Raw genomic sequence first — 57,671 nt, forward strand, 5'->3', positions numbered from 1 at the left:
AGGCGAAGCGGTGGACTGGGAAAAAGAATACATGCAACCCACCATGCAGGGCGTGAACGTGTTCCGCTCCTACGTGATGGCCTGGTATGAAGGCACGCTGGACACTATTTTCTTCAGCAGGAACCCGGACCCGCTGATCAAACAGCAGATCTGCTCCGTACTGGCCGGTTACGTGTGGGACGAAAGCAATCCTTACGTAAAAAGTCATGAAGATGCGCTCAAAAGGCTGGCGCGCCTCATTGAACTGACAGATAAATTAAACCCGACGGCGTGAGTAACAACAGCGCATATATCACCTCGGCCTGTGTGATCCGCGATCATGCAGTGACACGGAACGGCAGCAGGGTATTTGAATCGAAAGATACCGACCTGCCGGAATTCCTGCGCAGCCTGTACGACCGCTACAGCGGCCAGTACCCGAAGTTCCATAAAATGGACCTGCTCAGCAAGCTGGGCTGGGCCGCTACGGAAATACTGCTGCAGGATACGCCGATGGATATGTACGCTCCCGGAGAGACAGGCATAGTGCTGGCCAACACCAGCAGCAGCCTGGATACGGACGAACGTTATTACGAAACCGTCAGCGAAATAGCCAGTCCCGCCCTGTTCGTATACACCCTCCCCAATATCGTGATCGGGGAGATCAGCATACGCCACAAGTTCAAGGGCGAGAACGCGTTCTTTATCGACGATCATTTCGATATTGAATTTATAACAGGATACGTGCGGCAACTGCTGGATACAGGCGCCATAAACGCCTGCATCTGCGGCTGGGTGGAGCAATACCACGCAGGTTACGAAGCCGCGTTGTTCCTTGTCGAAAAAAACAGCCGCGGCATGGCTTGGCCGTTTACCGCGGAAGAAGTTGAAAAATTGTACAGATAACATATATGGAAAAGTTGATGGCAGATCTGAAAGCCCAGATCATTCAGCAATTGAATTTGCAGGAAGTAAAACCGGAAGACATCGGGAATGACCAGCCTTTGTTCAAAGAAGGGCTGGGACTGGATTCTATCGATGCATTGGAGCTGATCGTTTTGCTGCAGCAGCATCACAACATCCGTATCGCCAAACCAGAGGACGGGCCGAATATTTTTTATTCCGTTCGCACCATGGCTGAATATATCACTGCGGAGAAAAACAAGACCGCATGAACGGAAAAGTATGGATAGCAGGCGGAGGCGTTATTTCCGGCATTGGCCATGACCTTGGCCAGTGCATTGCTGCATTTGAAAAAATGCAGCCGGGGATGCGCAAAATGGAACACCTGCAATCCGTGCACGCCAACACGTTCCCGGTAGTGGAAGTGAAGGCCGGCAACGTGGAGCTGGCCGGAAAGGCCGGCATGCCTGCGCATTGGAGCAGAACCGCTTTGCTGAGTATGATAGCTGCCAAAGAAGCCTGGCAGAGCGCAGGCTTGGGAAATATTTCCCAATACCGCGCCGGCTTTGTATCCGCCAACACCGTTGGCGGCATGGATAAAACGGAGGATTTCATGAAAGCCTTCCTGGAAGACGCTTCCAAAGGGCATCTGCGAGAAGTGGTGCATCATGAATGCGGCTCGGTAACGGAACTGGTGGCGGACGCTTTGGGCATCCGGCATCATGTATCCACCATCAGCACCGCCTGCTCTTCAGGCGCCAACGCGCTGATGTACGGCGCGCGCATGATCCGCGCCGGTATGCTGGACGTGGTGATAGCCGGGGGCACCGATTCGCTCACGCGTTTCACCCTCAATGGTTTCAACACTCTCATGATCCTGGACCAGCAGGCCTGCCGCCCGTTCGACGATACCCGCACCGGGCTGAACCTCGGCGAAGGCGCGGGATACGTTGTGCTCGTGAGCGACGGGATCGCGAAAAAGATCAAACCCTGGTGCAGGCTCAGCGGCTTTGCCAATGCGAACGACGCCTACCATCAAACCGCTTCCTCGCCGGAAGGCATCGGCAATTTCAAAGCCATGCAGGGAGCGCTGGAAATGAGCGGGGTAGCGCCTTCGGAGATCGGTTACATCAACCTCCACGGCACCGGCACGCAGAACAACGACAGTTCTGAAGGGCTGGCGGTGGAGCGGCTTTTCGCGCCTGCTTATCCGCCCGCAAGCTCCACAAAAAGCTTTACAGGGCATACGCTCGGCGCCAGCGGCGGCATTGAAGCGGTATTTTCCGCCTGGGCCCTCCGCGAAGGCATCATTTACCCGAACGCAAATTTTACCACGCAGATGAAGGAGATCCCGTTCAGCCCGGTAACAGTCTTTTCGAAAGGCAACGCGCTGCGGCACGTGATGTCCAACTCATTCGGCTTCGGCGGCAATTGCTCGAGCCTCGTATTTTCAAAGGAATGAAGCATATGCAAGCATACATACAAGGCGCCGGTTGTGTATCCGCCCAGGATAACGCCCTGTTCTCCGGAACTGTCCGGGAGCACCAGGGAGACCGTTTGCCTGTGGCGGACCCGGATTACAAACAGTGGATCGATATTAAGCAGATCCGCCGGATGGGTCGTGTGATCAAGATGGGAGTGGCCGCTTCGCACATCAGCTTACAGGATGCAAACCTTGCCATGCCCGATGCGATCGTGATGGGCACGGCCTACGGCTGCCTGGCGGACACGGGCGTGTTCCTCAACAAACTCGTGATGCAGCAGGAAGACATGCTCACACCAACAGCTTTCATTCAAAGCACGCACAATACCGTAAGCGGGCAGATCGCGCTGATGCTGGGCTGCCATGCTTATAACAATACTTTCGTTCACGGCGCCTTTTCGCTGGAAAACGCCTTGCAGGACAGCCTGCTGCTGCTCGCGGAAGACCCTTCAAGGCAGATACTGGCCGGCGCGGTAGACGAGATCACGGATTATTCCCACAGTATTCTTTCCCGTTTCAGGCTGTATAAAAACGTGGCTACGGGAGAACTGCTGCACTCCAATACCCGGGGCACCATTGCGGGAGAAGGCGCTGCGTTTTTTGTGCTGGGCGCGGAAAAGAAAGAAAATTCCATCGCTGGGCTGACGGCAGTTGAAATGTTGTACAATCCGTCTTCGGAAGAAGAAACAACGGCGCATATCGCGGCATTCCTGGAACGTTATGGCAAGCCGGACCTGCTGTTGACGGGCAGGAACGGAGATGTGAAGAATGACAGCTACTATACGCCCGTGGAAGAAAAGCTTTTCAACGACGTGCCGGTGGCGGCTTTCAAACATTTGTGCGGCGAGTACCCGACTGCTGCCGCATTTGCCATGTGGATGGGAGCAGGAATATTAAAGAACGGCACAGTGCCTGCCGCCGCCATGTTCAAAGGCGATACGCCGGCTGCGCCGGAAAAGATACTGATCTGGAATCACGCGAACGGCAAACATCATTCACTCATTTTATTAAGCGCATGCTGAGAGACTGGGTTACATATCTGGGCCTGCTGGTCTTTTTTGTGCTGCTGTACCAGTACAGGATGGGGTATATCCCGTTCTGGATATTGCTCGTTCCCCTGGCAGTAGTGACGGGCTTTTCCGCCTGGGGCGCAAGCCGTGTGAATTCAAACTATTTCATCAAAACATTGTGCAGGGCCGATACAAAGGAGAAAGCGGTAGCATTGTCTTTCGACGACGGCCCTGTTCAGCAATATACCCCGAAGATATTGGACATTCTCCGGCAGCACCAGGTGCCTGCCGCTTTTTTTTGTATCGGCCAGCGCGTTGCCGCCGAGCCTGAGCTGCTTCGCAGGATACATGCCGAAGGCCACCTGGTGGGCAATCACAGCTATTCCCATCATACGCTTTTCGACCTGTATCCCACCTTCAAAATGAAGGCGGACCTGCAAAAAGCGAATGAAGAGATCGCGCGGGCGATAGGGGAAACACCCAAACTTTTCCGCCCGCCATACGGCGTTACCAATCCCATGCTGGCGAAGGCGGTCGCAAAATTTGATCTTATTTCAGTGGGCTGGAGCATCCGCTCGCTGGATACCATGATCAAAGATGAAGACGAGCTGTTTGAACGCGTGACGAAAAATATAAAAGCGGGAGACATCTTCCTGTTTCACGATACCTGCGAAGCCACGGCGAACATACTGCCCGCGCTGATCAAGAAATTGCAGCGGGAAGGTTTCGCCATTAAACGGATTGATGAACTTTTAAACATACCGGCTTATGCGTAAATGGATCTTATTGTGTTGTTGTTTTGCAGCCCTGAACGCCGCTGCCCAAACGGGTTTCAAGCCCGTGGGCAACATGGAGCAGTTCAGGCAGCAGTTCGCCAAAGCCGCGCAGCAAACCAACACCATCAAGAGCGATTTTGTGCAGGAGAAGCACCTCAGCCTGCTGTCTGACAAAATAGTGAGCAAAGGAAAGTTCTGGTTCAAGAAAGAGAACAAGGTGCGGATGGAATACAGCAGCCCCTCGTATTACCTGATGGTGATCAACGGGAAGAATTTCCGCATCAAAGACGCCAGGACAGACAAAAACATTTCTACCAGCGGCAACAAATTATTCGAACAGATCAGCAAGATAACGGCAGACTGCGTGCAGGGCAATGTGCTGGGGAATAAGGATTTTGCCACGAAAGTGCAGGAGAACGCGCAGTATTACCTGCTGCAGATGACGCCTGTGAGCAAAGGCATGAAGGACTTCTTCGCGTCCATCGACCTGCTGGTGGACAAAAAAGACCTGTCCGTCATAAAGATCACCATGCACGAGCGTTCGGGAGACGATACCATCATCAGTTTTAATCAGAAAGAAACAAACGTTCCCATTGCTGATGAGATATTTGCTCTTAAATAGCCTGATGCTGGTAATGCTGGCCTCCTGCAGCTCCGCTTACCGCGGGTTGCAGCGCCTTGACAATGATATGAGCGTATGCCTGGAACGCTTCCGCCCGAAAATAGAACAGCCGGTGCTGTACGCCACGCAGGTGGACATTTTGCAGCATCATCTTTCGGGCCTGCTGTATTTCAAGCCCATGGAAGACAGCAGCATGCGGGTAGTGTTCATGAGCGAGATGGGCATGAAATTTTTCGATTTCGAATTCAGCAAAGACGGGCGTTTCACCAAACACTACATGCTGCCCAAAATGGATAAAAAAGCGGTAGTGAAAACGCTGAAAAAAGATTTCGAAATGATCCTCATGCGCCAGGACCCGGCAACGGCGACATTATACACGATGAACGGGCAACGTTACATCGCGTTCGATCTTCCGAAAGGGAAGATCTACTACATCACCGACGGAGATTGCCAGGCGCTGCTGCGCGTGGAGAACGGTTCGAGGCGCAAGCCTGTGGTAGAGGCGTTCATGACGCATTACCGCAACGGGGTGCCGGACAGCCTGCTGGTGCAGCATAAAAAAGTTAAATTCACTATTTCATCACAACGAGTGGAAAAATAATGTTGACAGGAAAATTCTTTACAATCGTTTCCCAACAGCAGCCGGACGCACAGTCTGTTCACGCTGTTATTGCCTGGAACGCCGCCCACCCGATCTTTGAAGGCCACTTCCCTGATCAGCCGGTGGTGCCGGGGGTTTGTATGATGCAAACCGTCCAGGAGCTGCTGTCTGCCGCTGTGGGTAAGGAACTGCTGGTGGAGAAAGCCGCCAATATGAAGTTCCTCAACATGATAGACCCGAGGCAGGCGCCGCAGGTGACTGTAGAGATCGCCTGGACGGCGGACGATACTGCTTACAAAACCACCGCTGTCATAAAACACGATGCAACCGTTTTCCTGAAATTCCAGGGGCGATTTAAATAATGGGACCTTTGCCAACATACGAACCGCAATTCAGCGCCGGGAAGATCTGCGTGCTGGTGCCTACCTACAACAACGCCGGAACTCTCGGCGATGTATTGCGGGACGTGTTATCCTATACCAGCCACGTGATCGTGGTGAACGACGGCGCTACAGACCATACCGCCGAGGTGCTGGCCGATTTCCCGCAGGTATCCGTTGTGTCTTATTCGCCCAACCAGGGTAAAGGCATAGCGCTGCGCCGCGGCTTCAAATACGCGATAGAACAGGGTTACGACTATGCCATTACGATCGATGCCGATGGGCAGCACTTTGCCAGCGACATCCCTGTGTTCCTTGAAAAATTAGAGACAGAGCCCCGGGCTATCCTCATTGGCGCAAGAAATTTGCAGCAGGAGAACATGCCGGGTAAGAATACGTTTGCCAACAAATTCTCCAACTTCTGGTTCTACGTGGAAACAGGGCTGAAGGGCCCGGACACACAGTCCGGTTACCGCCTGTACCCCCTGCATGCCATGAAGAAGATGCGGTTTGCCTGCCGGAAGTACGAATTCGAGATAGAAGTGCTGGTGAAAAGTTCATGGAAAGGCATTAAGGTGGATTGGGTGCCGGTGCAGGTGTATTACCCGCCGGCGGAGGAACGGGTATCCCACTTCAGGCCCTTCCGCGATTTTTCACGCATCAGCGTGCTGAACACGGTGCTGGTAACGATTGCGTTCCTTTACATCCACCCCCGCAACTTTATCCGGCTATTGTTTTCCAAGGGCGGCCTGAAACAGGTGCTGAGGAACGTGCTGCTGAGCCCTGAGGAAACGAACGGCCGTAAAGCCCTGTCCGTCGGCTTCGGCGTGTTTATGGGCATTGTGCCGATCTGGGGTTTCCAGATGCTGGTGGCGCTTGCGCTGGCGGCATGGTGGAGGCTGAACAAGGCGTTGGTGATCATTGCAGCGAACATCAGCATTCCGCCGGTGATCCCGCTCATCATTTACCTGAGCTTCGTCACGGGGCGCCTGTATGTGGCGGAAGACGCCACCTGGGTGATCTTCAGCAAAGAACTTACGATCGATTCCATGAAGCAGAACCTGTTCCAGTATATTACGGGCGCCATTACGCTGGCCGTGATCGCGGGGCTGCTGGCCGGAACGGTAACGTACCTGCTGCTGTCTGTTTTCAGGAAAAAACGGGTGGCGGTTAACCAGTAATATTGACCATGGGAACATTCTTTATATCCATCTATAATTTCTTCAACGCCCGTAAATGGCTGCTGTGGCTGTTTACGCTGGGCTTATTTGCCGTTGCCGGCGTGCTGGCCTCGCAGATAAAGCTGGAAGAAGATATTACCCGCATCCTTCCCAGGGATAAAAAAATTGACCAGCTGAGCCAGTTCCTGCAGAACTCGAAATTCGCGGACAAGCTGGTGATCATGGTTTCGCAAAAAGATACCCCCGCGCCGGCGGAGCCTGACAGTCTTACCGCAACGGCGCAGCAATTCCTCGCCGGGCTGCAGAACGGACAGCTGGCGGCGGATATCAAAGCCGTGCAGGGCCAGTCGGACGACGGGATGATCATGGGCCTGGTGAACACCGTGCAGGAGCATCTGCCCGTTTTCCTGGACGAAAAAGATTATGCACAGATCGATTCGCTGATCGCTCCTGAAAAAATAAAGCAAACGGTTGAATCGAATTACAATACACTGATCTCCCCGGCGGGCATCGTGCTGAAACAGGTGATACAGGCCGATCCTGTGGGTATTTCATGGCTGGGCGTTAAGAAGCTGCAGGCGTTGCAGGTAGACGACCGGTTTGAACTGTACGAGGGATTTGTGATGAGCAAAGACCATCGCAACATCCTGCTGTTCATCACGCCCACGCATCCGCCGAATGAAACGGGTAAGAACAAAAACTTCCTGGCCAATCTTGACAACTGGATAGACACAGTGCAAACGGTTCACAAAACCGCGGGCATCAGTTACTTCGGCGCAACGGCCGTGTCCGTCGGCAACGCTATGCAGCTGCGGCAGGACACTTACCTCACACAGGGCATTACGGTGCTGCTGCTGATCGTGCTCATCGCATTGTTTTTCAGGCGGAAACGGGCGCCGTTGCTGGTAATGCTGCCGGTCGTATTTGGCGCGGTGTTCTCCGTGGCCATGGTGTACCTCGTACAGGGCGGTATTTCCGTGATTGCGCTGGGCGCAGGCTGCGTGGTGCTGGGCATTGCGGTGAACTATTCGCTGCATGTGTTCAATCACTACCGCCATTTGCCGGATATCCGGCAGGTGATCCGCGACCTGGCCATGCCCATGACCGTGGGCAGCTTCACGACAGTAGGCGGCTTCCTCTGCCTGCAATTCGTGAAATCGCCCATGCTGCAGGATGTCGGGCTGTTTGCCGCATTCAGCCTCATCGGCGCTTCATTGTTTTCCCTTATCATTCTCCCGCACCTGGTGGTGTTGGGCAAGCCCGCGCAGGAAAAGGTTTCCCGCCATAATATCATCGACAGGCTTAGCCAGTGGCGGCCTGAACGCAATAAATATCTCGTTGGCGGCATCCTCCTGCTCACGGTCGTGTTCTTCTTCACCGCGCGCAACGTTACGTTCGAAAGCGATATGATGCGGATGAACTTTATGCCGGAACATTTGCAGAAGGCGGAGGCACAATTGAACAGGCTGAATGCATATACCGCGCAAAGCGTATACATGCTGTCTGAAGGCAGGAACCTGAACGAAGCCCTGCAGCACCGCGAGCGGGCGGACACTGTATTGCAGCGCCTTACCCGTTCCGGCGCCATTAAAAAAGTTGCCGGCACCGGCGGACTCCTGTTATCCGAACAGGAGCAGGCTGAGAGGATCGCCCGATGGAAAGCTTACTGGACGCCGGAAAAGCAGCAAAGCCTGATGCGGCTGCTGAGAACAGAAGGGGAGGTCTACAAATTCAGGCCTGCCGCGTTCGACCCGTTCGAACAACTGATAAAAAAGGATTACAACGTTATTTCCCCTGAGAAGTCTGCTTTGCTGCAAGTGAACGGGATCAACGACCTGGTGACGCTGAAGCCGCAATCCGCCTCCGTTTCCAGCCTGCTAAAGGTGGACCCGGCCCGTAAAGCGGAGGTGTACGCGGCCCTGGAAAACCAGGCCGGCACCGTGGTGATAGACAAACAATACACCGCCAACCGCCTGGCTGAGCTGATCAAAGAAGAATTCAACACGATCGCGTGGATGACCTCCCTGCTCGTATTCTTCGCGCTGCTGCTGTCTTACGGCAGGATAGAACTGGCGCTCATCACCTTCATCCCCATGCTCATCAGTTGGGTCTGGATCCTTGGCATCATGGGCCTCTTCGGCATCCCGTTCAACATCGTCAATATCATCCTTTCCACCTTTATTTTCGGCCTGGGCGACGATTACAGCATTTTCACGATGGACGGGCTGCAACAGGAATACAAGACCGGCAGCAAACATTTGCCTTCTTTCAAGTCTTCCATCTTTTTCTCCGCCATCACTACCATACTCGGGCTGGGTGTGCTCATTTTCGCGCAGCATCCATCCCTGCGTTCCATCGCGCTGATAGCGGTGATCGGCATCAGTTGCGTGGTGGTTACCTCGCAGGTGCTGATCCCGTTCTTCTTCAACTTCCTGATCACCAGCCGCGTGAACAAAGGGAAACGGCCGCCATGGACGCTCTGGAGCTGGTCGAAGTCCATGTTCGCGTTTACGTATTATACCCTGGGCGCCGTTTTGCTGACGGTGATAGGCGTGATACTGACCCGCATCAACTTCATCCACCTCGAAAAAGGGAAAAAGATATACCACTGGATACTGTCCAAATTCACGTGGAGCCTGCTGCACATCATGGGCAATATCAAAAAGGTGACGATCAACACAACCGGGGAAGATTTTAAGAAACCTGCGGTGATTATCAGCAACCACCAGTCGTTCCTGGACATCCTGATGTCTACCGCCATGACGCCGAACGTGGTGCTGCTGACCAACCAATGGGTATACAACTCGCCGCTGTTCGGATACGTGGTGAAGATGGCGGACTACTACCCCGTGGCCGAAGGCGCAGAAGCCAGTATAGACAAGCTGCGCGACAGGGTGGAGAATGGTTATTCCATCGTTATCTACCCCGAAGGCACCCGTTCCCCCGATGCGCAGATCAAACGTTTTCATAAAGGCGCTTTTTACCTGGCAGAGGAATTAAACCTGGATATCATTCCCGTGGTGCTTCACGGCACCGCCTACACGATGTCTAAAGGCGACTTCCTGCTGAAGAACGGCACCGTTACACAAAAGATATTACCGCGCATAAAGCGCGGCGATGCCCGCTGGGGCGACAATTACAGCACACGCACCAAGCTCGTGAGCCGTTATTTCAGACAGGAATACGAGCAGATGCGCAGATCCATCGAAACGCCTGCCTGGTGGCGCGAGCAGCTGGTTTACCAGTATATTTACAAAGGGCCGGTGCTGGAATGGTACATGCGCATCAAAACGAAGCTGGAAAACAATTACGCCCTTTTCCATGAGCTGCTGCCCGAAAAAGGGAAAATCATGGACATTGGCTGCGGGTACGGTTTTATGAGCTACATGCTGCACTTTTTGAGCCCGGAAAGAACCGTGCTGGGCGTGGATTATGACGAAGACAAGATCGCCACCGCGCAGCACTGCTACATCCGCAATGAACATGTGCGCTTTGAAGCAGCGGACATCACGCAGTACAACCTCCCGAACCAGGACGCCTTCGTGATACTGGACGTATTGCATTACCTGCAGCCCGAAGCGCAGGAAAAGCTGTTGCGCCAGTGCCTGCAGAAACTGAATCCCGGCGGCGTGATCGTTGTGCGCGACGGCGATGCGGACCTTACCGAAAGGCATAAAGGCACACGGTTGACAGAACTTTTCAGCACACGTTTGCTGGGTTTCAATAAAACAGGTAACAAGCTGTCGTTCTTCTCTTCCTCCACCCTGCGCAGCATCGTGGAAAAAAGCGGGGGCACAGTGGAGCAGATCGATAACACGAAGTTCACTTCCAACGTTATTTTCATTATCAAACATTCATTCAGCGAGCAATATGCATAATTACGATGTAGTGATCATTGGCAGTGGCCTGGGCGGCTTAACCTGTGGGGCGATCCTCAGCAAGAACGGCTACAAAGTGTGTGTGCTGGAGAAAAACAAACAGATAGGCGGATGCCTGCAAACGTTTACCCGCGACCGGACCATTTTCGATTCCGGCGTGCATTACGTGGGCGGGCTTGAGCCGGGGCAGAACATGTACCAGATCTTCAAATACCTGGGCATCATGGAAAAGCTCAACCTGAAACGGCTGGACATGGATTGTTTTGACCGCATCGCGTTTGCGGGAGACAACAAGGAATATAAAATGGCGCAGGGTTACGAGCTTTTCATTGAAGGACTGCTGAAAGATTTTCCCGGCGAAGAAAAAGCCCTGCGCGAGTATTGCGAGATGCTGCGGTATATCTGCACCAAGTTCCCGCTGTATAACCTGCGCATGGGCGGTTTTGACGAAAAAGAATCCGTGCTCAGCATCAATGCCGCCGAATATATCAACAGTCTCAGCCCCAACCGCCGACTCACACAGGTGCTGGCCGCCAATAACCCGCTGTACGCGGGCGTGGAAGGCAAAACGCCGATGTATGTGCATGCCCTGGTGCTGAACAGTTACATCGAAAGTTCCTGGAAATGCGTGAACGGCGGATCACAGATAGGCAAGTGGCTGGGCCGCGTGATCATCGAGAACGGCGGTACGCTCATCAAACACCAGGAAGTGAAACGCATCGTAGCGGAAGGCCACGAGGTGAAGTTCGTGGAAGCCGCAACAGGACAGCAATACACAGGCAAACACTTCATCTCCAATGTTCACCCGGCCAATACGCTGGACATGCTGGAGTCCGACGTGATCCGCCAGGCATACCGCTCCCGCATCAAATCGCTGGAGAACGGCAACTCCACCCTTATGGTGAACGCCGTGCTGAAGCCGGGCATGTTCCCGCACATGAACTACAATTATTACTACCATGGTGTGGACAGCGTTTGGGGCGGCCACGACTATACCGAAGAAACCTGGCCCACCGGCTATGCCATGTTTATTTCCCCCGATGCGAAAGACCACCGTTTTGCCAACGGCCTTTCCATCATGGCGTACATGAACATCAAAGACGTAGCGCCCTGGGTGGATACATTCAATACCGTTTCCCGCGAGGGCGACCGTGGCGAGGATTATGAGGCATTTAAAAAAGAAAAGGCGGAAAAGCTGCTGGATATGGTAGAACGGCGTTTCCCCGTGATCAGGCAGTGCATCCAGAGCTATTACGTGGCCACGCCACTGTCTTTCCGCGATTACATCGGCACCTCAGACGGCTCCATGTACGGCGTTCTGAAGGACAGTAACGATCCTTTGCGTACCTTCATCTCTTCCCGGACGAAGCTGAACAACCTGTTCCTCACCGGGCAGAACCTGAACATGCACGGCATTTTGGGCGTGAGCATGAGTTCAGTAGTAACCTGCTCGGAACTGCTGGACATGGAAAAATTATTACACGATATCAAGATGGCATAAAATGGCAGTAAAGAAGAGATCGATATGGAAGAAATTGCTGAGGTTCTTTTTATTCACCCTCGGCTTTTTTGCGTTGCTGCTCATTGGCCTGATCGTTTACCTCTACATCGTTGCCAGGATGCATCCGCCGGAGATCGCGGACAAAAGCAGCCTGCAATGGAAACGCAGCCAGGTGGATTCCACCGCCTTCACGCTGAACAACAGCTGGTTCCGGAAGAGCCGCAGCGGCCTGTATGAAATGTATATCGAAGGCAAGCCGTTCGAAAGGGGCGTGGTATACGGGAAGCTCGCGGAAGAGCTGGTGCAGCGGCAGGAAGACCATTTCACCGAACAGATCGGCAAGATGGTTCCATCCAAAACCTACCAGCATTTCCTGAAATACCTCATCGGCTGGTTCAACCGGCATATGGACGAAAACGTTCCGGAAGAATACAAAGAAGAGATTTACGGCGTGTCTTTCGCCGCCAGTTCCAAATACGAATTCATCGGTTCCAACTACCAGCGCATCATGAACTATCATGCCGCGCACGATATCGGGCATGCCCTGCAAACCATGGCCCTGGTGGGTTGTACGTCTTTCGGCACCTGGAACGACCGCTCGGAAGACAGCTCGCTGATCATCGGCCGCAACTTTGATTTTTATGTAGGCGATAAATTCGCCGAAGACAAGATCGTCGCGTTTTACAAGCCGGACAAAGGGTACCGCTTCATGTTCATTACCTGGGCGGGCTTTACCGGCGTGGTTTCCGGCATGAACGAACAAGGGCTGACCGTTACCATCAACGCCGCCAAATCCAGCATGCCTTCCGGCTCGGCCACGCCGGTGTCGCTGGTGGCGAGGGAAATATTGCAGTACGCAAAGAATATCAGCGAAGCATATGCCATTGCGCAGAAAAGAAAAATGTTCGTGTCGGAATCTTTCCTGATCGGCTCCGCGAACGACAACCGGGCCGCCATCATCGAAAAAACGCCGGAAGAGCTGGCGCTGTACGATCCCCAAGGCAATGAAATATCCTGCGCCAACCACTTCCAGAGCAAAACGCTTGGCGCTTCGGCTCCCAACAAAGAGCAGCTGGACGAAAGCGCATCGCCTTACCGCTATAAACGTTTGCAGGAGCTGCTGCAGCGCAACGGCAAAAACTCCGTTACAAAAACCATTTCCATCCTCCGCGACCAGAAAGGCCTGAACGATGCGGACATCGGCATGGGCAACGAAAAGGCGCTGAACCAGCTGATCGCCCACCACTCCGTGGTGTTTGAGCCGAAGCGGCTGAAGGTATGGGTGAGCACCGCGCCCTGGCAGCTCGGCGAATTCGTGGCGTACGACCTGAAAAAAGTATTCGCCATGAACGGCCTGCAAACCGACCATGAGATCTGCGACAGCGCGCTGACAGTACCGGCAGACAGCTTCCTGCAAACAGCCGGTTACCGAAAATTCATGGACTTCCGGGCGCTGAAAGCCGCCGTGATGGATAAGCAGGCTGTGGACGTGGAGCGGCTCGTGGCCGATAACCCCGCCTATTACCATGCCTATGTGCTGGCAGGTGATTATCTTTACCGTCAGAAAGATTACGTTAAAGCCAAACAATATTACCAGCAGGCGCTGACGAAGGAAATAGCCACCAGGGCCGAGAAAGATCATGTACTGCAGCGCATTGCCGATTGTGATAAAAGAATATAATGCAGGGCATTGGAACAGATATCGTTGAAGTGGACCGGATAGCCGCCAAGATCGGGAAAGAGCAAGGCTTCCGCGAGCTGGTGTTTACACCGCTTGAGATCGCCTATTGCGAAAAACAGGTCAATAAGTTTGAAAGCTACGCCGCCAGGTTCGCCGCCAAAGAAGCATTCCTGAAAGCGCTAGGGACAGGCTACGGTGGAAGCGGCATTCATTTCAACGAGATCGAGGTCAGGAACGACGCAGCCGGTAAGCCGGAGCTGTTCCTCATCGGCAGTGCGGCGCCGAAAATGGAGGGTTTGAACGTATTGCTGTCCATGTCGCACATAAAAGCCGTGGCCATGGCCACCGTCGTGATTTTCTAACCGGAAGAACTATGTACATACCTGATATAGAATTGCAATCCCCCGCCGCTATCCGGCAGTTCCAGGAAAAAGCCCTGCAGCACCTGCTGGGTTACCTGCGGCAGTTCTCGCCCTTCTACAAGGAATGGTTTGCCCGCCATGGGCTGGATACAGACAGCATCCGCGGCATTGGCGACCTGCACCGTATTCCGGTGGTAGGCAAAGAAGACCTGCAGCAGCGGAACTGGGATTTTTTGTGCGTGGATAAAGGCAGGATCGCGGAGTACACTTCCACTTCAGGCACCCTGGGCAAACCGGTGATCATTCCTTTAACGGAAAAAGACCTGGAGCGCCTTACCTACAATGAATTTATTTCCTTCAGCTGCGCCGGCGGCACAGACGAAGATATTTACCAGCTGATGCTTACGCTGGACAGGCAGTTCATGGCCGGGATGGCTTATTACTCCGGCATCCGGAAAATAGGCGCCGGCGTGCTGAGAGTGGGGCCTGGCGTACCTTCCATGCAATGGGAGAACATCAGCCGCATACAGCCCACCACCATCGTGGCCGTTCCCTCCTTCATCCTCAAGCTGATCGCGTTTGCGGAAGAGCACGGCATCGACATCAATGCATCGTCCGTCAAAAAAGCGGTTTGTATCGGCGAGAACATCCGCAATACCGATTATACTTATAACGTGCTGGGCAAAAAGATCACGGATAAATGGAACATCCGGCTCTTTTCCACCTATGCCTCTACTGAAATGCAGACCGCCTTTACAGAATGCAAGGCCGGCAGGGGAGGGCACCATCACCCCGAGCTGCTGATCGTGGAGCTGCTGGATGAAAACGACCAGCCTGTGCCGCCCGGCGCACCCGGCGAGGTAACCATCACCACGTTAGGCGTGGAAGCCATGCCCCTGCTGCGTTACAAAACCGGCGACATCTGCCAGTACGATACAGCTCCCTGCAGCTGCGGCCGACAGACGCTCCGTCTTTCCCCGGTGATAGGCCGCCGCAAGCAAATGATCAAATACAAAGGCACCACGCTGTACCCGCCCGCGCTGTACGACCTGCTGAGCGATATGGAGGAAGTGAAGGAATTTATCGTTGAAGTGTTCTCCAACGAAATAGGCACCGACGAAATATTGCTGCACCTCAGCCCCACAGAGGTGAACGAGGACGTGGACCGCAGGATCAAATCGTACCTGCAGGCCAAACTGAGGGTAATACCCCAGGTGAAATACTGCTCCATGCAGGAGATCCTTAAAATGCAGTTCCCCGAAGGCAGCCGCAAACCCGTAAAATTCCTGGATAACCGTTAAAGATCGAAGCTGGCAGCAGCTTTTGGATTATCGATCTTGGTGCTTTTCCGCTGGTCGTTCACGATCAGGTGGATCATGTGACCCTGCGTGTCATGCTCGGCGTAGAGCACGTCGTTTTGGATGTCGAGGTGCCTGAAAGGGGCCATGGGCATTACTTCCAGGAAACACCAGGCAGCGTCTTCGGATATCTGGTAGCCGAGGTACCGGAGATGGAGTTTTTTACCGTCCGCGCTCAGCGCGAAATGCTGGCGGAGATAACGCGCAATCATCGAGTCCACCGCGGGGCGGTCTTTGGGTTTGATGATGTCCAGGCTGGTTTTATTGTACTTTTTGAGGGCATTCTCCAGGTCGTCCGTAAAGATGCGGCAGCTCACTTCCAGCGACTTACGCGGCTGGTTGTACCTGATCTCCGTTACGCTCATATAAAAAGGATGCACTGCGCTCATCCACACCGGCAACAACCATTTGCATAATAATACTCCCATTTGCCACCAAAAATTTTATTTTTAAACTTGTCTTGCTTATACTTACGAAGTTACACAAAAATCTACGCCATGGAGGAGTTCAGCTTGTATTTTGCAGAGGGCTGGAAACATATTGCGGATCTGAACGGTTACGATCATATTCTTTTTGTAATGGCGCTGTGCGCCGTTTACCTGGTGAAAGACTGGAAAAAGATATTGATACTCGTTACCGCGTTCACGGTAGGGCATTCCATTACCCTGGCGCTCAGCGTGTTGAACATCATCCGCGTGCCTACCGCGCTCATCGAGTTCCTGATACCGGTTACCATCGTGATCACCGCGCTGGTGAACATTATCCGGCGGGATAAGCCCGGCGCCACCCTGCGGCTGAATTATTTCCTGGCCCTGTTCTTCGGCCTCATACACGGGATGGGCTTTTCCAATTACCTGAAAAGTATGCTGGGCACGCAGACCAACGTCGTGAAACCTTTGCTGGCCTTCAACCTGGGGCTGGAATTCGGGCAGGTGCTGATCGTAGCCGTGATCCTGCTGCTGGCCCAGATCGTAGTGAACCTTACTAATATGGCGCGGCGGGACTGGATCATGTTCCTTTCCTCCGCCATTTTCGGCTCCGCTTTTATTATGAGCATAGAAAGACTCAGAGAATTAATGCACTAGAATATATGAATATGAGGAAGCAACTAATCACCTGCCTGCTGATGGCCGCCCCGGCGATGCTCCGGGCACAGAACCCGGGCTCCAACCATGGCAACCGCTTTGAGCAGCTGAGTTACCTGCTGGCAGACCCCAATATGTACCGTTCCGCTTCCGGCGTGCCCGGTCCGAAGTACTGGCAGCAAAAAGCCGATTACGATATCACCGCGGAGCTGGATGAAGCCAAACGCAGGCTCAACGGCGCAGAGACCATCACCTATTACAACAACTCGCCCGACCCGCTTACTTACATCTGGCTGCAGCTGGACGAAAACGAGCACGACCCGAAAAGCGACAACAACAGCTTCGACGGCAGCACTATGCGCGACAGGATGACCTCCCGCTCCATTACCCGCATCCTGGGCATGGAGCCTGGCCACGGCGTGAACATCGAAAAATGTACCGATGCGGCAGGCAATGCCCTGAAATATACCATCAACCAGACCATGATGCGCATTGAGCTGCCCAAAACGCTCATGCCCGGCGAAAAGATCCGTTTCAACGTGAGCTGGTGGTACAACATCGCCAACCGCCTGACCCTCGGGGGCCGCGGCGGGTATGAAAATTTTCCCGAAGACAACAACGACCTTTATACCATGGCCCAGTGGTACCCGCGCCTGGCCGTGTATTCCGATTTCCAGGGCTGGCAGAACAAGCAGTTCACCGGTAGGGGAGAGTTCGCCCTTACGTTCGGCGATTTCAAAGTGAAAATGACCGTTCCGGCGGACCATATCGTGGGCGCCACCGGCGAATGCCGCAACTACAAAGAAACGCTGACGCCCGCGCAATACCAGCGCTGGCAGCAGGCCCAGGGCGCAAAAGAGCCGCTGGAGATCGTAACGCTCGATGAAGCGCAGAACGCGATGAAAAATAAAGCCGCCGGCAAAAAGACCTGGATCTTCGAAGCGCAGAACGTGCGTGACTTTGCCTGGGTCAGCTCCCGCCGCCTCGTATGGGATGCCATGGGCACCAATGTAGAAGGCAAAAAGGTAATGGCCATGAGCTACTACGGCCCAGAAGCCTACCCGCTCTACCGCCGCTATTCCACCAAAGTGGTGGCGCATACCCTGCGGGTGTATTCCAAACATACCATCGCATACCCTTATCCCGTGGCCATTTCAGTAGAAGCGGCCAACGGCATGGAATACCCGATGATCTGCTTCAACTACGGCCGCGCTGAAAAAGACGGCACCTATTCCGAAGCCACCAAAAACGGCATGATCGGCGTGATCATCCACGAAGTAGGCCACAACTTCTTTCCCATGATCGTGAACTCCGACGAACGCCAGTGGAGCTGGATGGATGAAGGGCTGAACACTTTCTGCCAGTTCCTCGCAGAGCAGGAGTGGGACAACAATTTCCCTTCACGCCGCGGCCCCGCGCAAAGGATCACGGAGTATATGTCGCTGCCGAAAGACCAGCTGGAGCCCGTTATGAGCAATTCCGAGAACATTATACAATTTGGTCCGAACGCTTACGCGAAACCGGCCACCGCGCTGAATATTCTCCGCGAGACCATCATGGGCCGCGAGCTGTTCGATTATGCCTTCAAAGAATATTCCCGCCGCTGGGCCTTCAAACACCCGACGCCGAGCGATTTCTTCAGGACCATGGAAGACGCGTCCGCAGTAGACCTGGACTGGTTCTGGCGCGGATGGTTCTTCGGCATAGAGCCTGTTGATATCTCCCTCGACTCCGTGAAATGGTACCGGATGGACACGAAGAACCCTGCAGTGGAGAACAAGCTGAAACAACAGGCCGCCAATGCGGACGACGCGCACATCGCGCAGGCGCGCAACAAAGCCGCAGGCGTGAAGTTCGCCGTGGAACAGGATACCAGCCTGCAGGACTTCTACAACAAATGGGACCGCTACGCCATAACGCCCGACCAGACGGAGGCTTATAACAAGATGCAGGCAAGCCTTACGCCCGAAGAAAAACGTTTGTACGAAAGCAAAAAGAATTTCTACGAGCTGACCTTCTCCAATGTAGGCGGCAACGTAATGCCTTTGATCATCGAGTGGACGTTTGCAGACGGCACAAAAGAAGTGGAACGTATTTCCGCGTATATCTGGCGGCACGATGAAATAAAAGTAACGAAGGTGTTCGCGAAAGACAAGCAGGTTACCTCCATCCGCCTGGACCCATACAGGGAAACGGCGGACATCAGTGAGCTGAATAACTCCTGGCCGCGGCAGGCTGTGCCTTCAAGGTTCGAGCTGTTCAAAATGGAAGGTGGCCCGAGAGGCACCAACAACAGCGGCAACCCGATGCAGCAGCGGGCAAGACAGTAGGCAAGGCCCGGTCAAAGCCTGTGTATCATTTCGAGCGCATGAACAAAAGCTGGCCGCATGGCCAGCTTTTGTTTTATGATCTTTTATTGTTAGGCTCTTTCTTTTTTTCTCCCCTGCCTGCGTCCTTCAGCGCTTTCGCGATGAGCCACTCCATCTGCCCGTTCACGCTGCGGAATTCATCCGCCGCCCAACGTTCCAGGGCTTCGTAAGTGGCATTGTCTATACGCAGCACAAAAGATTTTTTTTCCTTCCCGGCCATGGATCAATGATATAAGGAACCAGCGTTTAGTATTGGCGTGGCGGCCTTTTCGCCACAAAGCACCACCATCAGGTTGCTCACCATGGCTGCTTTTTTCTCTTCATCCAGCTCCACGATCTGTTTTTTCGATAATTGCTCCAGCGCCATTTCCACCATACCCACGGCGCCTTCCACGATCTTGGAGCGGGCGGCTACGATGGCCGTGGCCTGCTGGCGCTGCAGCATGGCGCCCGCTATCTCCGGCGCATAGGCCAGGTGGCTGATGCGCGCTTCTTGCACCAGGATGCCCGCGGCAAACAGTCTTTCGTTCAGCTCCTGCTCCAGCAGCTCGTTCACTTTTTCGCCGCCGTCGCGCAGGGTGATCTCCGCGTTTTCAGCCTCCATGCGGTCGTAAGGGCAGCTGGTGGCCAGGTGGCGCACTGCGGCCTCGCTTTGTATCTGCACGTATTGATTATAACCTTCCACGTCAAACGCGGCTTTATAGGTGTCTTTCACCTGCCACACGATCACCGCGGCAATTTCGATAGGATTGCCCATTTTGTCGTTCACCTTCAGGGTCTGCCCGTTGAGGTTGTAGGAGCGGAGGGAAATGTTCTGTGAGCGGTACAGCGGGTTCACCCACTGAAGACCGTTCTGTTTCACGCTGCCTACGTATTTGCCAAAGAAGGTAAGCACGCGGGAATGGTTCGGGTTGATGATCATGATGCCTTTGGCTATAAAAACAAAGGCGATGAAAAGCACGATGCCGAGGGTGGTCCAGTAGCCGGGAGACTCATTGCCCGCGGTTTGTACAAAGGCGAAAATGCTGCCGAGAAAACAGAGGATGGTGAGCACAAATGCAAGGTAGCCGCTCATGGGCCTGACGATCTTTTCCATATGGGGATAATTTAAAGTGATATCGATTTGATATCAAACTTAATAAACTTTTTCCATACCAAAAAATTGATAGTGTACAACGGACACCAAGAAGGATTTAAAAAATAGCTTCGCAAAAAAGTTTTAATTTTAAAGAGAATTACTATTTTCAGACCCGGTTAACCGGATCATGACACGTTAGCTTCAGCCAAAGAATTGTAGAAGAATTTAAGCACAACCACGATCGACGCCGTTTTATCAACCTTAATCTTTTTATGTACAATAGCTATTCAGACGAGCAATTGTTATCGTTATTGCGGGATGGCGACGGTGCGGCTTTCAATACCATCTATGACCGGTACAGCAGGCCTTTGTACCTTTACATCCTGAGCAAGACGGACCGCGGGGAAACCAGCAAGGACGTGTTGCAGGACCTTTTTGCCACCCTATGGGAAAAACGCTGCGCGCTGGATATCCATCAATCCCTCCGTTCTTACCTGTACCAGTCCGTGCGCCACAAGATCATAGACCTTTACCGCAAAGACATTACCTACCGCAAATACCTCCAGCAGCTGATCGAGCATTTCGATGCGCAGCCGCATAACATTTCCGAGACCTACGATTACAAAGCCAAAGCCACCGAAGTGTTCGAAGCCATCAACCGGCTGCCTGAAAAAATGAAAGAGATATTTATGCTCAGCCGCTTCGAAAACCTTAGTATTGAACAGATTGCATGCCGTCTGGACCTTTCACAGCAAACGGTGAAGAACCAGATATCCAAAGCGCTTAAGATCCTCCGCACCCACTACACCCAAACGGACCTGCTGATGCTGGCCCTGGCCCTTTCCGTTCTCCGCTGAAAATTTCTTTTGATCCCGATGGTACTTTTCTGAAGCTGGCCCGACTTCCTTATATCACCAACTTCTAAAAACTTACCGCTGTGGATATTGAACAGATCAGGAAAGTCCTGGAGCGTTATACGCAGGGAAAATGTACCCGGGAAGAAATCCGCATTATAGAACAATGGTTTGCAAGCATTAACCAGCACCGCTCTGCCATGATAGAGGATGATTTCCTCCAGGAGCAGCTGGAGGAAGTACGTATGCGCATCCAGGAGCAGATCGCGTTGCCCGCAGCCCGGCCCCCGGCCCGCAGGCGCCGCCTCCGCGCATGGATCTACACCGGGGCCGCGGCCATGATCACAGGCGCCATCGCATTTACCCTGCTATATAAACCTATGCCTGCCACTCACCCGGTAAACCCGGGCCATCAGGCTGTACAATCCACCGTGGCTAAAACGAACAGGGTGATCAGGAACGGCTACGTAGAAATTTCCACCGCCAGAGGCTCCACGGAAAAGGTCGTACTGGCCGATGGTTCCACCATCATGGTAAACGCTTCTTCAAAGCTCCGTTACCCCGAACATTTCAATGGCGATACCCGCAGCATTTACCTGGAAGAAGGCGAGGCTTTCTTTAAAGTGGCCAGCGACCCGAAACGCCCGTTCATAGTACATTCCGGCAATATCGCCACCACTGCGCTGGGCACTTCCTTCAACATCCGCGCATACAGCCGCGAGCACCGCATTACCGTGGCGCTGCTGACCGGTAAAGTGAAAGTGGATCATGCGGAAACCCAGCAGCCCGTGATACTGCTGCCCAGCGAGCAGCTGAGCATAGACAAGCAGTCGATGGCCATGGCGAAATCTGTATTCGATAAGGAAGATGATATTATCGGCTGGAAGAACGGGTACATCGCCTTTAAAGATGCGAGCTACGACGAGGTGGCGACGGAACTGGAGAACCGCTATAATGTAACAGTGATCAACGAATCAGGCATTACAGAGTGGACTTATACGGGCTTTTTCAAAGATGAGAGCCTGCAGGAGATCATGGAAACCATTTGTTTGACCAAGAACATCAGCTACACGCTCAAGAACGACACAATATTCCTTACCCGCAAAAACTAGATGTATGAAAAAATGCCTACGCCTTGTTTCTCTGGTTTTGCTTGCGATGGCCATCACACTGGCGGCTCCTTACACCGCCAGTGCTCGTGCCGAGTCGCAGGACACCAAGAACGTCAGTATCACCATCCAGGTCAAGAACAAAAACATGGAGGATGTGTTTACTGAAATTTCTGCTAAAACAGGCCTCAGTTTCCATTACGACAAATCCGATCTGAATCTCAAAAAGAAGATTAACCTGAATTGCGTGAAGCTGCCTGTTGACGAGGTGCTTCAGTTGCTCACAGAACAAACCGGACTGAAATTTACGAGAAAAAGCAATAAGATCATAGTAAATCAGGAACAACATGCCGCCGGCTCCTTAACGACGGTTGCCCTGATGAGCGGCGCAGGCGTTCCCGAAAAGGACGTGCGCGGCACCGTAAAGGATGCCAACGGCAACCCGCTGCCGGGCGTGACCATCATGATAAAAAATACCAACCGGGGGACGCAGACCAACGCTACCGGTAACTACGTGCTGAATGCCAATCCAGGCGATATCCTGGTGATCCGTTTTCTGGGGTTTACCACCCAGGAAATAGCGGTGGGTGCAGGTGATGTGATCAACATTATGCTGACTGAAAACTCCCAGTCTCTGAGCGAGTTCGTGGTAACAGCGTTGGGTATTGAAAAGAAATCAAAAGAGCTTACATATTCTACACAACAACTGAGCAGCAGCGACTTAAGTCGTGTAAAAGACGCAAATGTGATCAATAGCCTGGCGGGTAAAGCGGCTGGTGTGACCATTAGCAGAAGCGCATCCGGCCTGGGCGGCACAGCCCGCGTGATCATGCGTGGGAATAAGTCCACCCGCGAAAACCAACCGTTGTACGTAATAGACGGGGTGCCAATGGCCAACTTTTCGCCGTCTCAACCTGCGAATGTGTACGGCCAGTCGTCAGACATCCAGTCTGGCGCAGGCCGGGATGGTGGAGACGGTATTTCCAATATCAACCCTGATGACATTGAAACTATCAACATCCTGAAAGGCGCGTCCGCTTCCGCCCTTTACGGCAGTCAGGCTGCCAACGGCGTGATCGTGATCACGACCAAGAAAGGTCGCGCCGGCAGGGCACGGATTGACGTAAGCTCAGATGCTACTTTTGAATCGCCTATGCTGAAACCGGACCTGCAGTACCGTTACGCGCAGTCGCCCTCTTCCTCCACGCCAGGCAGCAACCAGAGTTGGGGACCGAAGACGAATGCAAAAAAACATGTGGACGATTTTTTCAAAACAGGCGCTACGTATACTAACAGCCTGGCGCTGAGCGGAGGCAATGAAATAGCCCAGTCCTATTTCTCGTATTCCAACACCAGCAGCAAAGGCATTATGCCCACTGCGAAATTTAACCGCCATACTTTCAATTTCCGAGAAACGCTGAAGCTGTTGAACGATAAGCTGACCGCGGACGCCAATATCACCTTTCTGTCGCAGAAAGCGCACAACAGGCCCGGTACCGGTTTCTATTTCAATCCACTTACCGGCTTATACCTGTTTCCGCGCGGGTTGAACTTCGACAGTTACCGTGACAATTACACTTATTTCTCCCAAAAACGTAATACAGAACTGCAGAACTGGTGGAACATCAATTCAGATTCTAATTGGGCGGGCGATCCCGAGCAGCAAAACCCATACTGGATACAGCACCGGAACCTGCGCGACGAAAGCAGGACGCGCGGAATGGCTTCGCTGGCACTCAAATACCAGCTGCTTGACTGGCTGAGCGTGCAGGCACGCGGTAGCTTCGACAAAAGCTATGATGAATACGAGATGAAAGCGTATGCCAGCACCCAGGCCTCGCTGGCGCCACCGAATGGCAGGTATACCGTGGAAAAAGAATTTAACACACAACTATATGCTGACCTTATTTTCTCTGCGAACAAAAAGCTGAGCGAACAATTTAACCTGGCTGCTACTATCGGTACCAGCGTCATGGACCAGAAGATCAGGGACCGTAACCTTACCGATGTTGCTTTTGATGCTGCACGGGGCCTGGTGTATGCGAACAAATTCCAGATAACGAACATCGATCCGATGGCGCTTACCTCCATCCAGGGATTGGACCGCAAGCAGGTTCAGGCGTTGTTCGGCAGTGCGCAACTTGGCTTTAAAGACTATCTCTTCTTGGACCTGACCGGCCGCAACGACTGGTCCAGCACATTGGCTTTCACGCCGATCGCAGACAAGGGGTTCTTTTATTACTCAGCAGGCATTACCGGTGTGATCAGCGAAATGATGAGACTGCCGGAGGTGATCAATTTTGCAAAGGTGCGTTTCTCCTACGCCAAAGTAGGTAACGATATCGCGCCATACAACTCACGTCCTGCGGACTTCACTGTACGCATCACCGGCGGTGCACCGCAGTTGTTGCTGAACAACAGCGGGCCTTACCCCGGTACTTACCTGAAACCGGAAGACAACCGGTCTATTGAAGCTGGTTTTGATATCCACTTCTTCAAAGACCGCCTTTCCCTCGACATGACGTTCTATAAGAACAACAACTTCAGACAGTACATGGAAATACCCGCACCTTCAGGCTCCGAGTTCCTTACTTATTTCGTGAACCTCGGCAACATCCAAAACAAGGGTATCGAAGGCATGCTCACCGCCGTACCGGTTAAAGGCAAAGATTTTACGTGGACTTCCAACGTGAACTTCTCCACCAACCAGAACAAAGTAGTGAAACTCTCAGACGATGCTATTTCCGGTGCGGATCCCAGCAGCCGCTTTGTGCTCACTCAGTTCGGTTCCAACATGTTCGGCTCTTTTATACAGGAAGGCGGCTCATGGGGAGACATCTATACAAACCGTTCTCTGCGTTACACCAAAGACGGGGCAATGATCGTAGATAATACCGGTAAACCGATGGACAGCACCAGCGGATTCTATAACGTCGGCAACCCCAATCCGAAATTCAACCTGGGCTGGAACAACACTTTTGATTATAAGAATTTTTCTCTGACCTTCCTAATAGACGGTCGCTTTGGCGGTAAAGTAATGAGCATGACACAGGCTGTGCTGGACCAGTACGGTGTGAGCGAAGCGAGTGCGACGGCAAGAGACAACAACGGTGTGGACGTGAGGGCGGTGGACGAAGCCGGCAAAGCCGTGACCAAGATAGACGCGAACAAATATTACCTGGCCGTTGCCGGCCGTGCAGGCATAGGCAGCCTGTACATGTACGACGCTACAAACATACGCCTGCGGGAACTGGCTTTGAGCTATAGGATACCCGTTAAATCAAAGGTGATACGCAACCTCCAAGTGGCTGTGATCGGCCGGAACCTGTTTTTCCTGAAGAACGATGCGCCGTTTGATCCTGAAGTAAGCGCCGGCGGTGACAACAGGCTCCAGGGCATCGATGTATTCGGTCAGCCTGCAACACGCAGCATCGGAGCAAGCCTGAAAGTTGGATTCTAAAGCTTAGACAAGTATTTGACCAAAAAACTTACAAAGATGAGAACGTTCAAACTACAATATATCCGGAATCTCGCCATTGCAGGGCTTAGCGCTGTAGTAGCGCTTGCAGGTTGCACGAAGGATTTCGAGCGCATCAATACCAATCCTTACGGAGTGAGCGAAGATGATCTTAAAACGGATTTCCGCCTGATCGGCGAGCCGTTCAAACAGATACAAAACAGTATTTATGGCAATTCCCCCGGCTGGGTGATGCAGGTACAACAGAACCTGGAAGGTGATATCTGGAGCGGCTATATGGGCGTGCCCGGACCTTTCGGCAACGGAGGGAACAACAACTCTACCTACAATCTGATAGACGGATGGACGGTGGTGATGTGGGGCTGCGCATACGGTAACTACCCCGATGCCCCGAACCTGTCTGTTATGCCCGTAGCGCGCAGGATCGAGCAGTTGGCAGGAGAGGAGTTTAAAGATTTCAAGGCTTGGATGCAAATACTGAAAGTATTGGTAATGCAGCGCGTGAGCGACGTATATGGCCCCATCATCTACACAAAATACGGGGTGATCAACCCGGATAAAAGCATCGACTACGATTCCCAGAAAGACGCCTATTACGCGTTCTTCAAAGACCTTAATGATGCAATCGCCGTACTCACGCCATTGCGTACTTCTACCCTCAAGCCTTTCGAAAAGTTTGACCTGACTTACGACGGCAGCCACGGCGCCTGGCTGAAATTCGCCAACAGTCTCAGGTTACGCCTCGCCATCAGGATCGCAAAAGTGGACCCGGTGAAAGCAAAGGCTGAAGGCGAAGCAGCACTGTCTAATCCCGGCGGCCTGCTTACCACGGTTGCCGACATCGCGGCAGTGAACATTGCTCCGACGCCGAACCCTTACAACACTTACACCAGCGGGTACAACGATATCCGGATGGGCGCGCCCATGGAATCGATCCTGACCGGTTACAACGACCCCCGGATCAGCAAATATTTTGAGACTTCCTCCGCTGTGCCGGGTGTTTTTAAGGGTATTCGTACCGGTATCGCATTACCGGATAAGATCTATGCGGATTACTCCAAACTGGCGCCTATGCCCAGCAAAATGCAGCTGATGACCGCCGCTGAGGTATGGTTCCTGAAAGCTGAAGCTGCTCTTCGCGGATGGTCAGAAGCAGGCACCGCCAAAGATAACTACGAAGCAGGCGTTAGAGCTTCTTTCGAACAATACGAACTGTCTTCACGGGCGGATGCATACCTGGCTAACAATACAGCGAAGGCAGCGCCTTATGTGGATACAAAAAATGCCGTGAACAATGTGAATGCTGGAAATCCCACCCTCAGTACTGTCACCATTAGGTGGGAAGAAGGCGACGCCTTCGAGCGGAAGCTGGAAAGGATCATCACACAGAAATGGATCGCCGTATTCCCGGACGGGCAGGAAGCCTGGAGCGAATTCCGCAGAACGGGTTATCCGAAATTGTTTAAAGTGGTAGTGAATAATAGCGGTGGCAAAATACCCACCGACCTGTACATTCGCCGCGTCAACTTTGCATTCACAGAGTACGCGTCTAACCCGCTGGGTGTGCAAAGAGCAGTTACTTTACTAGGTGGACCAGACAACGGGGGAACCCGCCTCTGGTGGGACAAACCATAGCATTATAGACATAGCTCATCTAAGAATGACCGGCCGGCCCTTCTGGGCCGGCTTTTTTTATGCAAACCGTTTTCACCGGCATAAAAAAACGCAGGCCATGACAGCCTGCGCTTAAAAAAATATATGGTGTAAGGGATGTTACGCTTCCTTCAGCCTCAGTTCATTCTTATATTCCTTGGGCGTTTTCCCGACGATCTCTTTGAAGAAACGGTTGAAGTTGGAAAGGTTCTTAAACCCGCATGAATAGGCGATTTCGGCGATAGACCAGTCTTCCTCGGTAAGGCGTTTGCAGGCGTGGCCGATACGCACTTCGTTGAGGAATTGCACGAAAGATTTTTTGGTCCTGTTCTTGAAAAAGCGGCAGAAGCTCTGCGGGGAAAGGTTGGTGATGCTGGCAACGTCCTGCAGGGAAATTTCCTTGGAGAAATTGTTCATCACATATTTGAACACTTCGTCGATCTTATGGTTGTCTTTTACATTGTAGGCATGCGAATAGCCGGTGCTGGCGAGGTAGTAGCAGTCTTTGGTCTCGGAAAGGGTCTTGAGTATATGCAGCAGCGAAATAATGCGCTCCAGGCCGTCTTTTTTCGGCAGGGACAATATCTCGTCCTTCAGCTTCTCCTGCGTGTTGCCGATGATCTTCATTCCGCGCTGGGCACGGTGGAAGAGGTCTGTAAGCGCCTTGGTTTCAGGCAGGCCGTAAAATTTGTCGCCAAAGATGTCTTTAGGGAAATAGATCACCACTGAACGGGCTTTGAGCGATTCATCATTTTTATGATAGGCCTCGTCGTTGTACCACACATGCGGTATGTTAGGCCCCAGGAATACCATGTCGCCTACGTCAAAACTTTCAATGCTGTCTCCTACGATGCGTTTACCCTGGCTTTCAGTAACGTACACCAGCTCGCATTCGGGATGAAAATGGAAAGGTGTGTTGAAATAAGGATCGCAGCGTTCAATGATGGTGATCTGGTTGTCGGCAAAGGCCCCCACTTTTATCAGAATGGGTTTCATATTTGCTTCCTTGTTGGTTTAGTCCTATGAAAATATTAGCAGGTCGTAATTCCGCCATTTTGAATTCTATTTTGCCAAATTATTAAATTTCGGTTAAAAAAATACTAGTCGGCCCTATTTTCCCATAATATTTACGGGCCTTGAAAATTATGACCTGCGGTAAATATGCCCGGCCCGTTGCAGTGGCTGATTTGCCGTCAAAACCCACCCGCTGGCGGCATCCGGGCCGGGAATTCTTTTTTGTTTTATCGAATTTTCCGTACCTTGTTCATGCTAAATCGTTATAGCGCGTACGACCTATAATTCCATATGAAGGGTATATCAATCAAAGATATTGCGAAGCAAGCCGGCGTTTCTCCTACAACCGTATCGTTTGTACTGAACGGCAAGGCCAAAGAAAAACGCATCAGCGACCAGGTCAGCAAAAAGATCCTGAAGCTGGCAGCTAAGCTCAAGTATAAGCCGAACCAGCTGGCCAGGGGGCTCAGAACCGGCAAAACCAAGACCATCGGCCTTATCGTGGAAGATATCGCCAACCACTTCTTTGCTAACGTTGCTAAAATAGTGGAGGAAGAAGCGGATAAATTCGGCTATAAGGTGCTGTACGGTTCCACGGAAGACAATCTCATCAAAGCCCGCGGCCTGCTCGAAGTGCTGGAATACCGGCAGGTAGACGGCTACATTATCACGCCCACGCCCAACCTCGATAAGGAGATAGAAGTGCTGAAGAATTCCCGGAAACCCATGGTGCTGATGGACCGTTACCTGCCCCAGATACCCACCAACTACGTGATGGTGAACAACTTCCAGGGTTCATACGACGCGGCGGAATACCTGCTGGAACTGGGCTACCAGAAGATCGCGCTGGTTACCACCACCTCGGAACAGATACAGATGAAGGAGCGTTTCAACGGCTTCACGGCCGCCATGAAAGCCCACCGCGCCAGCCTTCCCCGCAAAATGTGCAAAAAGATACCTTTTGGGGCGAGCAAGGAAGAAGCAGTGGCCCAGATCATGGAGTTCATCAAAGGCCTGCCCGGGCTGGATGCGCTCTTTTTCACGACGAACTATCTCGGCATTTACGGTATCGAAAGCGTGAAGGAGCTGGGCTTGAAGATAGGGGAAGACGTTGCCCTCATCAGCTTCGACGATCACGATCTGTTCCGCCTGCATACCCCTGGCATCACCTGCGTGGCACAACCCATTCACGACATTGCCCGCAACGTGATACAGGTGCTCATGAACGAGCTGAACCAGCACAATAACCAGATCAACCAGGTGGTGCTGCCCGCAACCCTCATTAAACGGGAAAGCTGCCGTAAAAAGGCTAAAACAGTAGCTTAAAAGAAATTTCATAAATGAACTGAAGGCGGCGCCACAGGCGGCCGCCTTTTTCTTTTTGGCGGGCGGGATAAAACAGCACAAAAAAGACCGCCCCATCCCGGAGCGGTCTTTTTTGTGTGGGATAAAATTACCGGCCGGTCCACCAAACCGGCGTCGTGTAATTGTTGGCGGCTTTTACAGCCTGGAAATTCGCCGGGTTGTTGAGCTCTTCACTGGTGGGGTACACCGTTCTCTCCATCATCCGGATATTGCTCGGCGCTTTGCGCACCCTTGCGCCCAGCTCCTTCATCAGCCTGCGCGTATCTGCCCACAGCTCGTAAGGTTTGAGCATGTTGTAATGGATATACCGCTGGTCGTAGATCAGCCCGATCTTTTCAGTGCCCGCTGCGGCGTTGAACTCGGCCACTTTCTGATCCAGGAAGGTGTTGATCACCGCGTCTGAGGGCTTGGTGGCCTTGGAAGCGGGAATATAGCCGGGGTACAATTGGTCCGGGTTCAGGGCGTTGATCTCGTAATAGATATCAATGGACTCTTTGATGGCCGCGCGGTATTCGTCCGCCGCGGTGATCGTAAGGTCCGGCCAGCGCAGCTTCGCTTCTGCTTTCAGGAGATGTATCTCTGAAGAAGTAATGATCTGGTAAGGCATCCCGAAGTTACGCTCGAAGGTGGTGCGGTTGAAAAAAGACGGGTAGGTGGCCGCGAGATTGTTGGTCGTGATCTGGCCGGCAATGGCGGCTACATCCGGCGCCTCGGTGGGCATGGCGCTGTAGTTGCCGTCCTTGTCAGGCTGGAACAGCACGGGGATGCGCGGGTCGTTCGCAAAGCCGGGCTTGCGCATCAGGTTGAGCATGTTTGCCGGCACAAAGAGGCGCAGGGTCAGCCTTTCTGAAAGCGAACGGAAGATGAGCAGCTCCATGGCCCGGTCCGGCTGCCGGTCTACCAGCGTAATGGAAGTGGCCCTGTCCTTTGCATACACATCGTCTGCCAGCACTTCCTGGATGGTGCTTTTCGCCAGCTGGGGCATCACGTTCGTAAGGCGCAGCCCCAGGCGCATGCGCAGGCTGTTAACGAATATCCGCCATTTGGTGATGTCGCCGTTGAAATACACGTCGTTGCGGGGGAACTGCTGCTGGATGAAACTTCCATTCAGCGTGTATCCCTTCAGGTTAGTGGATATTTCTTTGAGGTTTGCCAGCATGGCCGGGTATATATCCGATTGTTTATCGAATTCGGGCGTGAAGTTAAGCTCCGCCCCCTGCATGGCCTTGGAGTAGGGTACATCGCCACAGATATCCGTCAGCTGGTGGTAGATATATTCTTTCACCGCGGCGCCCGTCCACATAAAGATCTCGTAATCCTTCTTGTCCTGCGCGGGCAGGGTGTTGTACAGCTGCTGCATGGCCGCATAGGAGCGCAGCTTGCTGTACGCGTCGCCATACGGGTCGTGCACCCAGGCAAAGCTGCTGGGCGCGCCGTCGTTCTGGAAGCCGCCGGAGCCCAGGATGGGATTGAGCGTGTTGAAATTATGGAACATTTCCCCGTAGGAATACCTGAAGACGCCTAGCTGCTGCTGGGTGTTGGTATAAAAACCTTCTATGGTAGGGTCGGTAAAACCATCAGGATCCAGGTAAAGGTCTTCCAGTTTGCTCTGGCAGGAAACGACCGATAGCAGCAGTAATCCGCTCAGTATATTGAATATGTTTTTCTTTTTCATGTTGTTCTGTTTTGTGCTGGTTAAAACGATGCCCTGATGCTTGCGCCGTAGCTCCTGGTAGTGGGGAATGCGTTGTTCTCGTAGAATACGTTCGTGCCGTTCAGCGCTTCCGCATCTACGTTCGGCATTGTTTTGTAGATGTACCAGAGGTTAGTGGCAAACAGCGACACGGCAAGCCTTTCAAAACCGATCTTTCCGATGGTCTTTTTCGGCAGCTCGTAGGTGAGCACAATGTTGCGCAGCTTGATGTAATCGTTCTTGTACACGATATCGGGCTGGATGTCCATGAACGTTTGCCAGTAATAGGAATGTTTATCCGCCGCGGTAATGATGGTCTCATTCGGCTTGCCGTCGGCCTCAACGCCCGGCAGTATCACACCGTCGTGCATGATGAAGGGATACTTGGAATCGCCCGGCACGGCTGCAGTGTGGCTGGGCAGCAATACCAGCGTGCTGCTGTTGTTGATGTAGTAGGGGAGGCCGCCATGCGCTTCGTCGCGGTACGCGGTAGTGGAGGCTGCGGAGCCATTGCCCACCATGTACATATTGGTCTGGGAAACGAGCGTGGAGCCGAATTGGTAATCGATGTTGAAGTCGAGTGAAAAACCTTTGTAGCTGAGCGTGTTGTTAAAGCCGCCGGCAATATCGGGCAGCACTTTCCCGATCACTTCTTCCTTGGTGGGATCGGTGGAGTAATAACCCGCTTCGGTAATCCTTTCACCGTTTTCATTCACCTTATACGGCCTTACGACTACCTGGCCCCATGGCTGGCCTTCCACGGCTACCACCCTGGCGCCTGACATGCCCCACAGGTTTTGCGTGGTGATGCCCTGCGCCAGCTTTTTAACCATCGGCTTGTCGCTGTGGAAATTCAGCACGGTGTTCCAGTTGAAATGGGCGGTTTTAACCGGTGTGGCATTGATGAACACTTCGATGCCGCTGTTCCTGATCTGGCCGGCGTTGATCCTGGTGCTGGTGAAGCCGGAAGACGGTGATACGCTCAACCCCATGATCTGGTCGTAGGTGTTGCCGTTGTAGTAGTTCACTTCCAGGCCCAGGCGGCTGTTGAGGAATTTGGCTTCAAGCCCCAGTTCCAGTTCGCGTTTGCGTTCGGGCTTCAGGTCTTCAGGCGGGCGGGAATCGCGCGGGGAATAGGTGATCACGCCGCCGTAATTGCCGATGTCGTATACATTGTTGGCAAAGTATTCCGGACCGGGACGGCCTACGTCTGCCCAGGAAACCCTGAACTTGCCGAAGCTCACCCAAGCCGGCATTTTGAGCTGCTCGCTGAATAACCAGGACACGCTGGCGCCGGGATAGAAATAGGAGTTATTGGCCGTCGGAAGGATGGACGACCAGTCGTTCCTGCCCTGCAGTTCCAGGTACAGCCATTCCTTAAACCCAAGCTGCACGGAACCAAACGCCCCGTAAAGCAGGCTGTAGCGGCGGAAACCGTCGCTTTCGGTTGGTGTCATCTTTGAATTTTTGAAAGAGAACCAGTCCCGGGTAATGAACCCGTTCCGCGTGGTCCTGCTGGTCCAGTCGCTGGTGCGTTTCTGTATCACGCCGCCCACGAAGGTGTTCAGGCTAAAGTTTGAATTGAGCTGTTTGTCATAGCTCACGATGGCCTGGCCGTTATAATACACATCGGTGCTGTTGTAGAGATAGTACCTGCCGCCTTCGCCCATGGCGAGCGGCCTGCGGAGCTTTTCCTTCTGTTCGTTCTTGTTGGTGATCCAGTCAAAACCGCCCAGCAGCTGGAATTTGAGGCCTTTGGCAATGTCCACGTCTACGGTAGCGGAATTGATGAAGTGGTTGCGGGTGTTGTCGTAGTCGTTCTGCATCTGGTTCCAGAAGTAGTTGCCGGCCAGCCCGTCGCGCACGATGCCTCCTGTGGGATAGCGGCTCTGCCGGTTGTCCATGGCCCACCAAAAATAGTCGTCGTTCGCATGGTCTACGATCTGCGTTCGCAGCAGTTCCGTGCTGAGCTGCCGGGGCACGCCGTAGGTCACGAACACGTCCTGGTTGGTAGGCGGCGAGTTGTGGTTGAAGGTGTTCGCATAAGTGCTCACCAGCTTGAAGTTCACCCGGTTGGTGATCTTGATGTTGCCGTTGAAGGTGAAGTTATTGTCGTGCAGCTTAAACCCTTCAAAGATGCCTTTATAATCCTTGCGGGTATAGGATACGCGGAAGCCGCCGTTTTCGCCGCCGCCCTGCAGGGCAACGTTGGCGGTGCTGGTATTGCCGTTGCGGTAGAAGTCGCGGATGTTGTTGGGCTGGGCAACATAGGGCCTCATCACGCTGTCGTACCAGAGTATCTGGCGGCCGTCCATTTTAGGCCCGAAGTTGTAATTGGTGGGATAATAGGCCTGCTTACCGAAGCGCTGGTAAAAGCCTTCCCCGTCTACTACGCCCGGGTTCACCCAGGCGGCAGGGAAGCCGGAGCCGTATTCGTTCTGGAATTCCTGCATGATCCACACGCGGTCCTGCGAATGGCTGAGGTTTACGTCCACGCCGAAGCCTTTCTTTTTGGTGCCGCTTTTGGTGGTGATGAGTATCACACCGTTGGCGCCCTGCGAACCGTAAAGCACGGCGGCTTTGGCGCCTTTCAGCACATCGAACGTGGCGATGTCGTCCATGTTCAGGTCGTTGAGGCCGTTGCCGGTGCTGCGGTTGATCTCCGTCTGTCCGTCCAGCATGGGAATACCGTCTATTACAAAGAGGGGCCTGTTGCTGGATTGTTCGGCAAGGGCTACGGCGTTGCGGATATTGATGCTGATGCCGCCGGCGGGGCCGAGGGCAGTACCGGTGATCTTAAGGCCTGCCACCTGGCCGTAAAGCGCGCTGAAAACGTTCACGGGCGATCCGATATTTTCCAGCTGCTCTGTTTTCACGGTGCCTTGTGAATAGCCGAGGGCTTTGCGGGCGCGGGGAATATTAAGGCCGGTTATCACCACTTCGTCGAGGCCGGTCACATCTTCCTGGAGGGTGATGTTGTAGGAAGCGGCTTCGCCTGTCCTGATTTCCTGGCGGAGGAAGCCGATGTAATTGAATACGAGGGTGGCGTCAGGCGCTACGCTGAGGCGGTAGCTGCCGTCTGCCTGTGAGATGGCGCCGTTGCTGGTGCCTTTTTCGGTGATGGTAACACCCGGGATGCTTTCCCCGCTGGCGTTACGCACGGTTCCGGTCACGGTCTTTTTAGCCTGTGCAAAGGAGATTTGATTGCACAGGCTAATGAAGACCGCTAAAAGTAGTAGCGTTCTTTTCATTGTTCACTGTTTTAATTTAAATGCGTAAAAAAATTGCGGTCTGCCCGGGTAAAAATGCCGGGTTGGTTGATGGGGAAATAGAGGACCACATGCTGTCGGTCCTGTATTCGTTCAAGCGATTTTTGGTTTACAATGCTGTAGTGTGCTGTGTTGTTTGTGCTTTGGTTGTTTTGTGTTTTGGTTGTTTGTTGCTCGAAAAATGGCCTGTTTATAGTTTAGGTTTAGTTCACTGCTGGTGTTTGTGTGCCGGTATTATGCTGGTTGACCACATGGAATTCACTGTCTGAGGGGGCCGCCTGGTCCGGCCTTACACTAAAACGTTTTAGCCTTTACCTGCTAAAAAAAGAACCCGGGTGGTATTGGTTGACCCTGTTCTGAGATTAATTTCCAAACGCTTCATTTACTGTTACCCAAACTTACCTAATTTTTTGAATACGGCATGGCCGTTTATCAAGTTTTTGAAAGAAAAACATGACAAGATGGATTACTGCCTGCACTATACGAAATCGGTTGCATGAAATCCCGGAAACTGAGCATTGGCCAGATTTTGCAAGGAATAGGAGAGAGTTTGCATAGAATATTCGCGCGGATTGATATTTTTTTCCGCATTGTTAGCGTAATCTTAAGAGCTTATCAAAAAAAAGTTAAATTTTCTTTTGTGACCTAGTAAAGTTTAACTAAGTTGCAGGCGTTCGTTTTTTCCGAACCAAATCTGTGCGAGTTGAAAGAAAATGAAGCGCCCTGGAACGTCACAGGTTTTTTTTATTGGTAAAACGCTAAAACGTTTTATCCGATATATTAAAGCCCTGACCCGTGAAAATGAAGGAGGAGCAAAGGATGCACGGTTTTTTTATGGGTAAGATGCTAAAACGTTTTATCTGGTCCGGGAAAAAACGGAGAAAAGTGAACATCGCTGGCTTTAGAGAACAAAAAATGGTAGCAACAGACTAAATCGATCTCTTTTTATTAGCCGCATTTATGTAGACCAGCCTCGGACAGGCAGGAAGAAATTGTATTGCATTGCAACTGATGCGAACGGGTGTTCTATGCCCGCCCGCTACATCAGCTTCAAACAATAATAGATAACTATTAACTATTTGTTTTCACGTTTCAAAACTTAAAATCTAAGGAAGCTATGCGAAGAATTCTTCTGCTCGCCACGCTGCTGTCTTTCTGCTTCGCCCCGCTCGCATGGGCACAGAATAAAAAAGCAGTGTCCGGCACTGTCAAGGATGTTAACGGTCAGCTGTTACCCGGCGTAACAGTCATGGAAAAAGGAACTCAGAATGGCACCGTGACCGTTGCGGACGGTTCCTTCAAGATCAGTGCAGACCCCTCCGGTACACTGGTTTTCACGTTTATGGGCTACGCCCAGCAGGAAGTACCCGCTTCCTCCGCTTCTTTCGACATCATTCTGAAAGAAGATTCAAAGAATCTCAATGAAGTAGTGGTAACCGCGCTCGGCTTCAAACGCGAACAGCGAAAGCTCGGTTACGCTGTTACTGAACTGAAAGGTTCCGAAGTGGCCAAAACCAATGCCATCAACCCCGTTGCAGCCCTGCAGGGTAAAGTGGCCGGTCTGGACATCTCCGGCGCTGCCGGCGGTCCACAGGCTGCCAACCGCATCGTGCTGCGCGGCGCAAAATCGCTCAATGGTAAAGACCAGCCTATCTTCGTGATAGACGGTACCATCTTTGAGAACGAAGAAGCAGACAATGCCGTGAACTTCGGTAACGTGCTCAAGAATTTCAACCCCGATGACTTTGAAAGCGTAACCGTGCTCAAAGGCGCCGCCGCTACCGCTCTCTATGGTACCCGCGCCATCAACGGGGCCATCCTCATCACCACCAAAAAAGGCACCACCCGCAAGGGCCTGGGCGTGGATTTCAGCCAGACGGTACAGTTTGAGCAGGTATACCGCACACCTATCGCTTTGCAGAATGAATACGGCGCCGGTTACAATCCTTTCTTCAATAAAGATGCTGACGGCAACGTCGTGGAATGGGCAGGCGCTTACAGCTTCGGCCCCAAAATGGACGGCAGCATGGCCAAGATCATCAACGGTGATATTGTGCCTTTCGCCGCTCAGCCCAATAACTGGAAAAACACTTACCAGACCGGTAAATACTTTAATACCAACGTGGCCGTGGAAGGCGGTAACGAAAAAGCGAACTTCCGCTTTTCTTACTCCCACGTGGACAATAACAGCGTGATGCCGAACAACGGTTTCAAAAGAGACGCGTTCTCCCTGAAATCATCCGCCGTTATCTCCAAATTCCTTTCCGCTGAAGGCGGCGTAACCTTCACCTCCAGCGAAACCACCAATCCCACCCGCCAGGGCGGCGATTACACCAACGAAAACGTTGGCCGCAAATGGATCTACATCTTCCCGCGTAACTACGATCCCGGTTACTGGCAGGCGCGCTACATGGGCCCGGACCCCGGTAAGCAGGACCTGAGCAGCTACCTGGGCCAGTATCCCGGCGCAGACTACTGGTTCTCCCTGGAAAACGACAACTGGGTACGTAAAGAGAAACTCCTCATGGGTAACCTCTCCCTCACCGGCACTGCTACCGACTGGCTGAAATTCATTGCCCGCGGTAACTTCAGCTACGAGCAGAATGCGGACGACCGCCGCCAGCTGGGCTGGGGCCCCAACTACACGGGCAGCCGCGGCCTCTTCGTACTTTCCGGCCAGCACAAAACGCAATACACCTTTACCGGTATGGCGGTGATCACTCCCAAGCTCGGCTCCGATTTCACTGCCAGCCTGAACCTGGGCGCTGAAACCTGGACCTCCGGCATCGGCAACAGCTTCCGTACCGCTACCACCAACGGCCTCCGCATCCCCGGCATGTACGCCATGACCAATAGCGCCGGCCCCCTGGACGCACAGGCAAAAACACTGGCGCAGAAAAGGATCAACTCCCTGTTCTTCGCAGCCAGCTTCTCCTATAAAAACGCGTGGTTCCTGGACGTGACCGGCCGTAACGACTGGTCTTCAGCGCTGATGTACCCGGACGGCCACGGAACGCCTTCTTATTTCTACCCGTCTGTAGGCGCAGCATGGGAATTCACCGAAACGCTGAAAAGCAGCATGCCTTCCTGGGTTAGCTACGGTAAGCTCCGCGCTTCTTACGCTTTCGTTGGCGGCGACATGGTGCCCTGGGAAAACAACTCCGGCTTCATCACCTCTTCCATCTGGAACGGTGCGGGCTCAGGCTCGTCTACGCTTCCCATCAACGAATACTACCAGCCCAACACACTGCCCAACATGAACCTGAAGCCCTCCACTTCCAGCTCTGTTGAAGTAGGTGCGGATGTACGTTTCCTTAACAACCGCCTGGGCCTCGATGTGGCCTGGTACCGTTCCATCATCAAGGACCAGATCATCAAGATCCCGGTTACCATGGAATCCGGCGTGAGAGAGCGTTTCATCAACGCGGGCAAATTCCGGAACAGCGGCATAGAGATCGCGATCAATGCAAAAGCCATTGATACGAAGAACTTCAGCTGGGACCTTACCCTGAACGGAAGCAAGAATAACAACAAGATCATTTCCCTCTTCGGAAATGAAAAAGAATATGAAATGGCTAACGACCAGGACGTACGCGTGCTGGCAATGGTTGGCGCTGCTTACGGCGTGATCCAGACCAATTACGGTTATACCCGTTATACCGGTAAGGATGCAAACGACCCGAACAATGGCAAGCCCATCATTTCCCCCAACTCCGCTGACCTGCCTTATAAATTCAAGCGCGGCGCGGCAGTAGCGGGCAATATCACGCCGGACTTCAACCTGGGCCTGAGCAATAACTTCAACTACAAGAACTGGAGCCTCGGTTTCCTGGTACAGGCAAGGATCGGCGGCGATATGTTCTCCGCTTCCCACCAGTACGGCACAGGCCGCGGTACAGTAGCCAGCACCATCAACGGCCGCGATGCGGAGCACGGTGGCCTTGCATGGACAGACAACGCAGGCCGCCAGCGTAACGACGGCATCCTGCCGGAAGGCGTGTTTGAAGACGGTTACAAGATCACCCACAACGGCCAGGAAGTGAACCTGGGCGGTATGAGCTACAGCGAAGCATATGGCAAAGGTTATGTGAAACCGCTGAGCCCTTACCAGTATTACAGCATGGTGGGCGACTGGGGTATCGGTATCCGCGAGGCGTCCGTGTTTGATGCGACCTATGTTGCACTGCGCGAAGTATCCATCGGTTATACCATGCCGAACAGCATCGCTGAAAAGATCCGTATGAACAAAGTACGCGTGTTGCTGATAGGCCGTAACCTCGGTTACCTCTACAACAAGCTGCCGGACGACATCAACCCGGAAAGCCTCCGCAACAACAGCACCAGCGCATTCTCCGAATACGGCGGTACTCCTTTCGTGAGGAACATGGCAGTAACCCTTCAACTTGGCTTCTAATTTCAAAACGAAACAAACATGAAAGCGATTCATAAATTTGGAATAGGGGCGCTGGCCCTGGCATCACTGGCCAGCTCCTGCACACGGGACTTTGAGAACATCAATAAAAACCCTGAGATCACGGATAACATTTCTCCCGAACAACTGTTCACCGCTTCCCAGAAGGCGATGGTGGACCGTGATTTTGACTGGTTCTATGAGCACTATCAATACCTGATGCGTTATACGCAGTTCACCGTTAGTTACCCGGACGGCAATACCAGCGGTATGTTCGCCAATCCCCGTGTGAACGATTTTTACAGTTCTTTTTATACCAAGATCGGCGGCAACCTCTCTGCCATCCAGCAGATCGTGGACGCCAAGACCGGCGCGGATAAAACTTACTATTCACAGGTAAGGGCTATTGCCACCGTGAACAAGGTGTATTCCGCCTTCCGCGTAATGGACGTGAACGGCAGCATTCCTTACACGGAAGCATTCCAGGCCCGCGTGGGCGAAGGCAGCTTCCTGCCGGCATACGACAGCCAGGAAAAGCTGTTCGGTATTTTTGATGCTGAGCTGAAAGAGGCCATCACTGCGCTTACCACTCCCGGCCAATACATTCCCATCGGTTCCGTTGAGCTGTTCTATAACGGCGATGCCGCCAAATGGGCAAAAGCCGCTAACGTGCTGCGTTTGAAGATCGCCATGCGCCTCAGCAAACGTAACCCGGATAAACTGAAAGCCATCGCTGCCGAAGTAATGGCCAGCCCTGCAGGCCTGTTCGCCGGCAATGCCGATGAATGGAAATTCGTTTCCAGCACCAACTTTGCAAGAGGCGGCAACTGGAACGCGCAAGGCAACCCTACCCGTGGCGGCAAAACCCTCGTGGATTTCATGTACGACAATGCTGACCCGCGGCTGAGCCTGTTCTACAAAAAGAACGGTTTCACAGAAGCAGTGTTTAACCGCCTGAAAGCCGGCGGCGCATTCCCTGCATCCGCGGTGTATAATCCCCGCCAGTATGTAGGTATGCCCGAAAGCCCGGATGACAAGAACAATCCCGCTTACAGCAGGCTCTTCGGCGTGAAACGGTATAATATCGTTGAAGGCGGTAAGAACGTTACGGTGGAAGTGGATACGCTTTCCACTTTCCAGAACCGCATCTTCGACCTCGGGTCCGACGGGAACCTGGATGGCAGGTACACCCAGCCAATGATCACATATGCTGAAATGTGCTTCATGCTGTCTGAGCTTTCGCTGAAAAGCATCATCACCGGTGATGCGGCAGACTGGTATAACAAGGGCGTAGCGGCTTCCGTGAATGCTTACAGCACGATCGCTACCCTGGCCCCGGCTATTGAATTTGTGCCTGCAACGCCTGAAGCAATCACTGCATACCTGGCTAAACCAGGCGTAGCCTTTACCGGCACGAATGCAGAGAAGCTCGAAAAGATCGGCATCCAGCAATACATCAACAGCTTTAAAACCCCCTGGGAAGCATGGGGTTATTACAAGCTGCTGGGCTACCCGAAAGTGGGCGGCATCCTGAACCGCAAAGAGTTCATCGCGAGCGGCGTAAAGCAGGAAGTTCCCCGCCGCTGGCCGCTGCCCATCTCCAACCAGAATATCGACAACTATAATAAAGCAGTTGCTGAAATGAAGGCATCCGGCGAATACGGTAACGCGGTGGAAGATATCACCGGCCGTGTTTGGTGGGATAAAAAATAGTGAAGAATGAAATAATAGCTGAAAAAGCCCCGGCGTCTGCCGGGGCTTTTTTTATTTGTCTTAGTGTAAGCGTTTCCGTTATTGAAGCAGATCTTTGATCTCGCTCAGTTTCATCAGCGCCTCCACGGGCGTGAGGCGGTTGATGTCCACCGCGTTGAGCTTATCGCGGATGTTCTGGAAGGTATCGCTGTGCGCGTCAAAAATGCTGAGCTGCACCTTTTGCACAGGCGCGGCAATCTGCTGCATCGGCGCTTCGATGTGCTGGCTTTCCAGCTGGGAAAGTATTTCGTTGGCCCGGTTGATCAGCTGCGGCGGCATGCCCGCGATCTTCGCCACGTGAATACCGAAGCTGTGCCTGCTGCCGCCGGGCGCCAGCTTACGCAGGAAAATGATCTTGTTGCCCACTTCCTTGTTCGTAATGTGGAAGTTCTTCACGCGTGAATGCGTGTTCTCCAGTTCGTTCAGCTCATGATAATGCGTGGCAAACAGCGTTTTCGGACGGTGGTCCGTCATGTCGTGCAGGTACTCCACGATGCTCCAGGCGATGGAAATGCCGTCGTAAGTGCTGGTGCCGCGGCCTATTTCGTCGAGGATGATGAGGCTGCGCGGGGTAATATTGTTGATGATGCTGGCGGTTTCGTTCATTTCCACCATGAAGGTGCTCTCGCCGCCGCTCAGGTTGTCCGACGCGCCCACGCGGGTGAAGATCTTGTCCGTAAGCCCGATCTCCGCCGAAGAAGCAGGCACGAAGCTGCCCATGTGCGCCATGAGCGTGATGAGCGCCGTTTGCCGCAGCAGGGCCGATTTACCGCTCATGTTAGGTCCCGTCAGGATGATCACCTGCTGTTCATCGCGGTGCAGCAGCAGGTCGTTCGTTACATAACTTTCTCCCGTAGGCAGCCCCTGTTCGATCACCGGGTGGCGGCCTTCTTTGATATCGATATTATATGACTCGGTTACTTCGGGGCGGCGGTATTTGAACTGCACGGCGTTATGCGCGAAGCACAACAGGCAGTCCAGCCGCGCAAGCGCCTGCGCATTGCGCTGGATGGGCACGATGTATTCCTGCAAGGCCAGCAGCAGCGCGTCGTACAGCTGCATTTCCAGCGACAGTATCTTTTCTTCCGCGCCGGTGATCTTTTCTTCGTATTCTTTCAGTTCCGGCGTGATGTAACGTTCGGCGTTGGCCAGCGTTTGTTTGCGGATCCAGGTGTTGGGCACTTTGTTCTTGTGCGTGTTGGTCACTTCAAGATAATAACCGAACACGTTGTTGAAGGCCACTTTCAGCGAAGGGATGCCGGTGGCTTCGGATTCCTGCTGCTGGATGCGCAGCAGGTATTCTTTGCCCGAGGTGGCAATGGCGCGGAGGTCGTCCAGCGCAGCGTCCGTACCCTCGCGGATCACGCCGCCCTTGTTGGCCAGTACGGGCGGGTTGTCTGAAATTTCGTTCAGTATCCTGTCCAGGATGGGCTGGCAGGGATCGAGCTGCTCCTGCAGCTGGCGGAGCAATGTATTGTCGGTGGCAGCCAGCGTGTTGGCTATTTCGCTTACCTGTTGCAGGGCTTTGGCAAGCTGCATCACTTCGCGCGGGTTGATCTTTTTAAGCGGGATCTTGGACACCAGCCTTTCCAGGTCGCCCACGATCTTGAGGTGCGTTTGCAGCAGGCGGGTATTGTCTGCGTCGCGGATGAGCGTTTCCACGGCATCCAGCCTTTCGTTGATCTTGGCAATGTCGCGCAGCGGGAAAATGATCCAGCGTTTCAGCAGGCGCGCGCCCATAGGGGAGAGGGTATTGTCCAGCGTGCCGATCAGCGATTTGCCTTGTTCCACGGTGCTTTGCAGCAGTTCCAGGTTGCGGATGGTGAAACGGTCCATCCAGAGGAAATCGTCCTGGTCTATCCGCGTCAGCGCGGTAATGTGCTGGAGATTCGGATGCTCGGTATCTTTCAGGTAATGCATGGTGGCGCCCGCCGCGATAACCGCTTCGTTCAGCTCTTCCACGCCGAAACCTTTCAGTGAATGCGTTTCGAAATGTTTATGCAGGATCTCCCTCGCATAGGTATTGGTAAATATCCATTCTTCGAGGGTGTAGGTATAGAACCGGCTGCCGAAGGTCTGCCGGAAATGTTTCTGCTGCTGTTTGGCAAACACCACTTCCTGCGGGCGGAAGCTTTGCAGGAGCTTGTCCACATACTCCTGCGTTCCCTGCGCCACGAAAAATTCCCCGGTGGAAATATCCAGGAAAGCCACGCCTGCCTGGTCGTTCTGCCCGAAGTGCACGGCTGCGAGGAAGTTATTCGTACTGTTGTCCAGCAGCTTGTCGTTCACGGCCACGCCGGGCGTCACCATTTCGGTCACCCCGCGTTTCACGATGCCTTTCACCATTTTCGGGTCTTCCAGCTGGTCGCAGATGGCTACGCGATGGCCGGCTTTCACGAGTTTGTGCAGGTAGGTGTCCAGCGAATGGTGGGGGAACCCTGCGAGGTCTACATAAGAAGCGCTGCCGTTGGCCCTTTTGGTGAGCACAATGCCGAGCACTTTGGATGCGATCACTGCATCCGCGTTGAAAGTTTCATAAAAATCCCCGACCCTGAAAAGCAGCACCGCGTCCGGATAGCGGGCTTTGATGGCATTGTGCTGCTGCATCAGGGGCGTTTCTTCCGATTTACTTTTAGCCATGCGGCAAATATAAGAACCTGCGGGCATTAACTTACAGTCAACTATCTTTGCACCCATGCGGAAGTTAAACATGCAGGAGCTGGGCCGTAAAACGGTGGCCGAGTTCAAGGCGGCGGATAAAACGCCGCTGGTGCTGGTGCTGGACAATGTGCGTAGCATGCACAACGTGGGATCTGTGTTCAGAACGGCGGATGCTTTCCTGGTACGGGGCATTGCGCTGTGCGGCTATACGCCTGTGCCCCCGCACCGGGATATCCAGAAAACGGCGCTGGGCGCAACGGAAACGGTGGAATGGCAATATTTTCCCACCACGGTGGAAGCCGTGCAGGCCCTTAAATCGCAGGGTTACGCTATCATCGCCATCGAGCAGGCCGCGCAGAGCGTGATGCTGGATGCTTTCCGGCCCGGGGAGCAGCCGCTGGCGCTGGTGTTCGGCAACGAAGTGGCTGGCGTGGACCCCGCCGTGATGCAGCTGGCAGACGGCTGTATTGAAATTCCCCAGCTTGGCATGAAACATTCCCTCAATATTTCCGTGAGCACCGGCATTGTGATCTGGGACCTGTTTTGTAAACTGAAACCTGTAAATTAGCGGCCATGTCCTCAACTGTCAAGAACTATCTGTCGTTAGTAAAGTTCAGCCACACCATTTTCGCCATGCCTTTCGCCATGACGGGTTTTTTTATGGCGGTAACCTGGGCCGGGCATTCCTTCAGCTGGACGACGCTGCTGCTGGTGGTGCTCTGCATGGTGTTCGCGCGCAGCGCGGCCATGGCTTTCAACCGCTGGCTGGATGCGGAATTCGATAAAAAGAACCCGCGTACCGCGCAACGGGAAATACCCGCCGGCATTATTTCCGCGTCAAACGCCTTGTGGTTCGTGACCGGCAACGTATTGCTCTTTATGGCCACCACCTGGTTCATCAATCCCCTGTGCTTCTTTTTATCCCCCGTTGCCATGCTGGTGGTGCTGGGGTACAGTTATACCAAACGTTTCACCGCTCTCTGCCACCTGGTGCTCGGCGTGGGCCTCAGTCTTGCCCCGATCGGCGCTTTCCTGGCCGTGACCGGGTATTTCAGCCTGCTGCCCGTATTGCTGAGCGTGATGGTGCTGTGCTGGGTGAGCGGCTTCGATATAATTTATGCCTTGCAGGACGAGGAGTTTGACCGCTCCCAGCAACTACATTCCATTCCCGCCTGGCTGGGCAAGGCCGGTGGCCTGCGTTTTTCGGAAGGGCTGCACCTGGTTGCCGCTGCCATGGCCATTACCATTGGGGTGATGGGGCATTTCAGCTGGCTGTACTGGATCGGCGCGGGTGTTTTTATTTTAATGCTTTTCATGCAGCACAGGCTGGTGAAGCCGCATGACCTTTCCCGCGTGAACCTCGCGTTTATGACCACCAACGGCATAGCCAGCGTGGTGTACGCGGTATTTTCAATTGCGGATATGCTGATCTTCAAACAATAAGATATGCCCAGGATACTCGCCATCGATTACGGGAAAAAGCGCACAGGGCTGGCGGTTACGGACCCTTTAAAGATCATTGCCAGCGGCTTGGGCACCGTTCCTTCTCACGAGCTGATCCCTTACCTCAAAAAATATTTCGCCACTGAACCGGTGGAGCTGATCCTGATAGGCCTGCCCCGCAACCTGGACGGCAGCGCTACAGACGCCACAGCGCTGGTGGAGGAATGCATCAGGATACTGGGAAAACATTTCCCGGACATGCCGCTGAAAAAAGTGGACGAGCGCTTTACCTCCAAAATGGCCTTCAGGAGCATGATAGACAGCGGGATGAAAAAGAAGGACCGGCAGAATAAAGGGCTGGTGGACGAGATCAGCGCGACGATCATCCTGCAGGAATACCTTCACCATAGCGGCGGGGGGCAAATGCCCATGACGGGCGGATGAGCCCTTCGCGGAAAAAACCTAACTTTGCATTTTTCCATTTTTGACCGATAACAGATGATTTTACCAATAGTAGCCTATGGGGCGCCCGTTTTAAGAGAAGTAAGCCAGGACATTACGCCTGATTACCCCGATCTGCAAAAGCTGATCGACAACATGTGGGAAACCATGTACGCCTCCAGCGGAGTAGGCCTGGCCGCGCCCCAGATCAACAAGCCCATCCGCCTTTTCGTGGTAGACAGCGAGCAGATCATCAACAATCTTGAAGAAGACGAGGTGAACCTTTATCCGGCCGACCATGGCATCAAACAGGTGTTCATCAACGCGAAGATCGTGGAAACGGACGGAGACGACTGGGCCTATAACGAAGGCTGCCTGAGCATCCCCAAGATCCGGGAAGACGTGTACCGTCCTGAAAAAGTGAAAATCAAATACCTGGATGAGAATTTCCAGCCCCATGAGCGTACTTTTCACGGAATTACCGCACGTGTGATTTTCCATGAATATGATCATATAGAAGGCAAACTTTTCATCGATTACCTGAAACCTTTGAAGAAAAGGATGATCAAAAGCAAGCTGGAAGACATTTCCAGGGGAAAGATCAAGGTGGATTACAAGATGGTGTTCCCTAAATAGTTAAAAGATTTTTTCGGCATTATAAAAAATAAATATGCCTAAGAATTTCATATTGTAAGTTTTTTCATTATTTTAGTGCCACTATATTTTTTGATAAGTACACTTGGGAACTGAAAATACATATACCGAACAAGAACTGGTTGCCGGCTTAAAGGCCCGGGACCAGCAGATATTCGGCTACCTGTATGACCATTATTCTCCTGCACTTTACGGCGTGGTTCTCAAGGTACTGAACGACGAAAATTCAGCGAGCGACGTGCTCCAGGAGGTCTTCCTGAAAATCTGGCGGAGCATCGATAAATACGACACAGAAAAAGGGCGTCTCTTCACCTGGATGCTCAACATCGCCAGAAATACCGCAATAGATTCACTCCGCTCCAAAGGTCATAAGCTGGAACAGAAAATCCAGGAGCTTAATAACGACGTATATCTACAAACAAGTCAGTTAACGGTTCAACCTGCCGTGGATCACCTGGGCCTCTCGAAGGTGTTGGAAAAGCTCAACAAAGAACAGCGGACTATCATTGATCTTGCATACTACAAGGGATGCACCCAGGAAGAGATTGCCAGGGTATTGGATATTCCTTTGGGCACAGTAAAAACTAGAATGCGAAACGCAATTATACAATTGAGGAATATCTTAAAACAGTTGTAAGCAAAGTGGACGTACAACGTTACATATCATCCGGTATCATTGAAAGCTTCGTAGCTGGCTTAGCTACGGACCAGGAGGTCCGTGAGCTGCAGGCTTCGATGGCGCAATACCCGGAAATAAGAGCTGCGGTGGATGCCGTGCAGCTTGATATGGAGCGTTACGTAAACATGCAGAGCGTTATGCCGCCGCCGGCCGTGAGGGACCGCGTGTTCCAGGTCATTAACAACGAAGGGGTGGAAACGGCTGTTCCTGTGGGCGCTTATGCCTCCGAAGAATCGGCCGCCTACGTGCCCGATGAGCCTAAAGAGGTGAAACTGGTAAGCCCTGTTTGGAGATTTGTGGCCGCCGCAGCCATCGCAGGCCTGCTGGCCAGCGTTTGGATGAATGTACAGTATTCCAACAGCAGTAACGACTGGAAAGGCAAATACCAGGCGCTGCTGACCGAGAAAGATAAAATGATAGCGGACAACAATGCCATGCAAACCCGCATGCAAACGTCCGAACAGATGCTGCAAAGCCTCCGCGGCATGAAGATGGTGCCGATGTACACTGTAACGCCCACCCGCCCGGGTTTGCTGGCCACCGTGTACTGGAACCCGAAATCCGAGGAAGTGATGCTCACCGTTACTAATCTTCCCGCACCCGCTGCGGACCAACAATACCAGCTCTGGGGCATCGTGAACGGCAAGCCCGTGGATGCCGGCGTATTTGAAATGGACGCCGCTGTGAAAGGTTTCGCAAAAATGAAGTCCATGGTGCCCGGCGCGCAGATGTTCGCCATCACCCTTGAGAAAAAAGGCGGCTCTCCCACGCCTACGCTTACCGCCATGTATGTTGCGGGCAGGGTCCAGGGTTGATCCTTTTTAATTTCCGTTAAACATGACCGTTATTGCCTTTTCCCGGCGCAACTTCCGCCCGGCAGCATTTCCCTGTGCTCCCCCGACGCTTCTGGCCTGAATATTGCATTTTCATAACCCGACGAATTGTTTAAATTTGCCCGATGCGAAAAATCCTGCTACTGTTATACCTGATCCCCTGCATTCCCGCATTGGCGCAGGATACCGCCAGATATAAAGGCATGACCATTAACCTGGACGAACATGTGGTGAAAGCCAAACGTATAGGCTTCGACGTGAATGGTTTTATACAAAGAGTGGAAGAAGACACCACGTTCTACCGCGCATTCAAAAACCTCCGCATTATCGGTTTCACTGCTGATAACGATATCAGGGTGACGGATAAAAAAGGCGGCAAAACCCTTGCCTCGTTGAAATCCCGCACCAAACAGATCATGACCGGCAACTGCCGCAAAATGGAAGTGCTGGAAGAAAATACCACCGGCAATTTCTATAACCGCAAAGGCGACTATAATTATTATACCGCCGAATTGTACGCGAACCTGTTCTTCATCAAAGGCACCGTTTGCAACGAGGAAGGCGGCGGCGACAAAGGCAGCCTGGCGAGACATAAATCGCAGCTCAAACAGCTGATATTCAATCCCGGGAAACCCATATCCGGCGTGCCTGTGGTAGGCAGCAAAGTGGCTATTTTCGACCGTAACCTCATGCGTTACTACGACTTTTCCATTACCTCGGAAAAATTCACGGGCACGGATTGTTATGTGTTCAGCGCTGTAATGCGGAAGAACCTAAGCGGCGTGGACCGCGCGGAGATCGTGTACGACGAGCTGATCACCTATTTTAATAAAGAAACAATGGAGATCGTGGGCCGCAAATATTCCCTTTCCTACAAAACCCTCGTGTTCGATTTTAATGTGCGCATGAATGTGGAGCTTACCAAGCTGGGCGACCTGCTGCTGCCCGCGCTTATCACTTACGACGGTACCTGGAACGTGCCGTTCAAGAAACGGGAGACCGCCGTTTTTACCGCCAGGTTCTACGATTTCGGGAAATAAGATCAAAAATATGCAGATAAAAAAAGGGGCGCCGTATGAGCGCCCCTTTTTGGCTGGATGAAACATGATACTAATATCCTTCGTTTTGCCTGAGCCCCGGCTCTACTTTCAGGCTGTTCTCGTGGAACGGCCAGAGGTAGTTGTTGGGGCGGAAAGCACGGTCCTCTATTTTGAGGGAAACCTTTTCGCCGTTCACTATCCGGGTGTGGCCGAGAGCGGGCTGGTTGAGCACCTGCCCGGCGATGCGCCAGCGGATGATGTCGTCGTACCTGCGTCCTTCACCGGCCAGTTCGATCCTGCGTTCATTCCGGATCAGGTCGGTCCACTGCTGTTGCGTGTAGGCCGCATATTTCGGCAGGGTTACGTCGGCGAAGTTCATATCCAGGCCGGCGCGGCGGCGGACGTCGTTGATGCACTTTTTCGCGAGGGCGTCCACCTGGTTCTGCATGATCTTAGCTTCGGCGTAAGTCAGCAGCACCTCCGCGTAACGGATATACGGGAAATGCATATTGCCGCCGGACCTGAAGGCATCTGCCTGGTCAACGAACTTGCGGAACCAGTAACCTGAACGGCTGGCGCGGGGCCTTTCATAATACATCGGGTTGTTGGGATCGTAGATATTGATCGGTTCGGTCCCGAACATGTCCTCGTGCATGTAGATGCTGGCAGCCAGGCGCGGGTCGCGGTTGAGTTTCGGGTTGAGCTCGTACGCTTCTTTCGGATGCAGCCCGCTCGCGTCGATCGGATCGCCCTGGAGCGTCCAGTAAGCGTCAACGAGGGATTTGAGGGGTACTACGAAAGACTGCCCGTTGCCTGTGCGGTATTGCGGCGCCAGGTGCTGGAAAGAGTTGGTAGCGGTATTGTTGTGGCTTGCCATGTCCATGGTAAGAATGAACTCCTTGTTCGTCTTGTCCGCTTTATACTGGAACAGGTCGCCGTAATTAGGATGCAGCTGGTATTTCTGGCTGTTCATGATCTCTTCCGCCAGCCTTGCCGCAACATCATATCGCTCGAAATAGAGCGCATAACGCATGATGAGGGCTTTCAGCGAATAGCGGTTGAACATGTAGGAGTCTGAAGTGTATTCGTCAGGAGGCAGGTTGTTGGCGATGTTTTCCGCCATGGGGAAGAGGTCGTTAAGGATCTCTTCTTTTGCTTTAGCGGGTTGCGTGGCCGATCCGAGGTCTGCAGGCTCCAGGTAATAGGGTACATCGCCCCAGCGGGATACCAGCCAGAAGTAATGCCAGCAGCGGATGCCTTCCAGCACGCCCTTGTATTTCGCGCGTACGGTCTCGTCTTCCACGTAGGGGATGTCGACGTTCGCGATGAACACGTTCAGGCGGCCGAGGTGTTTCATATGCAGCTCGTAGTAATACAGGAACGCCTGGGTGTTGGAGTTGAAGTTGCCGTTGGCGATCAGCTGATGGTGATGGTTTTCGGAGCGGCTGTAAGCGTTGTCGCTCTTACCGTCTTCCATGTAGGGAAGCTTCGCCGTGAGGCCGGGGCCGGAATATACGTCCAGCATGCTGGAGTATACCACGCGGCGGAGGTCTTCTTCAGTATTGAAGAATTCCGAGAATTTAGTGGCGGTTGGATCGGTCTTATCGAGAAATTTCTCGCATCCGCTAAGCGCTATGGTGCAGACCAGCGATGCATAAATTAGTTTCTTCATCATATACACGAAATAAGTTGATTAGAAAAAGGAGGCTTTGAATCCAAGGCTGTAGATCGCCATGCGCGGGTATTTGCCATCGCCGCCGTTCCTTTCCGGTTCCAGGCCTTCCCATTTTGTGATGGTGAGCGCATCCTGGGCGTTCACGTAAACGCGTAAGTTGCGGATGGCGTTACCGATCTTCGGAAAGGTGTAACCCAGCTGGATCATCTTGAAGCGGAAGAATGAAGCGTCGCTCAGCCATACATCGCTCAGGTATGTGTTGGTGCTTGCGCCTGTCCAAACGCGGGGGAAGCGGCTGTTTGGGTTTTCAGGCGTCCAGCGGTTGTCTGCATAATACTGGCGCGGTGCGCCCAGCGCGTTGGTACCCCCGTCCACCAGAACGGGATAACCTTCCATGCCGCCCAGGCGGCCGAGACGTTTGCCCACGCCCTGACCGATCACGGAGAAGTCCCAGCGTTTGTAACCCAGGTTCATATTGATGGCATAGTTCAGGTGCGGGAACGGATCGCCGAGGTTCACACGGTCCAGGTTGTTGATCACGCCATCGCCATTTTGGTCAACGTACCTGATGTCGCCGGGAAGGGTATTAGGCAGTTTTGCCGTGGTATGCTCCACATCGTCCGCGTCGCGGAAGAAGCCATTGGACTTGTATCCGTAATAGTTGTCGATCGCTACGCCAGGGTACCAGATCTTGTCGGTGTTATCCTTGAAGATAAGGGAGTCGGTGGCGGTATAGCCCGCTTTCAGCACTTCGTTCTTGTTGTCGAACAGCATGCCGCCGATGGAATAGGTGAAGTCCCCGATCTTGTCGCTCCAGTTCAGAGTGATCTCGTATCCTTTATTATCAACTTCACCGATATTCACGGCAGACTCCAGGCTGTAAGAGCCTGTCAGCGGCGGTACCGGGAAGTTGGAGTAGATCAGGTCGAAGGAGTGTTTTTTGTAAACCTCCACCCCCGCGGTCAGGCGATTGTCCAGCGTGGTCAGTTCCATACCCACGTTCCACTGCTTCTGTTTTTCCCAGGAGAAGTTCGGGTTGGGCATGCGCATGGTCCATCCCCAGGTGTTCACGATCTCTTCCCAGAGGTAGGGATCCACGTTTTCGTTACCGATGAGGCCGTAAGACAGGCGGAACTTGAGGTTGTTAACGGCGCCGCTGCGCACGAGAGGTTCCATGAATTTTTCGTTCGTTGCGTTCCATGCAAGGGCCGCGGAGGGGAAGAAGCCCCAGCGGTTGCCCGGCGCGAACTTGCTGCTGCCGTCGCCGCGGGCGGTCACCTCGAGGATGTAGCGGCTGTCGAACGAGTAGTTCAGCTTGCCGAAGAAGGAGGCCTTGCTGATCTCGGTGAAGTTGGAGTATGTCCAGTTCATCGCTTCCGCGCCGCCTGTAAAGTAGATCTTGTCCTTGTTCTTGCGCAGGTTGCTGGTGTAATTCACGAGCAGGCGGGAAGTGATCTGGCTCCGGCTCACGTTCTGCGTGGCGTCTACCGCGTTGCCCCAGGTGGTAACAGGTTTGCCATTCCCGTCATAGAATTTAAACGTTCTGCGTTCCCACTTTTCGGCTGATTTGTTGATCAGGTAGGAAATGTTGCCCTCGATATTGAGGTTCTTGGTGATGAAATATTTGGGACGGAGGTTGATGGTGCTCCAGTCGTGCAGGTAATTCTTGGTGCCGCCGCGGTTGATGGAGGCCACGGGATTGAGGTTGTTGTGCAGCTGGTAATGCTCCGGGATGCTGGAATTCGGATAATAAACCTGCTGGGAAGAGTTCATCTTCCAGGCGTTGGTATAAAGACCGTGACCGTCGTCGTTGGCGTACAACCGGTCCACTTCCAGGCGGTGTGCATAGAAGTCGGCCAGCAGCACGAATTTATCGGCGATGTTGATATTGGTGTTGAAGCGCGCGGAATATTTCTGCGAGCCTTCTATGCTATTAAGGCCGCCTTCGTTCAGGTAGCCGAGCATGAGGTTGAAGGTGCCCACGCCGCCGCCGCCGGATACGCTCAGCGCGGTGTTGCTGGAGGTGGCCTTCCGCTGGATCACTTCATCCAGCCAGTCAACGCTGGGCATCTGCCCTGTTTCCATCTGGCGGATGGAGTCTTCGGAGAAGGTCGGCGTCTGCCCTTGCATAACCCTGGCTTCGTTGTTGAGACGCATGTAATCGGCGCCTTTCACGAATTTCGGAAGGTCGATGGGCTGCTGAACAGCGAACCAGGAATTCGCGTCAACCTTGAACTTACCGGTCTTGCCCCTTTCGGTTTCGACGATGATCACCCCGTTGGCGCCGCGCGAGCCGTACATGGAGGCGGAGGCGGCGTCTTTCAGGATGGTGATGCTTTTAACCTGGTTGGGATCTACGTCCGTAAGGGACATTTCCATCCCGTCCACGATCACCAGCGGTTCGGCGTTCTGCAAGGTGCTGATACCGCGGATGGAGATCGTGCCGGGTACGCTGCCGGGCAGGTTGGTGCCCTGCTGCATCGTAACGCCGGGAATGGTGCCGGAAAATGCTTCCTGGAGCTTGGCGATGGGCCGCGTCTTGGCCTGCTTCATGTCCATCTGGGCCACGGAGGAGGCGACGTGACGGCGTTCCACGGTCGAGAAACCCATGACTACAACGCCGTCCAGGTCTTTGCCGCTTTGCATCAACCGAACGTTGATGACTGACTGGCTGCCTACGGCCACCTCACGGTCCTGGAAACCGATGGAAGTGAAAATAAGCGTTACGTTGTCGTTCGGCACTTTGATTTCATAACGCCCGTCGGCGCCGGCGGCGGTACCGATGTTGGTGCCTTTTATCAGGACTGTGGCGCCGGGTACGGGGCTGCCCGCGGAATCCGCGACGCTGCCCGTGATGTTCCGCTGCTGCCCATAGGTTTGCAGCATGCAGAGCATAAACGATGAGATTAAGAGTAAATACTTCATATGTATGGCTGATTGAAGGTGCGTTGTTTGATAGGCATAGCTCCGCCTGCGCCGCCGGTGACTTCTTTGCCGGTCGGTAGTGAGTTATTTATACAAACTAAACAGGATGAGGTAGGGACTGGATTCCCGGAACGCGATTAGATTATGCCTGGCTTATTAAAAATTTAAGTATTCTTAACGCTTTAAAAGTATTCGAAATGCTTCTTTAGTCCAATAGATTATTTTATGATAACCTTTTTTTAATAAAAGGGAAGCTTCATTTTTTGCTTTTCTTTAACTCCTGCCTTGAAAAATCTTCAAATAATTGTTGTATGCATTTCAAATATGCATACTATTTTCGCTAAAGAATAAAGTTTCTTGATATTTTATCCAATTGAGAAAACTTCTTTAAATTGATTAAAGAAGTTTTTAGAAAGACGAGAAAATTTTTAAATAACATGAAAGTTAATTTGCTAAATAGAAAGTTGTTTTGGTTTCAAAATACAAATAGCCGTAAGCAAGAGCAATTGAAATACAGGATTTTGCAACACCTGTATACCGTCGGCCCCTCTTCCGTGGCCACGCTTTGTGAAACGCTGAACATATCGACCCCCACAGCCGTGAAGTTGCTTTCTGAAATGAGCAGGGAACGTATCGTCGAAAAAAAGGGACAAGGAGAATCCATTGGCGGAAGGCGCCCCGATCTCTTCCGGCTGCGCAAGCACGTACTTTTTATTATCTGTATCGATATTGAGCTGTTCAAGACCAGCATGGTGATAGTGGATAATAACAACAACTTCATCACGTCCGTCAAATCCTTGCCGGTGCCGCTTTCACGTAACCGCAACGCATTCTTCGAAGCGCTGCTGGTGCATGTGCAGGAGCTGATCGATTCCGCCAATATCGATTCCGCAAGATTGATCGGATGCAGCATCGGCATGCCCGGGCTGATCGATACCCGATCTGGCGAAAACTTCAGCTACCTGCTGGACGAATCAGGCCGCATGGGTCTCCGTGATGCGTTTGAAAATCAACTGAACATGCCCGTCGTGATCCAGAACGACGTGAAAGGCTCCGCGCTGGCGGAATTGCGGCATGGTCACGCGAAAGGGAAAAAGAATGTGCTCGTGATCCTGATGGACTGGGGCATTGGCCTGGGCATTATTATGGACGGCAAGGTGCAGCAGGGCAGCTCGGGGTTTTCCGGGGAAATGGGGCATATGCCTTTTGCAGAGAACGGTGAGCTGTGTTATTGCGGGAAGCATGGCTGCCTCGAAACGGTGGCTTCGGGCATGATGTTGTCCAAGATCGCCCGGCAAGGCATTCTCTCGGGGCAAAACTCGATCCTCAACGAGCTTTCCAACCAGGAAGTATACCGCATCGAAACGGAGCTGATCATCCGTGCGGCCAACAATGGCGACCAGTATTCGATCCAGCTTCTTTCCAATATCGGTACCAACCTCGGCAAAGGTATCTCTGTTCTCATCCAGCTGTTCAATCCCGAACTGGTGATCCTCAGCGGCAAGATCGCGGCGGCACGCCAGTACATTACGCTCCCGATGCAGCAGGCGATCAACACTTATTGCATGACGCAGATACGCGAAAAGGCGCAGATCATAAGCTCAGAGCTGGGTGAACATTCCCGCCTGCTGGGATATGCGGCCGAAGGCATCAGCCAGTTCTTCGACACGATGATCGCGCAGGCGAAAGCGGCATGATTTAGCGACGCGGTTAGTTTCCTTTTTTTAAGGTGTTTTATTTAACGTAGTAAGGTCACCGTGCCCTGCCGGCGGTAATATTTTGCATTCAGCTCGTCGATGTATTCCACGATCCATACATAAGTGCCCAGCGACGCGGGCTGCCCGTTGTGCTTACCGTTCCAGGCCACGCCGGGATCTGTTGTGTAGAAGATGAAATCACCCCAGCGGTTGTAGATGCTGAGCTTATACTGGCCTATCTGGCACCGGTATTTCGGCCTGAACAGGTCGTTGATGCCATCGCCGTTCGGCGAGAAGGCGGTGGGATAAAACAGCTGGCAATCGCAGTTCTGGTACCAGATATTCACGGAATCCGTGGCGCGGTTGCACACGTTCTGGGCCACGATGGCGTAAATGCCGGGCTGGGTAACGGTGAAGCTGGCAACGGAACTGCTGTCCTGCCATTTATAATCCGTGCCCGCGCCTCTCGGCAGCAGTTGCAACGTTTCGCCCACGCACAGCACAGAATCCATGCCCAGTGATACATGCAGCGAATCCTGGAAGTCCACGCGGATGGTATCCATTTCCACGCAACGGCCTATCTGCACGCGCACGTAATAATAACCGGTGCTGTCCACATGGTACGTTGCCTGGTCGGACCCGTCCTGCCAGAGATAATTACCCGTGCCATAGTCTGCGGACAGCACGAGGAAATCCCCGTAACAAAGCGTGGTGTCATTTCCCAGGTTCACATTGCCAAGACGGCTGTAACGCACGCCAATAGTGTCCAGCACATCGCAGATGCCGTTGATGTTGACGAATACCGAGAAGTCGCCGTTGCGGCTCACGTTGATGCGCGGCGTGGTGGCGCCCGTATTCCAGCTGTAGCTGAGGCCCTCAGGGCGCGTTGCGTCCAATATTACGGATTCGCCGGGGCAGAGCAGCGTATCTGGACCGAGATTAAAAGGATAAGGCGTGCCGGTGAAAGTGATGGTCACCTGGTCTGAAAAGTCGCCGCAGCCAGCCACATGCGCCGTTACGGAATAGGTTTGCGTAACACCGGTGGTCAGTATGGTGGGCGTGGTTTCGCCGGTGCTCCAGGTATAGGTGGCGTTCTGGGCCGTCGCATCCAGCGTCATCAGCTCGCCGGTACAGAGTATCCTGTCAGGCCCCAGGTCGAAATCGGGAATAGGGGAGTAGAAGATATTTACCGAATCTGTTTCCGTGCACCCGTTGATCGCCACATGATAAGTGGCCATTTCGGTAACGGTGAAGGTGTTGACCGCGCCGGTAGACACCGTGTCTTCCAGGTAATACCAGGTGTAGGTAGCGCCCGGTATAGGCGGCGCCGTTATGACCGTGTTACCGTTCTCGCAAAGCGTGAGGTCGGGCCCAAGGTTGGCATTCTGCCGCGGTACGATGGTGATGGTTTGGGTGCTGATGTCTTCCACGCCGTTGCGGTACGCTTTCAGCGTAATAGTGTAGGTCCCGGGCGCGGTGTAAATATGCCAGGCATCTTCCACGAGGCCGGAGGAATCTGCGGCTACGAGCGGCGGGCTCACGAAATACCATTTCACGGAATCGATGACGGTAATATCGTCTGTGATCGTGAATTTCACCGTATCGTTGAGGCAGGTGGTGTTATATGTAAAATTTGTCAGCAGGGGGCGAATGTTTGCTACAGCTGTAGTTGACGCTGTAAGCAGCAATAGCAGGATAAGTGCCTGGAGCCTGGCTAGGTCTTTCATCGGAACCATGGTAGCACTAAATTAGTAGAAATATTGATATGTAGATTGTTTTTAATAAAATAATTAATCGTTAACATCCGTGGATGTGCGTACAGCAAGGGCTCATAGGTTTACGGCCTGCAGCAGTAATTCGGTTGAATAAGTAAACGGGAAATTAACGGGGAAAGTATGGATGTGGATTATTCCTCTTTCCGTTTGTACCTGCGCCATTTTTCGAGCACACCGCTAAAATCAGCCGGCAATTCGCTTTCAAACAGCACGGGCTTGCGGGTGCGCGGGTGAATGAACCCAAGGGTCTGGGCATGAAGGGCATGCCGGGGCATGATCTCGAAGCAATTATCCACAAACTGCTTGTATTTCGCGAACACGGTGCCTTTCACGATGCGGTCGCCGCCGTAGGTATCGTCGTTGAAGAGCGGGTGGCCGGTGTGCTGCATATGCACGCGGATCTGGTGGGTGCGCCCGGTTTCCAGCTTGCAGGCAATGAGGCTCACGTAGTTGAACCGTTCCAGCACTTCGTAATGGGTGATGGCTTCTTTGCCATGCTCTCCGTCAGGGTAGGCGGTCATGATCTTGCGGAGGCGCTGGTGGCGGCCTACATGGGCTACCACGGTGCCTTTATCCTCTTCAAAATCGCCCCAGACGAGGGCCAGGTAACGGCGCTGAACGGTGTGGTCAAAAAATTGTTTGGCCAGGTCGGTCATGGCTTTTTCAGATTTGGCCACCACCAGCAGGCCGCTGGTATTTTTGTCGATGCGGTGCACCAGCCCGAAGCGCGGGATTTCCGGTTCCACGGCGGTTTCGTTGCCGTCGCCGAGGTAAAAGGCCAGGGCGTTCACCAGGGTGCCGGAGTAGTTGCCGCAGCCGGGGTGCACCACCATGCCGGGCGGTTTATTGATGATGAGGATGTCTTCGTCTTCAAAAACGATGTTCAGCGGGATATTTTCGGGCTTAACCTCGGTGGTTTCGGGGTTTTTGGTGGAATACACGATCAGGCGGTCCAGCGGGCGGACCTTGTAATTGGATTTGACGGGCTTGTCGTTGACGAGCA

The 57,671-nt window shown here is 53.1% G+C and carries 43 protein-coding genes (2 of these 43 cut by a window edge); 32 read left to right on the forward strand and 11 right to left on the reverse strand.

Annotated features, from left to right (window positions below):
• The 15 genes in view from ACTJIK_RS11960 to ACTJIK_RS12030 are tightly spaced (at most 11 nt apart) and all read left to right on the forward strand, a layout consistent with a single transcriptional unit that may run on beyond the window.
• Positions 1-274, forward strand: the 3' end of a protein-coding gene (locus tag ACTJIK_RS11960; protein WP_440646584.1) for an NAD(P)/FAD-dependent oxidoreductase. Its footprint begins 974 nt before the window's first position; only the last 274 of its 1,248 coding nucleotides appear in the window; its start codon lies off the left edge, out of view; it ends in the stop codon at positions 272-274.
• On the forward strand, positions 271-885 hold the full coding sequence (locus ACTJIK_RS11965; RefSeq protein WP_440646585.1) for a hypothetical protein: 615 nt from the start codon (positions 271-273) through the stop codon (positions 883-885). Before ACTJIK_RS11960 ends, ACTJIK_RS11965 begins: the two co-directional genes overlap by 4 nt.
• Positions 886-890: 5 nt before the next feature.
• Entirely contained in the window at positions 891-1,154 is a 264-nt protein-coding gene (locus ACTJIK_RS11970) for a phosphopantetheine-binding protein (RefSeq protein ID WP_120516750.1), read from the forward strand.
• Positions 1,151-2,344, forward strand: coding sequence for a beta-ketoacyl-[acyl-carrier-protein] synthase family protein (locus ACTJIK_RS11975; RefSeq protein WP_440646586.1), 1,194 nt, complete (start codon positions 1,151-1,153; stop codon positions 2,342-2,344). The genes ACTJIK_RS11970 and ACTJIK_RS11975 overlap by 4 nt, the downstream gene beginning before the upstream one ends.
• Before the next feature lie 5 nt (positions 2,345-2,349).
• Positions 2,350-3,387: a beta-ketoacyl synthase chain length factor gene (locus ACTJIK_RS11980; RefSeq protein ID WP_440646587.1), complete on the forward strand. Its 1,038-nt coding sequence runs from the start codon at positions 2,350-2,352 to the stop codon at positions 3,385-3,387.
• Positions 3,381-4,151, forward strand: a complete 771-nt coding sequence (locus ACTJIK_RS11985) for a polysaccharide deacetylase family protein (protein ID WP_440646588.1) — start codon at positions 3,381-3,383, stop codon at positions 4,149-4,151. Before ACTJIK_RS11980 ends, ACTJIK_RS11985 begins: the two co-directional genes overlap by 7 nt.
• Positions 4,144-4,773 carry a LolA family protein gene (locus ACTJIK_RS11990; protein ID WP_440646589.1) on the forward strand — a complete coding sequence of 210 codons (630 nt, stop codon included), beginning with the start codon at positions 4,144-4,146 and terminating at the stop codon, positions 4,771-4,773. The genes ACTJIK_RS11985 and ACTJIK_RS11990 overlap by 8 nt, the downstream gene beginning before the upstream one ends.
• Positions 4,751-5,374, forward strand: coding sequence for a hypothetical protein (locus ACTJIK_RS11995; protein WP_440646590.1), 624 nt, complete (start codon positions 4,751-4,753; stop codon positions 5,372-5,374). Before ACTJIK_RS11990 ends, ACTJIK_RS11995 begins: the two co-directional genes overlap by 23 nt.
• Positions 5,374-5,736, forward strand: a complete 363-nt coding sequence (locus ACTJIK_RS12000; RefSeq protein WP_440646591.1) for a 3-hydroxyacyl-ACP dehydratase — start codon at positions 5,374-5,376, stop codon at positions 5,734-5,736. Before ACTJIK_RS11995 ends, ACTJIK_RS12000 begins: the two co-directional genes overlap by 1 nt.
• Positions 5,737-5,744: 8 nt before the next feature.
• Positions 5,745-6,935 carry a DUF2062 domain-containing protein gene (locus ACTJIK_RS12005; RefSeq protein WP_440646592.1) on the forward strand — a complete coding sequence of 397 codons (1,191 nt, stop codon included), beginning with the start codon at positions 5,745-5,747 and terminating at the stop codon, positions 6,933-6,935.
• A gap of 8 nt (positions 6,936-6,943) precedes the next feature.
• The gene (locus tag ACTJIK_RS12010) at positions 6,944-10,813 is read left to right on the forward strand and encodes a 1-acyl-sn-glycerol-3-phosphate acyltransferase (protein ID WP_440646593.1); all 3,870 of its coding nucleotides are present in this window, start codon (positions 6,944-6,946) and stop codon (positions 10,811-10,813) included.
• Positions 10,806-12,314, forward strand: coding sequence for a phytoene desaturase family protein (locus ACTJIK_RS12015; protein ID WP_440646594.1), 1,509 nt, complete (start codon positions 10,806-10,808; stop codon positions 12,312-12,314). Before ACTJIK_RS12010 ends, ACTJIK_RS12015 begins: the two co-directional genes overlap by 8 nt.
• 1 nt (position 12,315) lies before the next feature.
• Complete coding sequence (locus ACTJIK_RS12020) at positions 12,316-13,995, forward strand: C45 family autoproteolytic acyltransferase/hydolase (protein WP_440646595.1); 1,680 nt, start codon at positions 12,316-12,318, stop codon at positions 13,993-13,995.
• Positions 13,995-14,357: a holo-ACP synthase gene (gene acpS, locus ACTJIK_RS12025; RefSeq protein ID WP_440646596.1), complete on the forward strand. Its 363-nt coding sequence runs from the start codon at positions 13,995-13,997 to the stop codon at positions 14,355-14,357. Before ACTJIK_RS12020 ends, acpS begins: the two co-directional genes overlap by 1 nt.
• 11 nt (positions 14,358-14,368) lie before the next feature.
• On the forward strand, positions 14,369-15,658 hold the full coding sequence (locus tag ACTJIK_RS12030; RefSeq protein WP_440646597.1) for a phenylacetate--CoA ligase family protein: 1,290 nt from the start codon (positions 14,369-14,371) through the stop codon (positions 15,656-15,658).
• Here ACTJIK_RS12030 and ACTJIK_RS12035 read toward each other — a convergent pair.
• A complete protein-coding gene (locus ACTJIK_RS12035; RefSeq protein WP_440646598.1) occupies positions 15,655-16,143 on the reverse strand; it encodes a DUF6702 family protein in 489 nt (162 codons plus the stop codon). The genes ACTJIK_RS12030 and ACTJIK_RS12035 overlap by 4 nt on opposite strands.
• A gap of 69 nt (positions 16,144-16,212) precedes the next feature.
• On the opposite strand from ACTJIK_RS12035, the gene ACTJIK_RS12040 reads away from it, so the two are divergent.
• Both ACTJIK_RS12040 and ACTJIK_RS12045 read left to right on the forward strand, forming a co-directional pair.
• Positions 16,213-16,800: a HupE/UreJ family protein gene (locus tag ACTJIK_RS12040; protein WP_440646599.1), complete on the forward strand. Its 588-nt coding sequence runs from the start codon at positions 16,213-16,215 to the stop codon at positions 16,798-16,800.
• 11 nt (positions 16,801-16,811) lie between these two features.
• Positions 16,812-19,130 carry a M1 family metallopeptidase gene (locus ACTJIK_RS12045; protein WP_440646600.1) on the forward strand — a complete coding sequence of 773 codons (2,319 nt, stop codon included), beginning with the start codon at positions 16,812-16,814 and terminating at the stop codon, positions 19,128-19,130.
• A gap of 73 nt (positions 19,131-19,203) precedes the next feature.
• Here ACTJIK_RS12045 and ACTJIK_RS12050 read toward each other — a convergent pair whose 3' ends face one another.
• Positions 19,204-19,389, reverse strand: coding sequence for a hypothetical protein (locus ACTJIK_RS12050; protein WP_440646601.1), 186 nt, complete (start codon positions 19,387-19,389; stop codon positions 19,204-19,206).
• A gap of 3 nt (positions 19,390-19,392) precedes the next feature.
• Positions 19,393-20,265 (reverse strand): SPFH domain-containing protein, encoded by an 873-nt coding sequence (locus tag ACTJIK_RS12055; protein ID WP_440646602.1) that lies wholly within the window; start codon positions 20,263-20,265, stop codon positions 19,393-19,395.
• 254 nt (positions 20,266-20,519) lie between these two features.
• Here ACTJIK_RS12055 and ACTJIK_RS12060 point away from each other — a divergent pair, with 254 nt between their 5' ends.
• The 4 genes from ACTJIK_RS12060 (at position 20,520) to ACTJIK_RS12075 (ending at position 27,323) form a co-directional block, all read left to right on the forward strand.
• The gene (locus ACTJIK_RS12060; protein WP_440646603.1) at positions 20,520-21,104 is read left to right on the forward strand and encodes an RNA polymerase sigma factor; all 585 of its coding nucleotides are present in this window, start codon (positions 20,520-20,522) and stop codon (positions 21,102-21,104) included.
• Positions 21,105-21,184: 80 nt separating this feature from the next.
• Positions 21,185-22,213: a FecR family protein gene (locus ACTJIK_RS12065; protein WP_440646604.1), complete on the forward strand. Its 1,029-nt coding sequence runs from the start codon at positions 21,185-21,187 to the stop codon at positions 22,211-22,213.
• Between the two features lie 4 nt (positions 22,214-22,217).
• Complete coding sequence (locus ACTJIK_RS12070; protein WP_440646605.1) at positions 22,218-25,670, forward strand: SusC/RagA family TonB-linked outer membrane protein; 3,453 nt, start codon at positions 22,218-22,220, stop codon at positions 25,668-25,670.
• A 36-nt stretch (positions 25,671-25,706) separates the two neighbouring features.
• On the forward strand, positions 25,707-27,323 hold the full coding sequence (locus ACTJIK_RS12075; RefSeq protein ID WP_440646606.1) for a RagB/SusD family nutrient uptake outer membrane protein: 1,617 nt from the start codon (positions 25,707-25,709) through the stop codon (positions 27,321-27,323).
• A 138-nt stretch (positions 27,324-27,461) separates the two neighbouring features.
• On the opposite strand, the gene ACTJIK_RS12080 is transcribed toward ACTJIK_RS12075, so the two are convergent.
• On the reverse strand, positions 27,462-28,337 hold the full coding sequence (locus ACTJIK_RS12080) for an AraC family transcriptional regulator (protein ID WP_440646607.1): 876 nt from the start codon (positions 28,335-28,337) through the stop codon (positions 27,462-27,464).
• Between the two features lie 309 nt (positions 28,338-28,646).
• On the opposite strand from ACTJIK_RS12080, the gene ACTJIK_RS12085 reads away from it, so the two are divergent.
• Complete coding sequence (locus tag ACTJIK_RS12085) at positions 28,647-29,681, forward strand: LacI family DNA-binding transcriptional regulator (RefSeq protein ID WP_440646608.1); 1,035 nt, start codon at positions 28,647-28,649, stop codon at positions 29,679-29,681.
• 127 nt (positions 29,682-29,808) lie between these two features.
• On the opposite strand, the gene ACTJIK_RS12090 is transcribed toward ACTJIK_RS12085, so the two are convergent.
• Both ACTJIK_RS12090 and ACTJIK_RS12095 read right to left on the reverse strand, forming a co-directional pair.
• A complete protein-coding gene (locus tag ACTJIK_RS12090; RefSeq protein ID WP_440646609.1) occupies positions 29,809-31,395 on the reverse strand; it encodes a SusD/RagB family nutrient-binding outer membrane lipoprotein in 1,587 nt (528 codons plus the stop codon).
• 20 nt (positions 31,396-31,415) lie between these two features.
• Positions 31,416-34,664: a SusC/RagA family TonB-linked outer membrane protein gene (locus ACTJIK_RS12095; protein ID WP_440646610.1), complete on the reverse strand. Its 3,249-nt coding sequence runs from the start codon at positions 34,662-34,664 to the stop codon at positions 31,416-31,418.
• A gap of 1,135 nt (positions 34,665-35,799) precedes the next feature.
• Here ACTJIK_RS12095 and ACTJIK_RS12100 point away from each other — a divergent pair.
• Both ACTJIK_RS12100 and ACTJIK_RS12105 read left to right on the forward strand, forming a co-directional pair.
• Positions 35,800-39,096 (forward strand): SusC/RagA family TonB-linked outer membrane protein, encoded by a 3,297-nt coding sequence (locus ACTJIK_RS12100; protein WP_440646611.1) that lies wholly within the window; start codon positions 35,800-35,802, stop codon positions 39,094-39,096.
• Positions 39,097-39,114: 18 nt separating this feature from the next.
• Positions 39,115-40,806 carry a SusD/RagB family nutrient-binding outer membrane lipoprotein gene (locus tag ACTJIK_RS12105; RefSeq protein WP_440646612.1) on the forward strand — a complete coding sequence of 564 codons (1,692 nt, stop codon included), beginning with the start codon at positions 39,115-39,117 and terminating at the stop codon, positions 40,804-40,806.
• 78 nt (positions 40,807-40,884) lie between these two features.
• On the opposite strand, the gene mutS is transcribed toward ACTJIK_RS12105, so the two are convergent.
• Complete coding sequence (mutS, locus tag ACTJIK_RS12110) at positions 40,885-43,485, reverse strand: DNA mismatch repair protein MutS (protein ID WP_440646613.1); 2,601 nt, start codon at positions 43,483-43,485, stop codon at positions 40,885-40,887.
• Positions 43,486-43,540: 55 nt separating this feature from the next.
• Between mutS and ACTJIK_RS12115 the strand changes: the two genes are divergently transcribed.
• The 7 genes from ACTJIK_RS12115 to ACTJIK_RS12145 all read left to right on the forward strand — a co-directional run bounded on the left by ACTJIK_RS12115 (position 43,541) and on the right by ACTJIK_RS12145 (position 48,596).
• A complete protein-coding gene (locus ACTJIK_RS12115; RefSeq protein WP_440646614.1) occupies positions 43,541-44,074 on the forward strand; it encodes an RNA methyltransferase in 534 nt (177 codons plus the stop codon).
• A 5-nt stretch (positions 44,075-44,079) separates the two neighbouring features.
• Positions 44,080-44,949, forward strand: a complete 870-nt coding sequence (locus tag ACTJIK_RS12120; protein ID WP_440646615.1) for a UbiA-like polyprenyltransferase — start codon at positions 44,080-44,082, stop codon at positions 44,947-44,949.
• Positions 44,950-44,952: 3 nt separating this feature from the next.
• The gene (ruvX, locus tag ACTJIK_RS12125) at positions 44,953-45,393 is read left to right on the forward strand and encodes a Holliday junction resolvase RuvX (RefSeq protein ID WP_440646616.1); all 441 of its coding nucleotides are present in this window, start codon (positions 44,953-44,955) and stop codon (positions 45,391-45,393) included.
• Between the two features lie 54 nt (positions 45,394-45,447).
• A complete protein-coding gene (gene def, locus ACTJIK_RS12130; RefSeq protein ID WP_440646617.1) occupies positions 45,448-46,026 on the forward strand; it encodes a peptide deformylase in 579 nt (192 codons plus the stop codon).
• 103 nt (positions 46,027-46,129) lie between these two features.
• A complete protein-coding gene (locus ACTJIK_RS12135; RefSeq protein WP_440646618.1) occupies positions 46,130-46,681 on the forward strand; it encodes an RNA polymerase sigma factor in 552 nt (183 codons plus the stop codon).
• A 5-nt stretch (positions 46,682-46,686) separates the two neighbouring features.
• Positions 46,687-47,538, forward strand: a complete 852-nt coding sequence (locus tag ACTJIK_RS12140; protein ID WP_440646619.1) for an anti-sigma factor — start codon at positions 46,687-46,689, stop codon at positions 47,536-47,538.
• Between the two features lie 143 nt (positions 47,539-47,681).
• Positions 47,682-48,596 (forward strand): hypothetical protein, encoded by a 915-nt coding sequence (locus tag ACTJIK_RS12145; protein ID WP_440646620.1) that lies wholly within the window; start codon positions 47,682-47,684, stop codon positions 48,594-48,596.
• 70 nt (positions 48,597-48,666) lie between these two features.
• Here the strand turns inward: ACTJIK_RS12145 and ACTJIK_RS12150 are convergent, their stop codons facing one another.
• Together ACTJIK_RS12150 and ACTJIK_RS12155 are read right to left on the reverse strand one after the other, a co-directional pair.
• Positions 48,667-50,271, reverse strand: a complete 1,605-nt coding sequence (locus ACTJIK_RS12150; protein ID WP_440646621.1) for a RagB/SusD family nutrient uptake outer membrane protein — start codon at positions 50,269-50,271, stop codon at positions 48,667-48,669.
• Between the two features lie 18 nt (positions 50,272-50,289).
• Positions 50,290-53,196 (reverse strand): SusC/RagA family TonB-linked outer membrane protein, encoded by a 2,907-nt coding sequence (locus tag ACTJIK_RS12155; protein WP_440646622.1) that lies wholly within the window; start codon positions 53,194-53,196, stop codon positions 50,290-50,292.
• A 521-nt stretch (positions 53,197-53,717) separates the two neighbouring features.
• On the opposite strand from ACTJIK_RS12155, the gene ACTJIK_RS12160 reads away from it, so the two are divergent.
• The gene (locus ACTJIK_RS12160; RefSeq protein WP_440646623.1) at positions 53,718-54,893 is read left to right on the forward strand and encodes an ROK family protein; all 1,176 of its coding nucleotides are present in this window, start codon (positions 53,718-53,720) and stop codon (positions 54,891-54,893) included.
• 41 nt (positions 54,894-54,934) lie between these two features.
• Here ACTJIK_RS12160 and ACTJIK_RS12165 read toward each other — a convergent pair whose 3' ends face one another.
• Both ACTJIK_RS12165 and ACTJIK_RS12170 read right to left on the reverse strand, forming a co-directional pair.
• A complete protein-coding gene (locus tag ACTJIK_RS12165) occupies positions 54,935-56,620 on the reverse strand; it encodes a gliding motility-associated C-terminal domain-containing protein (RefSeq protein ID WP_440646624.1) in 1,686 nt (561 codons plus the stop codon).
• Positions 56,621-56,799: 179 nt separating this feature from the next.
• Positions 56,800-57,671 carry the 3' portion of an RluA family pseudouridine synthase gene (locus tag ACTJIK_RS12170; RefSeq protein WP_440646625.1) on the reverse strand. Its footprint extends 187 nt past the window's final position, so 872 of the gene's 1,059 nt are visible here — the last part of the coding sequence; the start codon falls outside the window, past its right edge; the stop codon is at positions 56,800-56,802.

It is taken from the genome of Chitinophaga sp. 22620, assembly GCF_052044405.1.
Taxonomy (GTDB): domain Bacteria; phylum Bacteroidota; class Bacteroidia; order Chitinophagales; family Chitinophagaceae; genus Chitinophaga.

Coding starts and splice junctions, on each gene's coding strand:
- ACTJIK_RS12045 (WP_440646600.1), top strand. CDS start 16,812: ATGAGGAAGCAACTAATCACCTGCCTGCTGATGGCCGCCCCGGCGATG.
- ACTJIK_RS12010 (WP_440646593.1), top strand. CDS start 6,944: ATGGGAACATTCTTTATATCCATCTATAATTTCTTCAACGCCCGTAAA.
- ACTJIK_RS12105 (WP_440646612.1), top strand. CDS start 39,115: ATGAAAGCGATTCATAAATTTGGAATAGGGGCGCTGGCCCTGGCATCA.
- ACTJIK_RS12055 (WP_440646602.1), bottom strand. CDS start 20,265: ATGGAAAAGATCGTCAGGCCCATGAGCGGCTACCTTGCATTTGTGCTC.
- ACTJIK_RS11990 (WP_440646589.1), top strand. CDS start 4,144: ATGCGTAAATGGATCTTATTGTGTTGTTGTTTTGCAGCCCTGAACGCC.
- ACTJIK_RS12120 (WP_440646615.1), top strand. CDS start 44,080: ATGTCCTCAACTGTCAAGAACTATCTGTCGTTAGTAAAGTTCAGCCAC.
- ACTJIK_RS11980 (WP_440646587.1), top strand. CDS start 2,350: ATGCAAGCATACATACAAGGCGCCGGTTGTGTATCCGCCCAGGATAAC.
- ACTJIK_RS12030 (WP_440646597.1), top strand. CDS start 14,369: ATGTACATACCTGATATAGAATTGCAATCCCCCGCCGCTATCCGGCAG.
- ACTJIK_RS12015 (WP_440646594.1), top strand. CDS start 10,806: ATGCATAATTACGATGTAGTGATCATTGGCAGTGGCCTGGGCGGCTTA.
- ACTJIK_RS12155 (WP_440646622.1), bottom strand. CDS start 53,196: ATGAAGTATTTACTCTTAATCTCATCGTTTATGCTCTGCATGCTGCAA.
- ACTJIK_RS11975 (WP_440646586.1), top strand. CDS start 1,151: ATGAACGGAAAAGTATGGATAGCAGGCGGAGGCGTTATTTCCGGCATT.
- acpS (WP_440646596.1), top strand. CDS start 13,995: ATGCAGGGCATTGGAACAGATATCGTTGAAGTGGACCGGATAGCCGCC.
- ACTJIK_RS12075 (WP_440646606.1), top strand. CDS start 25,707: ATGAGAACGTTCAAACTACAATATATCCGGAATCTCGCCATTGCAGGG.
- ACTJIK_RS12100 (WP_440646611.1), top strand. CDS start 35,800: ATGCGAAGAATTCTTCTGCTCGCCACGCTGCTGTCTTTCTGCTTCGCC.
- ACTJIK_RS12070 (WP_440646605.1), top strand. CDS start 22,218: ATGAAAAAATGCCTACGCCTTGTTTCTCTGGTTTTGCTTGCGATGGCC.
- ACTJIK_RS12085 (WP_440646608.1), top strand. CDS start 28,647: ATGAAGGGTATATCAATCAAAGATATTGCGAAGCAAGCCGGCGTTTCT.
- ACTJIK_RS12035 (WP_440646598.1), bottom strand. CDS start 16,143: ATGGGAGTATTATTATGCAAATGGTTGTTGCCGGTGTGGATGAGCGCA.
- ACTJIK_RS12000 (WP_440646591.1), top strand. CDS start 5,374: ATGTTGACAGGAAAATTCTTTACAATCGTTTCCCAACAGCAGCCGGAC.
- ACTJIK_RS12150 (WP_440646621.1), bottom strand. CDS start 50,271: ATGATGAAGAAACTAATTTATGCATCGCTGGTCTGCACCATAGCGCTT.
- ACTJIK_RS12145 (WP_440646620.1), top strand. CDS start 47,682: ATGCGAAAAATCCTGCTACTGTTATACCTGATCCCCTGCATTCCCGCA.
- ACTJIK_RS12040 (WP_440646599.1), top strand. CDS start 16,213: ATGGAGGAGTTCAGCTTGTATTTTGCAGAGGGCTGGAAACATATTGCG.
- ACTJIK_RS11970 (WP_120516750.1), top strand. CDS start 891: ATGGAAAAGTTGATGGCAGATCTGAAAGCCCAGATCATTCAGCAATTG.
- ACTJIK_RS12090 (WP_440646609.1), bottom strand. CDS start 31,395: ATGAAAAAGAAAAACATATTCAATATACTGAGCGGATTACTGCTGCTA.
- ACTJIK_RS12165 (WP_440646624.1), bottom strand. CDS start 56,620: ATGAAAGACCTAGCCAGGCTCCAGGCACTTATCCTGCTATTGCTGCTT.
- ACTJIK_RS12115 (WP_440646614.1), top strand. CDS start 43,541: ATGCGGAAGTTAAACATGCAGGAGCTGGGCCGTAAAACGGTGGCCGAG.
- ACTJIK_RS11995 (WP_440646590.1), top strand. CDS start 4,751: ATGAGATATTTGCTCTTAAATAGCCTGATGCTGGTAATGCTGGCCTCC.
- ACTJIK_RS11985 (WP_440646588.1), top strand. CDS start 3,381: ATGCTGAGAGACTGGGTTACATATCTGGGCCTGCTGGTCTTTTTTGTG.
- ACTJIK_RS12060 (WP_440646603.1), top strand. CDS start 20,520: ATGTACAATAGCTATTCAGACGAGCAATTGTTATCGTTATTGCGGGAT.
- ACTJIK_RS12080 (WP_440646607.1), bottom strand. CDS start 28,337: ATGAAACCCATTCTGATAAAAGTGGGGGCCTTTGCCGACAACCAGATC.
- ACTJIK_RS12020 (WP_440646595.1), top strand. CDS start 12,316: ATGGCAGTAAAGAAGAGATCGATATGGAAGAAATTGCTGAGGTTCTTT.
- ACTJIK_RS12050 (WP_440646601.1), bottom strand. CDS start 19,389: ATGGCCGGGAAGGAAAAAAAATCTTTTGTGCTGCGTATAGACAATGCC.
- mutS (WP_440646613.1), bottom strand. CDS start 43,485: ATGGCTAAAAGTAAATCGGAAGAAACGCCCCTGATGCAGCAGCACAAT.
- ruvX (WP_440646616.1), top strand. CDS start 44,953: ATGCCCAGGATACTCGCCATCGATTACGGGAAAAAGCGCACAGGGCTG.
- ACTJIK_RS12095 (WP_440646610.1), bottom strand. CDS start 34,664: ATGAAAAGAACGCTACTACTTTTAGCGGTCTTCATTAGCCTGTGCAAT.
- def (WP_440646617.1), top strand. CDS start 45,448: ATGATTTTACCAATAGTAGCCTATGGGGCGCCCGTTTTAAGAGAAGTA.